A 57,671-nucleotide genomic window follows, 5' to 3' on the forward strand; every position below is an offset into this window, starting at 1 on the left:
TTATTGCACCATGGTGCTGGCTGACCTGGGCGCACGTGTCATCAAGGTGGAGAAGATCGGGACCGGAGACGATACCCGCGAATTCGGTCCCTTCGTGGAGGGAGAAAGCGCCTATTTCAGCTGCTTCAACCGCAACAAGGAAAGCATCGTGCTGGACATCAAGTCGCCTCGTGATCGCGAGTTGCTTGAGCGCCTGCTGGATGAGGCGGATGTGCTGGTGGAGAACTTCCGTCCCGGGGTAATGGACCGCCTGGGCTATGGCCCTGAACGCCTGGCCAGAACGCATCCTCACCTGATCTATTCCTCGATCTCGGGCTTCGGGCACACCGGCCCCTTCAGCGAACTGCCCGGCTACGACATGGTCGTGCAGGCCATGGGCGGCATCATGAGCCTGACCGGCTGGCCTGACGGTGAGCCTGCCCGCGTGGGGACCAGCTTTGGCGACCTGAGCGCGGCGCTGTTTGCGGCGGTGGGCATTCTCGCATCGCTTTATAGCCGCACTCGGGATGCCCAGGGCACGCGGGTGGATATCGGCATGCTCGACTGCCAGGCGGCGCTGATGGAAACGGCGCTGGCGCGCTTCGATATCGAGGGCAAGGTGCCGCATCGCACCGGCGATTGCCATCCTTCGCTGGCGCCGTTTGAAAGCTTCAATGCGCAGGATGGCAAGCTCGTCATCGCGGCCGGCAACGACACCTTGTTCCTGTTGATGGCCGATGCCATCGGCGCGGCGCGGTTGGCCTTCGATCCGCGTTTTCTCAGCAACGACATGCGCTGCAGGAACCGTCCGGAACTGGTGATCGAGATGGAAAAAATCCTGGTGCAGCAGCCGGTTCAGCATTGGGTGGATCTGCTCAATGAGGAGGGCGTGCCGTGCTCGCCGATCAATACCATCGACAAGCTGTTCGATCACCCTCAGCTGAAGGCCCGCAACATGATCGTTCAGGTCCAGGGCAAGGCCGGCAAGCCATTCAGGACGGCGGGCAATCCGATCAAGCTCACGGGGCGCCGGGACATCGACAGTCAGGTGCCCTGCAGTGCGCCGGGCCTTGGCCAGCATCGCGAGGCGATTCTGGACGAGCTGATGGCACGCCATGGTGCCTATCATCTTCCCGAATCTGACCGCCAGAAGCACGGCGGACAGACTGTCGAGAATGGTAGCGAACAGACAGTCGAGAATCGCAGCGAGAATGGCAGCGCACACAAGGCCAGTCCGGCTCGCAAGTCATCAGGTACCGCTGCGAAAACGCGCGGCGCAGCGCCAGACGCCTCGTCATCCAGTGACGCGTCATCGCCCAGTACCGCAACGTCCTGCGATGCGCAGCAAGTAAGCGGCTAGGCCAAATTTACGCAGAAGTTACGCCAGGGCTCACGCCAGAGTGACGCCACCCGACATCGGGAGACAAGAATGAACAAGATGGTGAAATCGCAACCCCAGGCCAAACAGCCGGCGTCTGACGCGCCGGAGCCGGAAACTCTCGAGATGATCGTCGTCGAGCGCCGCGAGCGCGTCGGGTTGATCATCCTCAATCGCCCGAAAAGCCTGAATGCGCTCAACCGCCAATTGGCCGAGGAGACGCTTGCGGTCCTCCGCGAGCTGGACGCCGACCCGGGCATCGGCGCCATCGTCATCACCGGCAATCCCCGCGCCTTTGCTGCCGGCGCGGACATCGAGGAAATGGCCGAGAAGTCTTTCACTGATTTCTACATGGATGACTTTCTCTCGCCCTGGGACGAGGTGCGCAGGATTTCCAAGCCGATCATCGCCGCCGTCAGTGGTTTCGCCCTCGGTGGCGGCTGTGAACTGGCCCTGCTGTGCGACTTCATCATCGCCTCGGAAGACGCCCAGTTTGGCCAGCCGGAAATCAAGCTGGGCATCCTGCCGGGCATCGGCGGATCACAGCGCCTGGCCCGTTCGGTCGGCAAGGCAATGACGATGGATATGGTCTTGACCGGCCGCAACATCGGCGCTCAGGAGGCCAAGGAGATTGGCCTGGTGGCGCGGGTCGTGCCCAAGGATGAGCTGATGCAGAACGCGCTCGAGGCCGCGCATACCATCGCGGGCTACAACACGCCGGCGGTCAAGATGGCCAAGTCAGCCGTCAACACGGCATTCGAGACCCCGCTCAATGAAGGGCTTCGCCAAGAGCGTCTGCTCTTTCAGGCCGCCTTCGCGACCGAGGGGCAGAAGGAGGGCATGAGCGCCTTCGTTGCCAAGCGAGCGCCGGTCTTCCGTCATCGCTAGGCCCCGGGGTCTGGCAAGTTCGATGTTCATTCACCGCACCCCTTGCCCGGGTGCCAGCGGAGGCCATGATGCCCTTTGTCACGATCAATGTTCTGAAAGGCAAGTCTGATGCTTATCGCAAGGCGATTGCCGATGAGGTCAATGCCGCCGTCATCGAGACCCTGGATTTCCCGGCAGATGATCGCTACCAGGTGATCCATGAATGTGCCGATCAGGACCTCGAATTCCAGTCACGCGATCAGGACCGCGTGATGATGCATCTGGTGATGCGCAGCGGAAAGCCGGACCAGGCCAAGAAGGCGTTCTACGCCAGAGTGGTCGAGGCGCTGGGCAGAAACCCGGGGATTGCCCCCGGCAACGTCTTGATCACGATCTCGGAAAATCACGATATCGATTGGTCATTCGAGGATGGCATTGCGCAATTCTGTCCGGATTGAGCGGGGCTGATGAGCCTCGGCATCGTTTGTGCCGTGTCTGAGACGTGACGGCAATCGATGTGACGCGTCAGAGATTTCGGCTTTAGACAGCCATACCCTTTAGCCCCTTTCAACACCATGCGTTGAGTGGTCCACCAGCGATACGCCAATCGCGGTGGGCCTCGCCTAAACACCGAACCGCATAACCACAATAACGGTGATCAACATGAGCAGTTCTGCGCCCAAGACGTCTTCCGGTAGCGGGAGCCCGACACGCGAGCCCCGCGCCTCCCACAAGGCCCGCGACGAGATCGACTGGCGGGTTTTCCTGCCCTCGGTGCTCGTCATCGCTGGCCTCATCATTCCCATCATCCTGTTTCCAGAATCCGGTGAGGCTGCCGTCAATGCGGCCTTCGCCTTCGCGACCGGCAATTTTGGCTGGCTTTACCTGCTGGCGGGCTTCTCCGTCGTCGTGTTCCTGATCGGTCTGGCGTTCAGCCGCTACGGCAACGTCCGTCTGGGCGGCCCGCAGGACACACCGGAGTTCTCGTATTTCAGTTGGGTCGCGATGATCTTCGCCGGCGGCATCGGTATCGCCATCGTCAACTGGGCGTGGGTCGAACCGATCTACTATTTCACCGGCCCGCCATTTGACGTCAAGGCCGGCAGTGATGCGGCCGCCGAGTGGGCGTTGGCCTATGGCCAGTTTCACTGGGGGCTGACGCCCTGGGCGTTCTATTGCCTGCCGGCGATTCCCATCGCCTATTCCATGTATGTGCGCAACCGCCCGGGCGTGCGTCTGTCCGTGGCCTCCAGCGGCGTGCTCGGCAAGCGTGCCGATGGCTGGTGGGGCGTGTTGCTGGATGCCGTGGTGGTGTTCGGCATCGTCGGCGGTGTCGGCACCTCGCTGGGGCTGGCGGTGCCGCTGGTATCACGCCTGCTTGGCGATCTGCTGGGCATCGAGCCGTCCTTTGCGCTCAATCTGGGAGTGCTGCTGATCTGGACGGCGATCTTCTCCGCCAGTGTGTGGTTCGGGCTGGCCAAGGGCATCAAGATTCTCTCCGACATCAACGTGATTCTGGCCATCGCCTTGCTGGCCTTCACCTTCATCGCCGGCCCATCGCTGTTCATGGTCGAAGGCTGGGTCAACAGCCTCGGTACCATGCTGTCGAGCTTCGTGACCATGAGCCTGTGGACCGACCCGGTGGGCGATTCGACCTTCTGGAAGGATTGGACCGTCTTCTACTGGGCCTGGTGGATCGCCTACGCGCCGATGATGGGGCTGTTCGTCGCCCGTATCTCGCGGGGGCGCACCATCCGTGAACTGATCATCGCCGAGCTGGTGTTCGGCTCGCTGGGCTGCTGGGTATTCTTCGCGGTCTGGGGCGGCTATGCGCTGGACCTGCAGGTGAGTGGCACCCTGGATGTCGCGGCCGCACTCAGCGACGGCGGTATCCCCGGCGCCGTGTCCGCGATTCTCGCCACGCTGCCGTTCTCCGAGCTGATCACCGCAAGCTTCATCCTGCTGTGCTTCATCTTCCTCGCCACCACCCTGGACAGCTCGGCCTATGTGCTGGCGTCGGTGACCACCCGTGAACTCTCCGGCTATCAGGAGCCCAAGCGCAGCGTGCGCCTGATCTGGGCCTTCCTGATCGCCGGTGTCGGGGTGGCATTGATCCAGCTGGGCGGCCTCAAGGCGGTGCAGACTTCCACCATCGTGGTTGCGCTGCCGATGATTCCGGTGCTGTTCATCCTGACCTGGTCGCTGGTGCGCTGGTTGCGCCAGGACTTCGCGCGCAAGGTGCTGGAACCGCATCTGGTGCTGGAGACCCCCAGCCCGCGCGATGACGCCAAGCCTCGCTGAGTGCACTTTTTCCTGTCTCTCTCAACACATGACGCTCACCGGGGCTGACGCAACCCGCATGCCCCCCCGGACAGAAGGACCGCACCGATGACAATCCACTCCGAAACCCGCCTGCCGCTGACTGACGTCAAGGTCATCGATTTCGGTCAATACATGGCGGGCCCGGCCGTCGCCATGATCCTCGCCGACCTGGGCGCCACCGTGGTTCACGTCGACCCGCCCGGCGGGCCGATGTGGCAGTCGCCGGCCAATGCCACGCTCAATCGCAACAAGCTGATCGTCTCGCTGAACCTCAAGTCAGAGGAGGGCGTCGAGCAGGCGCTGGCGCTGATCGAGGAGGCCGATATCGTGATCGAGAGCTTCCGTCCCGGGGTCATGAAGCGGCTGGGTATCGATTTCCAGGCCCTACGCGAGGAGCGCAATGAGCTGATCACGCTGTCGATTCCCGGCTTTGCCTCCAATGACACCCTGCGCCGCGACTGGCGCGCCTTTGAGAGCGTGATCGCCGCCAATTCCGGCGTCTTCACCGACATGGGCCTCAACCGGGTGCTGATGGGCATCAACCCGTCCTTCTCGCCGCTGCCGCTGGGTTCGGCCTACGGCACCATGCTGGCGGCTTCCTCGGTGGTGCTGGCGTTGCAGGCCCGCGAGCGGACCGGCATGGGCGACGAGATCGAGGTGCCGCTGGTCTGCGCGCTGATGGAAGGGCTCTGCTACAACTCGATCAAGATCGAGGGCCTGCCGGAGCGCTACAAGACCCAGCGCGAGAAGGAGATCGAACGTCGGCGTATCGAAGGCCAGCCGATGAATCTCGACTACGACGAGCTGCAAGAGCTGCTCGATCCCTTCTATCGCAGCTACAAGTGCAAGGATGGCCGCATGTTCTATGTGGTCTGTCCGAGTCATCGCGAGCACGCCAAGCGCTGCCTGAAGGTACTGGGCCTCTACGATGAGCTGGTCGCCGAAGGCATGAGTGAGGAGCCGGATACCTATCGCCCGAGCAGCGAATGGCAATCCGACATGTCGCTGGGCGTCTATCCGTTGCCCAAGTCCTGGGCGGACCATATCGCGGCGCGCATGAAGGAAGTCTTCCTCACGCGCACCTCCAAGGAATGGGAGAAGATCTTCGGCAAGGGCAAGTTCCCCGGTGCGCCGCAGCGCTGGCTGCAGGAGTGGATCCACGATGACCACGCCGAGACGGCGGGCCTGATGGTCGAGGTCGAGGACCCGGAATTCGGGCTGATGATCCAGCCCGGCCCGATGGTGTGGATGGCCGACAGCGGCCAGGAAATGCTGACGCCCAGGCCGCGGCGCTGGGTGAGCGTCACCCATGCGCTGTCGGTGTTGACCCGCATCGAGACCAAGCTGCCACGGGTGCGGGCACGCAATGCCCGCGATGGCTGGCTGGAAGGCGTCAAGATTCTGGATCTGTGCAACGTGATCGCCGGGCCGCACTCGGTGGCGTATCTGGCGCGCTTCGGTGCCGAGGTCATCAAGGTCGACCCGGCCAAGCCGTTCTATGACTGCTGGAATACCGTCATCTTCGGCCTGTCGCACATGCGTTCCAAGCGCTCGCTGCTGACCGACGTCAGACAGCCCCGCGGGCGCGCCATCCTGGATGAGCTGATTCGTCAGAGTGATGTGGTGGTCTGGAATGCCACCGACCGGCAGGTGGCCTCCATGGGACTGAGCGAGGAGGCCATGCGCGAGCTCAACCCGGATGCCGTCTTCTGTCAGCTGGACTGCTTCAGCGGCGTGCTGCCCGGGCCACGCACCAACTACCTCGGCTATGACGATCTGGTGCAGGCCACCACCGGCATCATGCTGCGCTTCGGCGGCAGCATGGATACCCCGGAAGAGCACGCCCACGTCGGCACCATCGATGTCATGTGCGGCTTTGGTGCATCGCTGGGGATTGCCACCGCGCTGTATCGCAAGCTCAAGACCGGCCGCACCTCGCGCATCAAGACCTCGCTGTCGGCGTTGAGCGGTCTGGCCCAGCTGCCGTTCTGCTATGACTATGAGCGCCGTGGCCTGTTCGACGAGCCCTCCGGTCGTGAGGCGACCGGCTACGATGACCTGGCGCGTTTCTATTCGGCCTCCGATGGCATCCTTCTGGTCAGTGCCTATGAATCGGAGCTGGAGAAATTCCGCAAGGTCGAGGGGCTGGAAGAATTGCCGGAAATCCCGCGTGAGGAGCGCGCCGCCTACCTGGCACCGCGTTTCATCAGCGCGCGAGCCAATGACTGGGTCGAGCGACTGCAGGCGGCGGATATCGCCGCGGCCGTGTGCGAGAACCTGGAGACATTGCGCTCCTACAATGTCCACCCGGCTGGCGAGCGGACCGGGATCGATGCCGGCAGTTATTCGTTCTCGGTCTACTCAGACCACCCCAGCGGTCACGAGATCACCCAGCTTGACCCCTACGCCATCCGTCCGCGGCGTGGGCGCATCTACCCGCTGTCGCCGGCCGAGAAATACGGCGCCTCGACTCGCTCGGTGCTCAAGGGGCTTGATCACAGCGATGAAGAGATCGATCAGTTGATCGAGGAGGGCGTGGTATCCGAAAGCTGGAGCGAGGAGTACCTGCCAAGCTGACCCCGCCATAAGGTGCCTGTTCACCGAGGGCCACCGACTGAAGGCAATCGATAGCGCCCTGGACGTTTAAACGCCCTATCTCGTGATTCACGAGGTGGGGCGTTTTTGTGACCCAGTACGTCAGCCAGTGCTGATCGCTCAAGGCCGGCTTGTCTGACCCTGGGCTTGCCGGGGGCAGCTTACGGCGCATGAGAAGTGCTCAAGCGCTGAGCCTCTTTTGACACGAGGTGAACGTCGAGGCTTCTGCGTGTGACGTTGGCGCATCGGCTGGCGAGACCCTCGCGAAGCAAGGGGCGGAAAGACTGTCGCGTCAGGTGCTGGCTTCTGCGTGACAGTCGCCGCTCATGAGCGCTTGAGACCTACAGGCCGCCGACATTGACGTGTCGGCGGCCTGTTCGCGTCTGGTGGAAACTTGGTCGAGGAGGGCGCGAAGGAGGCATGAGGAGAGCGCGAGGAGGGGGAGCGCGCAGCGCAGGGTTAATGAATGAAATTCATGTTTACATGAGAAAATACCGTGTCGCGATTCATGATCCCCGCGGTTGCCGGGAAAGTATAATGCGCGTGGAATAAAAAAATGTATAATACCGCGCTCTTTTCATTACGAAAAATTATTGAATACAGCGAATTGTCCGAGCAAGAGCGACGTCTCGCCCCTCTTGCTCGGGCTTTCTCACTAAGGTGGTAGTCGTGCAAGAAGCAGTTCCCCCCGCCAGTGATGGCGATCATCTGGACCCGCGTGTCTTCATCCCCGCCGTATTGGTCATCCTGGCCTTCATCGGCCCGGTCATCCTGTTCCCGGATGCCAGCACCGCGCTGATCAATGCCGCTTTCTCCTTCGCCACCGGCAAGTTCGGCTGGCTGTATCTGGTGGCCGGCCTGAGCGTCGTCGGATTCCTCATCTGGCTGGCCTTCAGCCGCTACGGCAACGTCCGCCTGGGCGGGGCAGAGGACACGCCCGATTTCTCCTACTTCAGCTGGGTGGCGATGATCTTCACCTGCGGGATGGGGATCGCGATCGTCAACTGGGCGTGGGTCGAGCCGATCTACTATTACACCTCGCCGGCCTATCACGTGGCGGCCAAGAGCCGTGAGGCCGCGGAGTGGGCGCTGGCCTTCGGTCAGTTCCACTGGGGGCTTACGCCGTGGGCCTTCTACTGCCTGCCGGGCCTGCCGATCGCCTACTCCATGTACGTCAAGAAGCGCCCGGGCGTGCGTCTGTCCGTCGCCTCGCGCGGTGTGCTGGGCCGTCATGCGGATGGCGCCTGGGGCGTGCTGCTGGATTCCATCGTCGTATTCGGGATCGTGGGCGGCGTCGGCACCTCGCTGGGGCTGGCGGTACCGCTGGTGTCACAGCTGGTCAGCGGCATCCTCGGCATGGAAGCCAATTTCGCCATGGAAGTCGCAGTACTGTGCATCTGGACGGCGATGTTCTCCGCCAGTGTCTGGTTCGGCCTGGCGAAGGGCATCAAGATTCTCTCCGACGTCAACGTGATCCTGGCGATCTTCCTGCTGGCCTTCACCTTCATCGTCGGTGACTCGCAGTTCATGGTCGAAGGCTTCGTCAACAGCCTCGGCAAGACCCTGGGCAACTTCATCCCGATGAGCCTGTGGACCGACCCGGCGGGGGATTCCACCTTCTGGAAGGACTGGACCGTCTTCTACTGGGCCTGGTGGATCGCCTACGCGCCGATGGTGGGCCTGTTCGTGGCCCGTATCTCGCGCGGCCGTACCATCCGTGAGCTGATCATCGCGGAGCTGGTGTTCGGCTCGCTGGGAACCTGGGTATTCTTCGCGGTGTGGGGCGGTTACGCGCTGGACCTGCAGATCAGCGGCGCGCTGGATATCAAGGCGCTGCTGGACAGCGGCGGTATTCCGCTGGCGGTGGAAGGCATTCTGCAGACCCTGCCGTACGCCAAGCTGGTCACGGTGGCCTTCATCCTGCTGTGCTTCATCTTCCTGGCGACCACGCTGGACAGCTCGGCCTACGTGCTGGCCTCGGTGACCTCACGCAAGCTGTCCGGGTATCAGGAGCCCAAGCGCTCGTTCCGCTTGATCTGGGCCTTCCTGATCGCGGCCGTCGGCGTTGCGCTGATCCAGTTGGGTGGCCTGCAGACGGTGCAGACCTCGACCATCGTGGTGGCGCTGCCGATGATTCCGGTGATGCTGATTCTGGCGCTCTCGATGCTGCGCTGGCTCAAGAATGACTTCCCCAAGGAAGAGCTGAATCCGGTACTGGTCATCGATGACATGCCGGCCTTCCAGCGCAAGCCGAAGAAGACGAATCGTCAGGCGTAACCGCTATGCGCTGAAAGAGACGGCGCAAGACCTAACGACAAGGGCCCCTCAACATGAGGGGCCCTTGTCGTTTCTGGCGTATGCAAACGCCTGACAGGGCGCAGGTTTGGCCTGGCTCAGGCATACCATGCCCGGTCCTTCGCTCGGCCATGTCTCTCGGTCCTTTCTCTTGGTCATCTCAGGCAGGGACGAGCAAGCCATATAGCGCTTGGCGAGAGGCGCTCAACAGTAGGCTCTCAGCAACAGGCGGCCGGCAGCGGACGACAAGGCAAAAAGGGGGAGTGGGCTGACGATGGGCCTTGATTCGTGCGTATTCGAGGTGGGCGACGGCCAGCATCGAGTATCTTGAGCCGCGCGGATTGGATGACAGGACGCAACAATCCTGGCCTGAACGGCTGGCCCTCAGGCCTTGGGTTGGCGGTCTCTCGCTGGGCGATTGATGAGGGAGGAGTTTGCATCTGACCTGAAAACCGCAGCAGCGCGACACCTGTATGCATGAACATGCAGCAAGTCGTGGCCGTCGTGGCGGACGCCACCCCGGGTTCCTCGCTGACGGGATGAATCAACTGGTGCTTATATTGCAACACGTTAGGTTTTCGCTATTCCCTGGTTAGTTATTATTTATTTTTGCTATGGGAACTTCTCGCCAATACTCCTCGCCCCGTTACTCCCTGATTTAACGAGGAATTTGCGAGATGCTGAACGTACGTTTTCCCATGAAGACCCTGACGGCCGTGATGGCGCTGGGCCTTTCTGCCAGCAGTCTGGCGCAGCAGGAAGTGATGACTCGCTCCAATGGTGCGCCGGTCGGCAACAACCAGAACTCCCTGACCGCCGGCCCGAACGGCCCGACGCTCCTGCAGGACCACCACCTGCTGGAGAAGCTGGCGCACTTCGAGCGCGAGCGCATTCCGGAGCGTGTCGTCCACGCTCGTGGTACCGGTGCCTACGGTGAGTTCCGTGCCACCGCGGACCTGACCGACCTGACCGTCGCGGCACCTTTCCAGGACAAGGGCCAGGTGACGCCGGTCTTCGTGCGCTTCTCCAGCGTGATCAACAGCAAGGGCTCGCCGGAAACCCTGCGCGACCCGCGTGGCTTCGCCGTCAAGTTCTATACCGAGCAGGGCAACTGGGACATCGTGGGCATCAACTTCCCGGTGTTCTTTATCCGCGATGCGATGAAGTTCCCGGACATGATCCATGCGCTGAAGCCGGACCCGCGTACCAACCTGCAGGACCCGAATCGCTACTTCGATTTCTTCAGCCATATCCCCGAAAGCACCAACATGCTGACCTACCTCTACTCGCCGTTGGGGATTCCGACCAGCCTGCGTGAGATGGATGGTTCTGGCGTGCATGCCTTCAAGTTCGTCAATGCCGAAGGCGACTGGAAGTACGTGAAGTTCACCTGGAAGTCGCGTCAGGGTAACCACGGCATGACGCCGCAAGAAGCCGCCAAGGTGCAGTCCACTGACTTCAACCATCTGACCGATGACCTCTATACCCATCTGGATGCCGGCGATGACCCGGTCTGGGATCTCTATATCCAGACTCTGGATCCCAGCAAGCTGAACAGCTTCGATTTCAATCCGCTCGATACCACCAAGTTGTGGCCGGAAGACCTTATCCCTGCCCGCAAGGTCGGTGAGCTGACGCTGAATCGTACGCCGGACAACTTCTTCCAGGAAACCGAGCAGGCGGCCATGTCGCCGGCCAACCTGGTGCCGGGTGTCGAGCCGTCCGAAGACCGCATGCTGCAGGGGCGTTTGTTCGCCTACGCCGATGCCCAGCGTTATCGCCTGGGGGCCAACTTCATGCAGCTGCCGGTGAATGCGCCCAAGAATGAGGTGCACAACAACCATCAGGACGGCGCGGGTTACTCCAAGCCGCGTTCCGGTTCCATCAACTATCAGCCGAGCCGCAACGCCGACTCGCTGGTGGATGACAGCCAGTACGAGTACAAGCGCTACACCCTGAATGGCACCACCCAGCAGCAGCCGATCGGCAAGCAGCAGAACTTCGCTCAGGCCGGTGAGCTGTATCGCTCCTTCTCCGAGCAGGATCAGGACGCTCTGATCCAGGCGCTGGGGACTGACCTGGGCAAGGTCAAGAACGAGGAAATCCGCGAGATCATGGTCAGCTACTTCTACCAGGCCGACCACGAATACGGTGAGCGTCTGGCCAAGGTGGCAGACGTCGACATGGACGACGTGGAAGAGCTGATCGAGGACTGAGACATCTGAGGCAGCGGCTGAAGGCAAAGCGTATGAAGAAAAGCGTGATGCGATCGAGATCAACCGCTGCCTGGAAGTCCCGGACCTGTTTGACCCGGCAGGGGAGCTTGCGCTCCTCTGCCGGCCGGCACACGAGCGAAAGACGAGAGAGGAGCGCAAGATGCATACGATGCGAGCCACAGCCCCCAGCGGGCAGCAACACGGCCTGGGCAGAAGATGGCTGGCGGTGTTGGCCAGTCTGCTGATGATGGTGATGGCGGGGCAGGCTGTCGCGGCTGGCGACATCGATATCTTTGACGCCGCACGCGATGGCGACAATGCCGCGATCCGGGAATATGTTCAGCAGGGCGGTGATCTCTCGGTCACCAATTCCCGCAGCTATACCCCTTTCATTCTCGCGGCCTACTACGGGCATACCGACACCCTGGCGCTACTGAAGTCCGCCGGAGCTGACGCCTGTGCACTCGATGAGAAGGGCAGCAATGCCTTCATGGGCGTGGCGTTTCGCGGCTTTGACGAGACAGCCAGATGGCTGATCGCCAATACCGACTGTGATGTGAATCATCGCAATTACAGTGGCCAGACGGCGCTGATGATGGCGTCTCTGTTCGGCAATGAAGACATCATCAAACTGTTGCTGCAGGCAGGGGCGGACCCCTCGATCCAGGATGCGCGTGGCAATACTGCGCAGTCATTGGCGGCGGCCCAGGGCCTGTCACGTATCGTGACGCTGGTGAAGTTCAATATGTGAGGTCAGGCGTGGCCAAGGGTGGCCAGTGAAGCCTGTTCGGGGAATCTGTTGGCTGACAACGCGCTTGGCTCACAGGCCCTTGGCGCCACCAACCTGACGTTCTATCGATTTCACGTTCTATCGATTTTACGTTCCAGCAATCTTGAGCTTTATCAATCTGACGTTCCGCAAAGCACAAGTCTTGCAGAACTGACCAACCCAACGCAAAAGACGAGAGGTGACATCATGAATGCCATGAAAGTACTGTGTGTGACAGCTGCGCTGTGTGCTGTGAGCAATGCGGCATTTGCCGACAATGGCGAAAGCGACACCCGTGTCCGTAAGGCATTGAGCGAGAGTCGTATCATGGGGCAGGCGCAGCCGGCCGAGCGCAGCACGCAAGTCTATGTGGAAAGCGGCATGAGTGTGGCGGCGGGCAGGGTGCAGCATGCCTTGAGTGAAGAAGGCAGCCGCGGACATGCTCGCAAGTGGGCCATTGAAGACAAGAATCACGCGACGGATTTCGTGAATGATGCCGGCAAGAGTGTTCCCGCCACCCGCATCGAACATGCCTTGAGCGAGAGCGCCTGACAGCCGATATCACCTCCGGGATGGAGTGTGCGTGACATCATGGTCGAGTCTTCCTGAGCGCTAGCTGCCAGCCAGCAATGATCAGCACGACACAATAACGTGAAGCCCGCCATTTGCGGAAAGACGCTGGACCATGACGATGTCATCTTGCTCCCGGAACCGGCAGGAACCCTTCAGCAAGGATTCTTGTTGAATCACGCTTTCAATCGCTGACGCCCGAATGTCTTCAATCGGGCTGACTCAGCGGATCAGAGTCCTTGCTCAAGCGCTCCTCGCGCCTATATCACTACCGACTGTGCCCCTCCCATTACCCCCAGTGTTGTGATCTGATCAGTCCTTCACGCATCTCACCGAGAACATGCCATTCTTGCCAAGTGTCGCTCGGCGGATCTCGCCCTTGTGCGGGTTCCACCAGGAGTAGGCCAGAGTTCTGGCCAACGCTTTGGTCGGCGTCGCCTCACTGCGGGTCCAGAATTCGGCATAGGCGCCCTGGGTGATATACCAGCCCTTCCACTTCACGCCCGCCGGTCTGGCAGAAAAGCCGGTGAGATTGATGCGTGCCTGATCGAAGGACGTCAACAGGGAGTCGGGCTGAGCCGCCTTGAGCGTGATGGCGATATCATCATCGCCACGCCAGCCCGTCGAGTCGATCTCCTTTTCTGCAATTCCGATGGCGCGTTCCAGCGCTTTCCAGTCCTCATCCGAGGCGACTCTCCAGCCCGCCGGGCAAAGATTGCGAGCATCACTGACATCGTGCCAGTCATACAGACGGCCATATGATAGCAGGTTGTCGGGGTCATCCTCGGGGATGAATGCCGTCCGGATGGGCGAGCCATCCTGGTAGCGAGTCGTTCTGAGGTTGTCGGCAAGCCAGGTCTGAGCGCCGATCTTCACGGTGTGATAGGTATTGCCTTCACTGTCCTGAATCGAGGTCTCCGGCTGGATGATCTCGTCATAAAGGCGGTTGGCAAACGACATGTTCGGAATCATCATCAGAAGACCTGTCACTACCAGTGATACCTTCATGGGATTCACTTCCCTGAAGATAGGCGGGAAGGTCGGTGGTCGGCTCAAGGTCAAATCGACCAGCTCAACTGCGTTGCCTTCTCCGAGACTTGCCATAGCCGGGCCATGACGCTCTTCTCCAGAACGAATGCCCCCAATTCACACTCGCCCACCGGCCCGCCGAAATTCATCAGCCCCGTCGGGCCATGGTAGGCCCGCTGCCTGAGAGTCTCCTCGGTGGCGCACATGACTTCCGGGTAAGCGCCTTTCTCGGCCGTCTGCGCCATGCCCGTCTTCACCATCACTGCCCAGCTGAGTCGAGTCGCCAGATTGGCGTTGTCACGAATCAGTGAGGTGTTGGACGCGCCCGGATGGCAGACAAAGACGTTTACCTGTCGGCCTGCGGCCTCAATCCTGTCCTGCAATTCATAGGCGAACATCATCTGTGCCAGCTTGCTGTGGCTATAGACCTTGTTAGGGTGATAGTTGTGCTCCCAGTTCATGTCATCGAACTGGATGGTTTTCAGGCCCATCTTGTGGCCTTCACTGGAGACCACGACGATCCGCCCGTTGGAGGCATCGATACGCTCGAACAGCAGCCCACACAGCAGGAAATGCCCGTAGTGATTCACGCCCAGCTGACTTTCGAAACCGTCGACGGTGAGTTGCTGTCGGGAAACCTGAGCGATGGCGCCATTGCAGATGAGGGCATCGATCTGCGGGACCTTCTCCAGCACTTCCGCGGCCGCGCTGCGCACGCAGGCCAGCTCCGCCAGATCCATGCGTATGTGACTGACATTCGCCGCGGGGCCAAACTCCTCTTGCAGCGCCGCGATGGCCGCCTCTGATCTGGTCGGGTTGCGATTCAGCATCACGACGTCGGCCCCCTTGCTCAGCAATATGCGCGTCGCCTGAAAGCCCGCGCCGCTATTGGCGCCGGTGATGAGATAGGTCTTGCCGACGAGCGAGCCGATTCTGTCCGGGGTCCAGCCCTTGGGGCCAAATGGGGTGTTGCGAGTCATGGTCAAGATCCTGATGGCAGGTGTGCGACGGTTGCGCTCGGGACACGTCAGGGGCGCGCACGACAGCTGCGTTTGGCTTTGCGTACGGTCGTATCCTGCGAGCCTTGCGAGTCTGGTGCGTGTTTGCTGTAGAGACACTATAAGTATCGAGAAGGGCGGTATATAGGCGCTATAGTCGCTAAAACTTGCCTATTCGTATCGGTTGGAGAGGGCGGCTAGCGGCATTCGCGAACGGGAGTGCTGGTGGCTGCGACAGGCAAAGCGAGTCACACCACGAGCAGCCTGTCTTGTGCGCCAGGCATGAAAAATCCCGCCTCAGGGGCGGGATTCTCGTTGCGGGATGTCATGAGACGGGGTTTCACGAGCCGAGGGGCATGGTGCGGGAACTGAGGGAGAAGGCGCGACGTCGTCTAGTACTGCGCAGCGAGCTTCTGGGAAATCTGTGCCACCAGCCTCGGCAGTTCGCGCGCGTGGTGCATGCGCAGTGCGCCACGCGGCGTTTCATGGCCGTCGTCGTGATGGGCGAAGTGGATGACCTGCATACCGGCATCCAGCCCTGCCTGTACCCCGACGATGGCATCATCGATCACCACGCAATGTGATGGCGAAAAGCCCATCTGCTCGGCTGCGAGTCGATAGATGCGCGGGTCCGGCTTCCACACGCCCAGGGTATAGGCGCTGTAGATATGGCCATCGAAGAAGCGCGCCAGGCGTGTGGTATCGAGTGCCAGACGCACCTTGCGCTCAGGCCCGTTGGACACCACGCCACAGGGGTAGCCTTCAAGCTCCATCAAGGCGGCTGCCATGCCGGGCATCGCCGTCAGGTGTGCCTTCATCAACTCTTCCAGCAAGGCCCGCATCTCGCCTTCCATGCGCCGTGTGGGCTCTTCTTCCAGAACGCCATGAGCTGCCTCCAGCGTGCGCACGATGCTCATGAAGCGCATGCCGCGAAACTCGTTCATGTAGCGGTCGCTGGTAAACGGCAGACCATAGCGGGGCAGGGTGCTGGACATGGCCTCGGCGAGGAGGATTTCGCTATCAACCAGGGTGCCATCGGAATCAAACAGCAGGCAGAGTTCAGCCATTGATGCCTCTCGTGGGCGTCAGGAATGTGTGGCCTTCGACCTTAGCAGGTTCCCGCTCGCTGTCACCATGTCACGCAGCAAGAGTTGCCGAAAGCGCGCTTGGCAGTGGAGAGAAGCGTGATAGGCATATGAGATTTTCGGCATTAAGATGAGAATGCTTCTCGATCATATTCTTGTTGACAGTATCAACCATCTGACAATATAGTTGACCTATACCAACCATATGGTGAGTGACACATGAGTCAGGCATCACTCAATGATGTGCTGCATCAGCTGATGCATGTCTATCGCAGGCAGCTTCGTCTGGGCATCCAGCGCTACCGGCTTGATCTGCCTGTCACGCACATTCGGGTGCTGAAGGGCATTGGCCGTACCTCCGAGTGCACGGCGCACAAGATCGTGCAGCATCTGGGGCAGGACAAGGCGCGCGTGACGCGGGTGCTCAATGAATTGATGACGGCGGGATTGATCGTCAAGACGGAAAATCCGCAGGACCGTCGCAGCCTGTTTCTCGCCCCTACCGAGGCGGGCCACGACATGCTCAAAGAGATTGAAGCCCTGGAAGATGAGACCGCTCGGCGGATGGCGGGAGACCTCAGCGATGAGGAGGTCGCCACCTTCCTGAAAACGGCATCTGCCATGATCCACAATACAAGCGAGTGTGAAGCACGCGATGCTGAACAACTTGAAGGCGTTTGCCAGAGGAGTGCGCAAGATGGGTAAGCCCGCAATGCGAGAGCTTGAAGTGATTCGTTCCACCCCGGTGACGGAGCATATGCTGCGCGTCACCCTGGGCGGGGAGAATATCGGCTCCATCCCCGAGGGGCAGGAGAGCGCCTATATCAAACTGGTGTTTCCGCGCGGGGAAGGCGAGCGCCCGATGATGCGCACCTATACCATTCGTCATCAGCGTGCGACCGAGATCGATGTCGACTTCGCGCTGCACGACCACGCCGGCCCGGCATCTGCCTGGGCCGTCAGCGCCCAGCCCGGGGATCGCATCACCATCGGCGGCCCGGGGCCAAAGAAGCTGATCAACATGCAAGCCGACTGGTTCCTGCTGGCGGGTGACATGACAGCCTTGCCGGCGATCAGCGTCAATCTGGCCGAGCTGCCGGCAGACGCGCGCGGCCACGCCGTCATCGAGGTGACCAGCGAAGCCGATATCCAGACGCTTGAGCATCCGGCCGGCATCGAGCTGCACTGGGTCATCAATGCGCAGCCGGACCCGAGCGGCCAGCCGCTGCTGGACAAGATCGCCTCCTTGCCGAGCCTGGAGGGCCAGGTATCTGTCTGGGCGGCCTGTGAATTCGGCAGCATGCGAGCGCTGCGTGCTCACCTCAAGCAGGTGCATGAGATCCCCAAGTCCCACTTCTATGTCTCCAGCTACTGGAAGATCGGGCAGTCAGAAGACGGCCACAAGCTGGCCAAGCAGCAGGATGCCGAGGCGGAAGGGGCGAACTGAAGCCTGAGTCAGTGACGCCATCCAGCTCCAGAGATGGCAATGCCCCACAGGCCAGGCCTGTGGGGCATTTTTTCGTCAGCTGATCGTGAGCTGATCGCGAGCTCTTCGTGAAGTCAGGGGCTGGGTCAGAAGCGGTAGCTGGCACCCAGGCGGACGTCACGGCCCGGCTCCAGCATGCTGTCACCGCTGCTGAGCAGGTAGCTGCTGTGGTCGCTGTAGCGTTTGTCGAACACGTTGTTGACCGCCAGTGTCAGGGTCAGATCCTGATATGAGGTGGGTGTCCATTGGGCGCGGATATCGTGCGTCACGTAGCCCGGCTTCTCCTCGTCGCCTTCTGCCACACGTTCCAGACGTTCCACCGCGTTCAGGGTGTAGCCCAGGGTGACGTTGTGGTTTGGCAAGCGGTACTGGTGATCCCAGGTCCACTTGTCGCCGGTGGAGGCGCCGATGTTCATCTCGTCACCCAGCGGGTCGCCGTCGTTGTTCTTCATCACCACCTTGGCATAGCCCAGACGCGTGTCGTAGCCGCCCACGCCCCAGTTCAGGCTGGCTTCATAGCCACGGCTCTCGACTTCGCCCTCCAGGTTGTAGAGCACCGCCGGATCACTGCCGCGATCATAGGCCTGATAGTTCTCGATATCGGTATGGAAGCCGGTCAGCGCGAAGCCGAGGCGATCTCCCGCCATCAGGGCATCGCGCTGATGCCAATCCAGACCGATCTCGCGCTGGCGAGCGCGTTCCGGCTCAAGCCCCTCCGCGATGGTGACATCATCGCCGATCAGGATCACTTCACGTGCCTTGGCACCGCGAATGGCCTCGCCGTAGCCGGCATGCAGGGTGAGATTGTCAGTGGCATCGACACTCAGAATCGCGTTGGGGGAGACCTCGCTGCCACTGACGCTGCCCGCCTCGCCGTAATCACTGTCGTAATCATCCAGCCGCGCACCAACGGACAGGGCCCACGGGCCCAGCGTCATGCGGTTCTGGGCGTAGACTCCCAGGTTGCGTGAGGTGTCTTCGTTGTTGGGGCCGGCGCTGCCTGCGTCATCGGAGCGACGAGTGTCCTGATCATAGAAGTCCACGCCAGTGGTTAGCGCATGTGCCACGTCACCTGTCTTGAGGCGCAAGGTGTTGCGAACATCCGCGCCGAATTCGCGGGAACGGCTGGTGCTGCCGGCCTCGACACGATCCAGTTCCTGGGTGGTGTGATAGAGGGTGGTTCTGGTGTCGATCAGGTCATTGCCCGGGTGCCAGGCATGATTGACGGTGAAGGTCTCGCGCTCCATTTCCTGATAGGTCGGCTGCTGACTGCTGAAGCTCGGCATGTGCGGACGCGTGAAATAGGTGCCGTGATCGGTGGTGCGCTCGGCGCTGATGCGCAGGTCCTGATCATTGACGTCCAGCAGTGACATCTTGAGCAGGTAGCCGCGCTGCTGGCCTGCGGTCTGTTCCTGCTCACCGCCACCGCCAACTTCATAGTCATCGCTGTTGCGGCCGCTGACATATCCCATCAGACCAAGATTCTCCCCCAGACGACCATAGAACGCCGTGGTGCCGGAGGTGGCGTCCGCCGCACTTTCGGTGCCGACGGAGACGCGTGCGCCCAGGTCCTGACCGGGCTTGAGCAGGTCCTGCGCATCCTTGGTCTCGAAGCGGAGACTGCCGCCAAGTGCGCCCGGGCCATCATCGGCGGTCGCGGGGCCTTTATCGACTTCCGCCTGCTTGAGCAGTGCCGGGTCAATGGTCAATCGACCGGTATGGTGGAAGAGGTAGCCGCCCTGACGCGCGCCATCGATGGTGACGTTCAGGTTGGTGTCTTCCAGGCCGCGTACATAGACCTTCTGGCCGATGGCGATGCCACCGCCGACACTGACGCCCGGTTCGGCGCGGAACAGGTCTTCCAGGTCGCGTGCCTGACGCTGATCGATCTCATCAGCGCTGATCACGACATTCTGTTCGAGACGGTCTTCGCTGATGACGAGGGTGGACATGTCGTCAGCCGAGGCGTGGCCCGAGAGGCTCAGGGTCAACGCACTGGCGGAGAGGACGGCTGCGGTAAGCGGATGGAGGCGGAGGTGCACGTGAGATCCCTTGCTTTGAATAGTTATATGTTGCGGATGTCAATGCTAATCGTTCTCAATAATGAATTGCAAGATTCTTGCACAATTCTTGCCTGCAAGGTCTGCTGGCGTCGTATCGGGGAGACAGGTCGCGATCGAGTTGCTCGCGCAAGGCATGCCACGTGCAAGCCGATAGGGTTGCTGGATAAGGGGTGCTAAAGAAGGGGTGCTGGATAAGGGCTGCTAGATAAGGGTTGCTGGATAAGGGCTGCCGGATATCGGTGCGCTCTGTATCGTGCTCGGTTATCGTGGCAAGCCACGCCCCCTTTTTTGACCCCCGTCACGTGAGGCACCAGAGTGGATCAAGCAGAAGCACTGTACGAAGCCGTCAATCAGCTCATTCGTGTCCATCAGTTTCGCGACAGGGAAAGCATCTGCCACCACAACGTCTCCGTCGCTCAATGCTATGCGCTGGAGACGCTGGTCAAGCGCGGACCGCTGAGACTGCAGGCGCTGGCGGACGAGATGTACCTCGACAAGAGCACGACAAGCCGGGTCGCCGACTCGCTGATCCGCAAGCATTACGTGCGCAAGATCGAGGACCCCAACGACCGGCGTGCCGTTGAGCTCTCGCTGACCCCGGAGGGCAGGGCGCTGTACCAGCAGATACACGCCGAGCTGGTCGCGGAAGAGGCCTCAATGATCGAGGGCCTGTCGCCGGAGGTCGTGGAGGGCGCAGTGGCGCTGCTCAACAAGCTGACCCTTGCCGCGCGGCAGCGCCTGGGTGACTGATTGAGCGCCTGGGAGTAGACATTAGCGTGGAGGGATACTAGGTTTGTTGTCACTGACAACATATTGCTGCGAGAGACTGCCATGAGTCGTGATATCACAAGCCTGCCGGTGGCCATCATCGGCGCCGGGCCGATAGGGCTGAGCGCCGCCGTCCATCTGCTGGAGGCAGGGTTGGAGCCGATTCTCTTCGAGTCGGGCGCGCACGCAGGCGCCAACCTGGCCAGCTGGGGACATGTGCGCATGTTCTCGCCCTGGTCATGGAATATCGACGCTTTAGCGGCCGAGTTGCTGCAGGAACAGGGTTGGCAGGCCCCGGACGCTGCTGCCTATCCCACCGGGGCCGAGTTTCTCGACCGCTATGTCGCACCGCTCGCCGCGCACCCGTCGATCAGCTCGCGCCTGCATGTCGATAGCCGCATCACCCATGTCAGTCGACAACAGCATGATGTGCTGCGCAGTGGCGGACGCGATGAGGCGCCCTTCGTGCTGCGCGTCGAGGGGCCTGACGGCCCGCGCGATGTGCTGGCCCGCGCGGTGATCGATGCCTCCGGCACCTACCAGACCCCCAACTGGATCGGGGCGCACGGCATTCCCGCCATTGGTGAGCAAGCGGCGGCCGAAGTCATCGCCTATGGCGTGCCGGACATTCGCGGCACACAAGCGGCTGAGTATGCCGGCAAGTCGGTACTCGTGATCGGCAGCGGCCACTCGGCGCTGAATGCGCTGCAGGACCTGATCGCGCTGGCAGACCACGAAGCGGGGATGCGAATCGTCTGGGGTGTGCGCTGCGCCAATATCGAGGAGGTCATCCGCCCGGCGCCCAATGATGAGCTGGAGGAGCGCAAGGCGCTCGAACTGCGTATCAAGGCGCTGCTCGAGGAAGGGCGGATCGAGGTAGTGACCGGGCTGGCCGTCGAGGCGATCGATCATCAAGCGGGGCGCTGGGTCGTACAGAGTGGCGGACACCGGCTGCCAGCGGTGGATCGCATCATCGCGGCCACCGGCTTCCGTCCCTCTCTGGGGCTGCTGTCTGAATTGCGTGTCTCGCTGGACCCCGCGACGCAGAGCCCTATCAAGCTTGCGCCGCTGATCGACCCCAACCAGCACAGCTGTGGGTCGGTGCCGGAACACGGCGCGGCCGAACTGCTGCATGCCGAGCCAGGCTTGTTCATCCTCGGCATCAAGAGTTACGGCAGAGCGCCGACCTTCCTGATGCGCACCGGCTATCAGCAGGTCAGATCCGTGGTGGCCGCGCTGGCAGATCCCGCCTCCATTCGCCCGGCGCCTACATGCAATGCCCCAGCTACCCGCAACGCCTGCTCTGCCCCTGCCTGATCGTCGCACGCCGGTTTGGAAGTGTGATGTATGGGCGTGATGTGTTGGCAGTAGTGGTGATCGGCGGCTGATACCGCGATACCTGAAACGCCCCACCCACTAAATGCGGTAGTGGGTGGGGCGTTTCGTATTTCAAGGCTTATAAGCGATCATCGTGGGGTTCGTTACAGCCCAAATAGGCGGAAAGTTTTCTGGCGAAGTTGTTCGCGGTGATAATCGTTGATCAATGGAAGGTCGTAGCAGGTCACGCCTTCAATATAGATGCCCGTCACCTTCTTGTTATGGTTGTGCGCAGAAAGCGTAATGCGTTGTGCGCAATCTGGCGCCAGTCGTGGGATAAGACTGGACTCACTCACCATGTCTTCGAATCGCCCCTGAGCAAACTTGTATTGCACTCTCTGATTACCCACGAACTGGTAGCCATCCGTGTCTGTCCATTCGAGATAACGTGCTGAGTGCCCGAGTGACCCTGCAATCACCATCATCAGAGCAGTATTGTCATCATCGGTATTCCAGGCGACAGCTTCTCTTCTGACATGTGCATTGCCCTCCGTTGATGCACTGGCGAACCCTTCACGAGAATCAGAACTGTCCTGTCCTACCAGCTTGAAGCCCTCGGGTTGATTGACCCGCTCGATGGGGTAACCCGGTGAAAGAAAAGCGTGCTGCGTCTTGTCATAACTGGGAGGTGTGGACTGCAAGGCTGCACAACCAGAGAGCAGGAAGAGGGCGGCGAGGCTGGCAAAGGACTTCATGTGACATTCCCTGTCGTTTCCATTGGCTCCGATCAGCTCAGCACTGCTGGCTCTTGAATGCTGCTATCAGAGCCTGTCAGAGGCATGATGGCCAGCGTTGCGAAGCCTAACGGAAGTGGATTCTCGCATTATTGATATATATCAACTGCGAGTATTAGATTTTTGATTGCGAATATAAAGTGCCAACATTGTGAGGTATTGGCAAGTAACACTTTTGGCACATCTGGGTGCGGCTAATGAATACGAAAAAGCCCGATACCTTTCGGTGTCGGGCCAACTAATCATCGAGATAGGGTCTGCTCAGGACTCGAGCGGTGATTGCAATCTATGACGTTGTCACTTTCCAACCTGTCCCTTCAAGGGCTGGCTCTGCGTTTTCGGGTCCGCCTGCTTCAACTGCACCGGTTTGCGAATGCCGAGGAAGTAGACGAAGACCACCGTCAGTACGACGAAGAACAGGCTGTCCGGCGTGGTGATGAAGGTCATCGGGTTGCCGTTGGAGAGCGTCAGTGCGCGACGCAGGAATTCTTCCAGGTTCGGGCCGAGAATGAAGCCGAGCAGCAGCGTGATCACCGGATAATCATGTTTGCGCATCAGGTAGGCGACGATACCCAGCACCAGCGTCATCATCATCTGGAACACGGAGTAGGTGGCCACGAAGCTGCCGACCACGGCCAGCAATGCGATGGCGCCATAGAGCACGTCCTTGCGGATGGTGACGATGCGCAGGAAGTAGGGGCCCATCAGGTAGAGCGTGAGAGGAATCAGGATCAGCGCGCTAAACAGCAGCGAGGCCAGCATCGGCGCGATCAGCCCGGATTGCGAGGCCATCAGCTGCGGCCCCGGCTGGATGCCGTTGATCACCAGCACCCCCAGCACGATGGCCGTTACCGGGTCGCCCGGAATCCCGAAGGTCAGCATCGGCACCAGGGCACCGCCGCACACGGCATTGTTGGCGCTTTCGGCGGCGGCGATGCCTTGAGGGTTGCCCTTGCCGAAGCTCTCCGGCTTCTTCGAGGTGCGCACGGTTTCCACGTAGGCGAGAAAGCCGCCCATCGATCCGCCTGCGCCGGGCAGGGTGCCGACCATGTAGCCGATCAAGGTTGATTTCAGATAGCAGCCGATGCCGATCTCGCGAATGGCGCTCAGCGGTGGAATGAAATCACGCCGCTTGAGCTGTTGGCTGGCCTTGAGCTGCTGGCGGATGGCGGCGTCCTTCTTGCGGTTGCCGACCTGGATCAACAGCTCGCTGATGGCGAAGGTGCCGATGATGACCGGCATCAGATCGATCCCGGCGGTCAGCTCACTGATACCGAAGGTGAAGCGGGCCAGCGGTTGCATGGCGTCCAGCCCGACGGTCGCGAGCATCAGGCCCAGGCAGGCGGTGATGCCGGCCTTGCGGATGTTACCGCGTTGGGCGACCACGATCACGATCAGCGCGAAGGCGATCAGCGCGCACTTGCCCGTCGTCTTGACCAGCAGTGAGGCTTCGGCGATGAAGGGGGCCAGCACGATCAACAGCAGCGCGCCGAGGCTGCCGCCGATCATCGAGCCGAAGGAGGCATGGCCCAGCGCCAGCGCGCCTTCACCACGCTGCTGCATGGGATAGCCTTCCAGCGCTGTCATCATCGAGGACGGCGCGCCGGGAATATTGATGGTGGTGGCCGTGATGCTGCCGCCACACATGCCGGCCATGTAGATGCTGGCACATGCCATCAGGGCGGTGGTGACATCGAGGCTATAGGTCAGCGGCAGCAGCAGGGCGAGTGCCAGCGTCGCGGTCAGACCCGGGATGGCCGAGAAGATGGTGCCGATCACGAAGCCGGCGACCACGTAGAACAGGATGACGGGGTCTAGCAGCAGGGCGAAGCTCGAGAATACCTGGGCAATGAATTCCATGGGTCAGCTCCCGTTGCCCAGGCCGAGCGCAGACAGATCCAGCGCAGGGAGATGGACGTTGAACAGTTGCTCGAAGAGCCCATAGCCCAGCGCGGAAATGGCGCAGGCGATCACTGCCTTGCTGACCCACTTGTCACGCCCCGCGAACAGCAGCATCACGGCGAAGACATACAGCGCTGACGACAGCAGGTAACCCAGGTGCGAGAACGCCAGGATATAGAGCGCGGTCACCAGCATCAGGCGCAGCGCCGGCGAGAAGAGAGGCGAGCTTGCGTCGCTGTCCACGCTGGAGGCGTCATCGTTGGCGGTCTCGGTGCTGGTGGACTCAGCGCTGTCGGACTTGCTACTGCGGGAGTCGCGGCTCGCCCGTTGTTGGCTCACCAGCTGCGCCACGCAGAGCACGAGCGCGATGCTGCCGATCAAAACGGGGAAGAAGGAGGCCGTCAGGCGGCCATTGTCCAATGGCGGCGCCATCTGGAAGGCACTGATCAGATAGAGGGCGCTGATGGCGGTCATGGCCAGCGTCAGCGGTGTCGCCCCGCTGAGCAGCCAGTGACGCCGGACGGGAGGAGAGGCGGAAGGAGACATGACAGAATTCCCTGGCGGCGCCCGTGGCCGGGCGCCGCTTGACGATGGAAGTGAAGGAGGACGGGTAGACGTGGGATTGCAGCGGCACTCAGAGGTGCCGCCTGCCAGCGCGTCTACAGGCCGAGTTCATCCATGGCAGTGAAGGTCTTCTGTTGGTAGTCCTCGATCCAGGCGTTGACCTCATCGGCCCCCAGCCAGCTGGGCGTGACGCCCACCCCCGTGATCCACTTCTGGAATTCTGGTGTCTCGTAGGCGCTGTGGTAGGCGCTTTCCAGGGTGCTGACCACATCCTCCGGGGTGCCCTTGGGCACGGCCAGCACGATGAAGCTGCCGGTCTCGAGATTACCGCCCAGCTCGCTCATCGGCGGCACTTCAGGGTAGGCCGGGTTCTGCTCGGAGGAGAACTCGACGAGGCCGTGGGCATCGCCGGAATCCAGAATGCCGGAGAAGTCTCCCAGGCTCGAGATGGCGCCGTCGATCTCACCGGAGAGCAGGGCCTCGGCCTCGGCGGTGGAAGAGCCCGGGTAGGTGATGACATTGAATTCGACGCCCGCTGCCGCTTCCAGGCGGCGTACCGCCAGATAAGGGCCAGAGCCCTGCGGCGCGACGCCGATCCTCACGGTGCCGGGGTTTGCGCGTGCGGCCTCGATCAGTTGCTCATAATTCTCGTAACCGGACTGCCTGGAGACCACGATGGCATCCGCTTCCTTGGTGATGCGGGCGAAGGGGATCATCCGGTCCAGCGAATAGCCGGGCACCAGGTTGCCGCGGGGCAGGGTGATGATGCTGTCGTAGGTCAGTACGCCGACGGTATGGCCATCGGGACGCGCCTTGCTGAGCTGCATCAGGCCGGTGGCGGTGATGGCGCCGCCGATGTTCTCGACGTAGATCGATTTCGGCAGGTCCTGCTCGGCGAGGTTGCTGATCTTGCGACTGATGGCGTCGGCACCACCGCCGGCCGGCCATGGCACGATCAGGCGGATGTCACGCACGGGGTAGTCGGCCTGCACACCGCTGCTGACGAAGGGCGAGGCCGCCACCATGCCGGACAGGGCCAGCGGCGCGAGCAAGGCCAGCAGCGGACGACTGCGGCGCTTGCGGTCTGCGCGGGATTGCTGACTGGCATCAGAGCTGGCGTGAGGGATGGCCTGACGGCTGTTGAGAAGGCTATTCAGATGGCTATTGAGACGGCTGTTCAGACGGGTCATGGCATGACTCCAGTGTTGTTATGGTTGTGGTCACTCGAGGCGCATTGAGACAGGAGGGATGGCGGACGGCAGGTCGGCGTGGCCTGTCGTCCGTGGCCGCCGTGGACAAGACAGCGGCTGGCGAGCCGATTACTGCTTGGCGGCCATGTAGCGTTCGAATTCTGCACGCGCTTCGTCGGTCGGCGGATACAGGCCGATCACCGGCGTGCCGTTGCGAACCTTTTCCAGCACGTAATCCTCGAAATCTTCCATCTGGCTGGCTTCCTCGGCGATCTCGTCGGCCAGTTCCAGCGGCACGACCATGACACCATCGGCATCGCCGACCAGCACATCGCCCGGGAAGACCGGCACGCCACCGCAACCGATCGGCACCTGTAGTTCCACTGCGTGATGCTTGGTCAGGTTGGTCGGCGCGCTCGGCTTGGCGCAGAAGATCGGCAGGTTCATCTCGGCGGCCGCACCTGAATCACGAATGCCGGCATCGGAGACGAAGCCCGCGCACTGACGATACTCCAGACGCGTCAGCAGAATGCTGCCGGCGCTGGCGGCCGAGGCGTCCTGGCGGCAGTCAGAGACCATCACGTGACCGGCCGGCACGGTTTCCACCGCCAGGCGCTGCGGGTGCTTGGGGTCGCGGAAAGCGGCGACGGTATCGATGTCTTCCCGCGCCGGAATGTAACGCAGCGTGAAGGCCTGGCCCACCATCTGGGTGGTCCTGTTGTTCATCTGCACCACGTTCTGGATGAAGGTGTTCCGCAGGCCGCGCTTGAACAGCAGGGTGTGCAGGGAGGCGGTGGAGGCGCGCATCAAGCGCTCGCGGGTCACGGAGGAGAGCTCGGCGTAGCTGGGATGCTCTGTGGAGGTAATGGCAGTCATATGGCGTCCGTCGTCAGTATAGGTAAGGAGTCTCGGCTCTCGGCAACGTGCCTGGCCCAAGTGATAAGTCGACACGTGCGTCTGATGTGCTTTCGAGACTCACTATAGGGGGGAAGAGATGACTGATCAAACAAATATTGACAACTTTTGATGAGCAATAAGTCTAGTGTCGTGACCCGAAAAGCGCGTCTTGGTGGCCGCCAACAGGCATGTCACCACAGAGCAGTGACAGTTATTACGCAAAAAGGGTTTATGGAGAACTATTGGGTTTTTTCTTCAATATTCTGATTTAAAAAGATTTTTAGTGAGTCGTGAGCGTGATGGGTATCTGGTTGGCTTGGCATCTCGAGACGCGATCTAGCGTTGAGTCCATCTTCAGAGGGAAATGCACCGGGAGAGCCGCTCGCCGGCAGCGACATAGGTCGCATGGCAGCACCTGACACAAGTTGTCATATTTTGTCGGCAGGTGGCATTTGCCCCCCTTTGACCGTCAAGGAGATGACATGGAAGCGACATGGCGCTGGTTCGGTCCCGCGGACCCCATCACGCTCGAGGAAATTCGCCAGACCGGCGCGACAGGTATCGTGACGGCGCTGCATGAGATTCCCAACGGCGAGGTCTGGCCGCTGGAAGCCATTCGTGAGCGCAAGGCGCAGATCGAGGCGGCCGGGCTCAGGTGGTCAGTGGTCGAGAGCATTCCGGTGCATGAGAGCATCAAGCAGGCCGCGCCCGGCAGTGATCGCCATATCGCCAACTATCAGCAGTCGCTGCGCCACCTGGCGGAATGCGGGATCGGCACCGTGTGCTACAACTTCATGCCGGTGCTGGACTGGACGCGCACCGACCTCGCCTGGCAGCTTCCGGAGGGCGGCACGGCGTTGCGTTTTGATCAGGATGCCTTCGCGGCCTTTGATCTCTATCTGCTGGAGCGCCCCGGCGCCGAGCACGAATACAGCAGCGCAGAGCAGCAGGCCGCGCGCAGGCATCTGGCGTCGCTCGATGATGCCGGGCGCGAGAAGTTGATCCGCACCATCATCGCGGGCCTGCCGGGGGCGGAAGAAGGCTACACGCTGGCCCAGTTCCGAGCGGCGCTTGCGGCCTATGACGGTATCGATGCCGCGCGACTGCGCCAGCATCTGGCTACCTTTCTCAAGGCCATCGTGCCGGTGGCGGAAGAGGTCGGCATTCGACTGGCCATTCACCCTGATGATCCGCCGCGGCCGATGTTCGGGTTGCCGCGCGTGGTCTCGAGCATGGTGGATGCCGATTGGCTGCTGGGCGTCGTGCCCAGTCCCGCCAATGGCCTGACGTTCTGCACTGGCTCCTACGGGGCCAATCCGGAGATCGACCTGAGCATCATGGCGCGGCGCTTCGCTCCTCATATCCACTTTGCCCATCTGCGGGCCACCGGTCGTGACAGCGAGGACAAGCGCTCCTTCCATGAGGCTGAACATCTCGAGGGCGACCTGGACATGGTGGACATCATCAGCGTGCTGGTCGCGGAGGAGCGTCGCCGCCTGGTATCGGGCGGCGCGCCCTTGCCGATGCGCCCGGATCACGGCCACCACATTCTGGATGATGCCAGGCGCGAGACCCGCCCGGGGTATCCACTGTATGGGCGCATGAAGGGGCTGGCGGAAATCCGGGGATTGGAGATGGCGATCACACGGCTGGCGCCCCAGAGACTGGCCTGACGGCGAGTACGCAACCCAGCCACAAACGCAAACACGAGCGGCCACCCGCGGTCTTGAGACCGGGGTGGCCGTTCGTGTTTGCTGCAGGTCGCGATGTCTGCTGATTCAGGGCTAAGAGCCAAGAGTTCAGAACTCAGAGCTCAGAGCCAAGAGTTCAGACGACCGCAGGTTTCAGTCTTCGACGATGTCGAAATCACCATTGGTGCGCACGTAGAGCAGGGTCTCGCCGTCAGCGCCGGTGGTGATGTCATGGGTGATCTCGCCCTGAGAGCCGAAGTAGCTGCCGGTCGCCAGGCTCTGGCTGTCGTCCTTGCCTTCGGTCTCGTGGGTCAGGTCGCCCTTGATGACCACGGCGCGGAATTCGTCGGCGTGGCTTTTGATCTCGCCGGAGAAGTCGGCCGGCAGTTTCACCAGGCGGCCGCTCAGCTGGCCGACGTCCGGGTTGCCCCACAGGAAGGCGGTCTTCGGGCCTTGCTCGGCGTCGTCGCTGCCCGGCAGGTTGATCCAGCGGATGTCATTGGCATCCAGCCACACCATGTTGTTCTCTGCGACATTCAGCGGCTCTTCATCGTTGTGGAAGGCCTCGGATTCCGGCTGTACCAGGTAGGGCCCTTCATTGATCTCGATGTAGGCCATGTTGACCTTGTCTCTGGCCGCGGTGATGTGCGATTCCCCTGCCGGCTGGATCCAGAACGAGCCTGCGGGCAGCCACTGCTCATCGGCGTTCTTGTCATCGTTGTGGACCTCGCCCTGGATGACCACGCCACGGTAGGTGATGTTGTGGATGTGGGGCGGTGAGGAGAAGCCTTCGTTGAACTTCACCAGGAAGCCCGAAGCGCCATCCTTGGTGCGGTCGCCCCACAGGTCGCCGGCCGCCGGGCTCTGGTCACCGCGCAGCGGGTTCAGGTAGCCCCAGTCGATGTCGGACTGCTGGACGACTTCACTGGACGGCGTGAGCGTGGAGTGGTCATCGGCGTGGGCGGTCATGCTGGCGAAGGCGACCGAGAGGCCGAGAAGAGCAAGGGAGAAGGGACGTTTCATGGTGGCTGCCTGTCTGGTCATGGGAAGAAGGGGGACAATGCCGATGCGCTGGCAATCGACGCAGTGAATCTTGGAACGGGCAGGCGGCGGGATATAGCGGCAGATGGCGTAAAGACTTTCAATCAAAACATGATAATCGGCCGTTCATCTTGGGCGTGTTATCGGCGACAGGCCTCAAGGCGATACCATGACCTGTGGCGTGGCGCTCACCTTGAGGTGAGGAGGATTTCTCGACAGATCACGACGTTGGCGCGCTTTTGGCGCGGGTTAGTGCCGCTTGTGCGGCCCGGCCCGCTGGGGTGAGGCGGGCATAAATAGGCCGCAAGAGGGAGGCAGGGAGGTGTGCGAGGACGAGAAATTGGCAGCTCCGGACATCCCTAAAACAGTTTTCGGAATGTCCGGATAATGCGCCGGTTCAGACGAAGTCAGGGGCGATCAGGCGCGGAATGGTCAGCACGAATTCCGGGAACAGGATCATCAGCAGGATCACGGCCAGCATCACGCCCAGATACAGCATGGTGGTCGCCATGGCCTTGAGCAGAGGAATGCCGCCTATCTTGGCGGATATCATCAGGCACAGGCCGTAGGGCGGCGTGATCAGGCCCAGCCCCAGCGCCATCACGCCAATGACACCGAACTGCACGGGGTGCACGCCTGCCGACATCGCCAACGGATAGAAGATGGGCGCCATGATCGCCATCGCGGGCAGGGCATCCATGAAGGTGCCGATCACCAGCAGCACGATGGTCATCACGATCAACAGCACCGTCGGGTCGGTGATGCTGACGCCCGCCATCAGCTTGGGTGGAATCTGATAGAAGCTGATCAGATAGCCGAAGATGGCCGCGCCCACCAGGCTGAACAGCGACAGCGAGCACAGCCTGACGGTGTCGGTGGAAGCATTGAGCAACTTGGTGAGATCCAGCTCGCGATAGACCACGAAGCCCAGCGCCAGCGCATAGACCACCGCGATCACCGCGGCTTCGGTGGGCGTCACGATGCCCAGGGTGATCCCACCGATGATGACGATCGGAATTCCGGCGGCCAGCAGGCCATCCTTGCCGGAGCTGGCCAGCTCCTTGAGGGTGGCGCGCTTGCGCACCGGCACATCATAGCGGCGGACATAGCGGGTATTGAGCAGCAGCTGGGCCACGCCGATCATCACGCCGGGCAGGATACCGCCCAGAAACAGGCCGGCGATCGAGGTATTGGTCAGCGCGCCCCATACGATCATGTTGATCGACGGCGGGATGATGGTGCCCATCACGGAGGAGGCCGCGGTGACCGCGACGGCGAAGCTGACCGGATAGCCTTCGCGTTTCATGGCCGGAATCAGCACCGTGCCCACGCCGGCACTGTCGGCGGTGGAGGAGCCGGACACCCCGGCAAACAGCATGCTGACCAGCACATTGACGTGGGCCAGCGCGCCACGGAAGTGGCCGACCAGACGCATGCATAGCGTGATCAGCCGGTCGGTGATCCTGGCGGCATTCATCAGGTTGCCGGCCAGCAGGAACAGCGGCACGGCCAGCAGCACGAAGGAATCCATGCCGTTGTACATGCGCTGGAACATGATCCAGTAGGTCAGGCGCGGGTCGAGCAGAATCAGCGTCGTCGCCGTCAGCACCAGCGCCATGGCGATGGGGATGCCGATCACGATCAACACGCCCAGCACGCCGAACAGCAGCCAGGGCATCAGGTACAGCCAGTCCATTGGCATCATGACAGGGGCCTCCGATCAGTCGCGCCATGCGCATGGCTGGCGATGGCGGGAGACAGAACCGCTGCCGTCTCCTCGGGTATTGCCAGTTCTTCCGCCTCATTGGGCGTATTGAGCGCCTTCTCCATGGCCTGCATGCCGTGCAGCCAGGCATGCAGCAGCCGTTGCAGGCTGAACAGCACGATGAAGATGCCGCTGACGGTGAATACCGAGTAGACGTAGATCATCGACAGTCCCGAGGCCATGGCACTGCGGCGCAGACCGGAAAGGGCGAAGTCCTTGCCGTGCACGATGAACAGCACCCCCAGCAACAGGCAGGCGAGATCACGGATCCAGCGCGTGACGAGATCGGCACGGCTGCCACGCGCAAAGGCTTCCAGCACGAAGTGATCGGCGTGCAGTACCCCGACCGCGGTGCCCAGCATCACCATCCACTGGAAGGCGAAGCGACTGAATTCCTCGGTCCAGAACAGGCGCGGCAGGAAGGCCAGATTGCGACTGGCGATCTGATAGATGATGAAGACGATGAAGCTTGCCAGCAGCGCCAGCAAGACGAGATAGAGCAGACGTTCGAGCGTCCGGTTCAGGCGCGAAAGCCCTGAGAGCACAGGATGCATGGCACTGTCCTCAAGAAGAGTGCGAGGGGGGAGGAGCTCGACGCAAGGCGGCGAGATCATTCAAGCCAACCTGAAGGCGGGGCAGCCAGACGCTGCAGGGCTGCCCCCCAGGCGTGGCTTACTTGACCGCACGCACCTTGTCGTAGATTTCCTTGAGGCCCATCTCGGCGATCACTTCCTTGAGCGGCTCGGCCACGATGTCCTGCATGCGCTCACGGTCGATCTCATGCAGCTTGGCGCCCTGCTTCTCGAGCTCGGCGAGGGCGTCCGCGTCCTGTTCCAGCTGCACCTTGCGGGCATAGGCCGCCGCGTCATGGGCCGACTCCATCAGAGTCTTCTGCTGCTGCTCATCCAGGTTGTCCCAGGACATCTTGGACATGGTCAGCAGGCGCACGGTGATGTCGTGCTCGGACAGCGCGATGTTGGGCGCGACTTCGTGGAAGCGCATGCGCAGGGTCCATTCCGGCTCGTTGAGCAGGCCGTGGATCGCGCCCAGCTGGATGGCGGTGTAGATCTCCTTCCAGGCCACCACGCTCGGTTCGACCCCGAGTGCCTGCCAGGCGACGATCAGCGGCTTGGTCGGGTTGGTACGCAGCTTGAGGCCCTTGAGGTCATCGAGTGAGGTGACCTCGCGCGAGCTGACGATATGTCGCTTGCCGCCCCCGAAGTAGGCCAGCACCTTCACATCGGTCTCGTCACTGATCTTCTGGGCAATCTCCTGGCCGACATCGCCATCCAGTACCTTCTGCCAGTGATCGACATCGCGATACAGGAAAGGAATCGTGAAGACGTTGGCGGTGGGCGAGAAGTCGGTGATCAGCCCGGGGCTGACAATGGACATGTCCAGCGCGCCGGCCATCTGTTGCTCGAACATCTCGGTCTCATGGCCCAGCACCGAGTTGCCCATGATGGTCATGGTGATGTCGCCATCGGTCTTCTCGGCGAGCAGGTCTCGCAGGCGCTCGGCGCCGAGTTGATAGGCGGTATCTTCGGTGCCGGCGTGGCCGAAGCGCAGCTCCATCGCCTGGGCGCTGGCCGAGACACCGAGCGTGGCACCCAGCAGGGTGCCGGTGGTGGCCGCAATGGCCAGGCTCTTGCCTAGCCCTTTGCCCAGCCGGGATCCCAGGCGTGATGAGCGCTGGGAGGGAGAGGTGGGAATAGAGGTAGAAGTAGAAAGAGAGGTATTGGTTGGATTGATCCAATTCAGCATGATGGCGTTTTCCTTGGCGTTGTTTGTTGTTGTGCCTTGCATCTTCTGGTCTTGCAGTCTTGCAGTCTTGCAGTCTTGCAGTCTTGCAGTCTTGCGCTTGCCAGACCGACAGTCTCCAGACTGCCGGTCCATGCTCGGGGGCTGTGCGGCTTGTCGATGCTCTCCAGGCATGACTCGCCGTTCAGCTGAAGCTTGGTGTCAGTCCTGCGGTGGCGTCGCGACGCTGGCGTCGTCGGGACTCCCGCAGGAGCGGCGAATCTTGAGTTCCGGCGGCATGATGACGCTCTCTCGCTCGCCGCCGGGATTGGCGATCCGGCGCAAGGCCAGGCGCGCCGCCTGCTCCCCGATGGCGTAGGGATGCGTGGCGATACTGGTCAGGGGCGGGTCGCCCAGTTCGGCTTCCTCGACGTCATCGGTGCCGATCACGGCGCAGTCGCGGCCGGGCTCGAGCCCCATCTGGCGCAGCCCCAGCATGGCGCCGAAGGCTACCAGGTCGTTGTGGCAGACCACCGCCGTCGGGCGCGGGCTTTCCTGCATCAGACTCTTGATCAGTTCATGACCGACGCGTCGGGTCACGCCATTGCCGCGTACCAGGCGGCGATAGGCCAGGCCGTGGCGGTCCAGCGCAGCCTGATAGCCCAGCCAGCGGTCATGGCTGACCGAGTGATCCGCGCCGCCGATGAAGGCGATGCGCTGATGGCCCAGGCCGACGAGATGATTGACGGCCATCTCGGCCACGCGCCGGAAATCGGTGCCGGCGTAATCGAAGGGCGGCGCGTCCAGATAGCGCATCACCTGGATGCAGGGCATGCCCCAGTCGGCCAGTTGATGGATCAGGTTGGGGTCTGTGTGTTCGGCGGGGCACAGCAGCAGACCATCGACGCGATGTTCACGCATGCGCTCGATGAAGCGCTGCTGACGCTCGGGGGAATCCTCGCTGTTGGCGAGAAATGACACATAGCCTTCCTGATGCAGGGCGGCATCGATACCCGCGACCATGGAGCCGAAGAAGGGGTTGGCGATGTCATAGACCACCACGCCCAGGGTGGCGGTGCGGCTGCCACGCATGGCGGCGGCGCCACGGTTGTAGACATAGCCCAGCGCCTTGATGGAGGCCTGGACCTTCTCGCGGGTGCGCTTCGCCACCAGCGGGCTTTCGCGCAGCACCAGCGAGACCGTGCTGCGCGAGACCTTGGCGTGGGCCGCGATATCCTGGAGCGTGATGCTGCTCGAGGCGCCCTGGGTTGAATGGCCCTGAGTCGAATGGCTCTGTGATGAAGAGGCCTGCGATGACGGGTCGGCATCTTCCCGAGCAGGGGGTGGCGTGATGGGCGCTTTCATGGCGTCGTTCCTGGGCATTTTCTTGTTGTCATCCCAAGCCTGGGCTGGGGCGCTGGCGTTTTGGATTGTTCCAATTCCTTGTCGTCAGCATAGAGCAATCCCTCGGCTATCCCTTCAGCACTTTGGTCTGGCAGGCGGGCCCGTGCTAGCGGCGCGTCCAGTGGGCTTCATTGACCGCGCTCAAGGGGGATTCGCCTGCCAGCGCCAGCAGCAGGTTGTCCAGCGCACGCTGCGCCATGGCGCGCCGGGTCTCATGGGTCGCCGAGCCGATATGCGGCAGCGCCACGACCTGCGGCAGGCGCGTCAGCGGCGAGCTTGCCGGCAGCGGTTCCTGCTCGAAGACATCCAGCCCCGCCCCACGAATGCCGTCGCGCTCGAGACACTCGATCAAGGCGCCTTCATCGATGACGCGCCCGCGGGCGATGTTGATCAGAAAGGCGCTGGCGGGCATCAACTCCAGTTCGCGCTTGCCGATCAGGCGTTCGGTCTGCTCGCTGAGCGGGACGGTGACGCACACGAAGTCGCTGGTCTTGAGCAGTGAGTCCAGTTCGACACGGGTCGCGCCGAGTTCGCTTTCCAGCTCAGGCTTGGGGGAGGCGTTCGAGTACTGGATGCACATGTTGAAGCCGAGCGCGCCGCGCCGCGCGATCGCCGCGCCGATGCGTCCCATGCCGATCATGCCCAGTGTCTTGCCGTGCACATCCGTGCCGAAGTGGGACGGTGTGAGGCTCTCTGTCCATTGGCCATCGCGAACCTTGCAGGCCAGCTCCACCGCGCGCCGCGCCGTGGCCATGATCAACAGGAAGCCGGTGTCCGCCGTGGACTCGGTCAGCACATCCGGGGTATTGCACAACAGGATGCCGCGCGCGTTCATCGCCTCCAGCGGGTAGTTGTCATAGCCCACCGAGACCGAGCAGATCACGCGCAGGCTGGGGGCGGCGTCCAGCAGCGCTGACGTGATCACATGGCCTGAGCTGATCAGACCGTGGGCGTCATGCAGGGCATCGCGCAGCGCGTCTTCCCGTGCCTGTGCGGACAGGCCATCCGGCAACACCACGACATCATGATGCTCGCGCAGGGTGCTCATCTGGTCATCGTCGAGTGCCTTGAGCACCACGACCTTGCGGCGGGGCAGGGGGTTGGCCGCATCGCTGGCCATCTGGCTGGCACCCTGGGGCGAGTAGTGCTGTGCGTGCATGGAGGTCTCCTTGAGTACATGAGCGTTCGACAGGAACGGATCGACAGGCGCAGATCGCGGCTCAGGACACGAGACTGGCGGCCTCTCCGTTCTCGATCGCCGTGAGTGTCTGGCGATCCGGCAGACCTTCCATGTCACCGCGCACCTGCACCGCGCGACTGCCCAGCAGGTTGGCGCGCAGCATGGCAGCTTCAGGTGACAGTCCATCGAGCAAGGCGCTGATGGCGCCCACCGCAAAGGCATCGCCGGCACCGACGGTATCGACGACCTGGTCGACGCGCTGGCCGGGAACACTGAAGGCGGCTTCCTGGCCGCCGATCAGCCCACGGTAATAGCTGCCCTCGGGGCCGAGCTTGATGATGACGGCCTTGGCACCTTGTTCGAGGTAGTGGCCCGCGATGGCCTCGGGGGTCTTGTGGCCGGTCAGACGTTCGCCTTCCGCCAGTCCCGGCAGCACCCAGTCAGCGCGGCTTGCCAGCTGATTGAGGGTGTCGCGCATCTCACGCTCGCTCGACCACAGGGTGGGGCGCAGATTGGGGTCAAAGGAGATGCTGGCGCCTGAGGCGCGGGCCTGCTCGAAGAGGTGGAAGGACAGCTCGCGGCAGCTGGGGGAGATGGCCGGCGGAATGCCGGTGGCATGCAGGTGGCGCAGGGCGCTGAAATCGATGCCATCGGCATCGCGTGCATTCATGCGGCTGGCGGCGCTGCCCTGGCGGAAGTACTCCACGTGGGGGTCTTCGCCCTGACTGGCGCGCGCCTTGAACATCAGGCCGGTGGGCGCCTCGCTGTCCCGGGTCAGATGGCGGCAGTCCAGGCCATTGTCTTGCAGGGTCTGGCGCAGAAAGCACCCGAGACTGTCGTCACCCACGCGGCTCAGCCAGCCGACATGAAAGCCCAGGCGGGCGAGGCCGATGGCGACGTTGGTGTCGGCCCCGGCGATACGGCGCTCGTAATGTGAGACGTGCGCAAGATCTCCCTCGCTCTCGGCGACCAGCATGGCCATGGCTTCGCCAAAGGCGAGGATTTCCAGTGGCGAGGAAGAAGGGGAAGAGGTGGGCGTCGCAGACGCGCTGGCTTGCTCAGACATCATGGCGTGTCCTTTGTCTTGGAGACATTCCTTGTATTTGTCAGGCATGACGGCGCGGCTGGCGAAGCCGCGCCGTCATGGTAGTGCTGCACCGATAGTGCTGCGCCGTCTTGCTGGTCGCGCGGGTCACTTGTTGCGTACTGATTGTCGCGTACCCGTTGCCGTCAGACTCAGTGATGGCGCGACTCAGTGCTGGCGCTTGCCGTCCACCAGGCGTGGCAGGACGGCGCCGTCACGCAGGGTCGGGCTCAGCAGCGCTTCGGGCAAGTCCTGGTAGCACACCGGGCGCAGGAAGCGTTCGATCGCCGCGCTGCCCACCGAGGTGGTGCGGCTGTCGGAGGTGGCAGGCCAGGGGCCGCCGTGGACCATCGCCTGACAGACCTCGACACCGGTCGGCCAGCCATTGGCGAGGATGCGACCCGCGCGACGCTCGAGGGCCGGCATCAGGCTGCGCGCGGCAGCGATATCGGCATCGTCCAGATGCAGGGTGGCGGTCAGCTGGCCTTCCAGGTGCTCGCAGACCGCACGCATCTCGTCCAGATCGCGACAGGCGATGACCAGTGAGCTGGCACCGAAGACTTCTTCCTGCAATGCGGCTTCACTCAGGAAGTCGCTGCCGGTGGTGCGGAACAGCGCGGTCTGACACGGGCTCGCGTTGTCACCATCCAGCGCACCGCGAGCGACTTCCTGTACCTGAGGCAGGGCGGAAAGCTTCTCCACGCCACCGCGGTAGGCGTCATGAATGCCCGGCGTCAGCATCGTCTGGCAGGCACTGGCCGCGACATTGTCGGCGGCGGTGTTGAGGAAGCGCTCCAGCGCTTCACCTTCGAGTGCCAGCACTAGCCCCGGATTGGTACAGAACTGGCCGGCACCCATGTTGAGCGAGGCGATGAAGGCCTGTCCCAGCGCTTCGGCGCGGGCCTCAAGCGCGGCCGGCATCAGCAGTACCGGGTTGATGCTGCTCATCTCGGCGTAGACCGGAATCGGTTGCGGGCGGGCCTGAGCCGTCTTGAGCAATGCCGTACCGCCACTGCGTGAGCCGGTGAAGCCCACGGCCTGAATGCGCGGGTCATTGACCAGTGCCTGGCCCAGGGTGTTGCCGCTGCCGTAGAGCAGCGAGAAGACGCCTTCCGGCAGGTTGTAGCGCTTCACGGCACGCTGGATGGCGCCGCCGACCAGCTCGGACGTGCCCGGGTGAGCGGAATGCGCCTTGACGATGACCGGGCAGCCCGCCGCGAGGGCCGAGGCGGTATCGCCACCGGCCACCGAGAAGGCCAGCGGGAAGTTGCTGGCCCCGAACACCGCCACAGGGCCGAGGCCGATGCGCCGCTGGCGCAGGTCGGCACGTGGCATCGGGCTGCGTTCCGGCATGGCCGGGTCGATGCGCACATCCAACCATTCCCCGGCGCGTACGACACCGGCGAATAGACGCAGCTGACCGCAGGTGCGGCCGCGTTCGCCTTCCAGACGTGCGCGTGGCAGGCCGGTTTCCTGAAGGGCGCGTTCGGTGATCTGCTCGCCGATGGCCTCGATTTCCTCGGCGATGGTCTCGAGGAAGCCGGCGCGGGTCTCGGCATCCGTCTCCCGGAAGCTGTCGAAGGCGTCATGCGCCAGCTGGCAGGCCAGCTCCACCTCGCGGGCACCACCGGCCGGATAGGCGGGGTCCAGTCGTTCGCCATTGGCAGGATTGATGGCATGAACCGGCTTGCCGTCAGCCAGCAGGCTCTGCTGGCCGATGAGCTGATGGCCGCGCAGTGTCGTCTGATCGGAAGGTGACATGAGGCGTCTCTCTTTTCGTTGGGCGTGCTGTGCGTGGGACGTACGGAGCGTGGGGCCTGGGGTGCGTGGTAGGTGCTGTGCGTAGGACGCGCGGAGGGCCAGGGGGGCAGGCGCCTCGACAGGCCAGGCCGGTCGAGGCGTCACCGCCTTGGGGATTGCGCGTCACTTCACGTCATTCCACCGCGCTGAAGGTGACAGGCGACATGCCTTACGGGCACATCTGGCCGCCGTTGATGTCGATCACCTGACCGGTGATGTAGCCACTGGTGACGTGCGAGGCGAGGAACAGGAAGGTCGGCGCGCATTCTTCGGAGGTGCCGAAACGGCCCATGGCGATGCTGCCGGCGATCTTGGTGCGCAGCTCTTCGCTCTTGTCGGCATGGAAGACGGTATCGATGGTGCCCGGCGACACGATGTTGAAGCGCACGTTGTCCTTGGTGAATTCCTTCACCCAGTTGCGATGCAGGTTGTGCAGCATGGCCTTGGTGCCGCCGTAAAGAGAGGCGCCCAGACCGCCGCCTTCGCGACCCGCGATGGAGCCGGTGCTGATGACGCTGGCGGTGGTGCCGGAGTCCTTGGCGGAGGCCTTCAGGTGCGGCATGGCGTACTTGGTGGTCATGATCGCGGAGCGCAGGTTCAGGTCCATCACCAGGTCGAAGGCGGCATCGTCCAGACTCTCGAGTCCTGCTCGCACACCCAGGCCACCGGCGTTGTTGACCAACACGTCCATGCCGCCGAAGGCCTTGGTGAAGTCTTCCACCAGTGCGGCGCAGCCTTCGCTGGTGGACAGGTCACGTGCGAAATATTCAAAGCGCGCGCCGGTCGCTTCCATCTGCTGAATGGCATCGCGCGCGGCATCGTCCTGCTGACGGCTGTTGATGCCGACCACGGCACCCTCACGGGCGAAGGCGACTGCGGCTGCCAGGCCAATGCCCTTGGTAGAGCCGGTGATGAGAACTTTCTTCTGCTTGAGATCGGTGAACATGTGGGATTCCTGACGGTGGAAAGCCGTACGCTCTTGGAGGCGGCATGGCGAATGAAAGGTGGAGGGGCCTGCGGCGAGCATCGGCTCCCTCTCGGCACGAGTCACCTTAGCCCAGACAAACAGGATCGACAAACAAATAATGACAACTAGCGAATAGTGCTTTAGTGCAGTCCCGCCTCTCGACTGACATGAGAAGGCTGTCCTGAGGCCTGGCTCGCCCGGTATTGACTGGGGCTGAAGGGGGAGGGGACTGTGCTTATCAGGCAAGAGACTGATTTGTCGTAAAATCTCTGATGAAGCTGATAAATCAATGGCTTGTGGCAATTCAGCCGATGCTGATCGGCCAACGAGCCGCAAGACGTTGCGGCCATTGGATAAGGGTCGCAGGGGCCGGGGTCGGCTATCCTAGGGGTTGATCCGGCCAGCCCGTCACGACCTGCAACCCCCGCTCCCTCCCTGCTGTCCATTTTTGGATTGGTCTAAAGTTCAAGTTGTCATAACTTGTAAAATTCGTGCATCCCGCTGACACTGATCTGCGTATTCGGGGCAGTCATCGCCAACCCCCAAAGCGGCTGCCCCACGCTGCAACGCCACAATCGACACAGCCACGCAACGCCTCCATAACAAGACAACGAGAGAGTCTTCGCCATGCGTAAATTGTCACAAGTCCTCTGTGCCTCCGTGCTGACCCTGTCCGCTTCCGCGGTGATGGCAGCCGACTATCCCTACAAGCCCATCACGCTGATCGTGCCCTGGTCTGCAGGTGGCGGTACCGATGCGGTCGGTCGTCAGCTGGCGGCGGGCCTGCAGGAAGAGCTCGGTCAGCCGGTCAATGTGGTCAACAAGACCGGCGGTTCCGGGGTGGTGGGGCACATGGCCATGAAGATGGCGCGTCCCGACGGCTATACCCTGGGGCTGGGCACGGCAGAGATCGCCACCTATCAGCACATCGGCACCGCGCAACTGTCCTATGAGGACTTCACGCCGATCGCGCTGCTCAATCTGGACTACGCCTCCTTCACGGTGAATGCCGATTCCGAATGGAAGACGCTGGATGATGCATTGTCGGCGCTGAAGGCCAACCCCAGTGACTACACTGTGTCCGGTTCTGCGCCGGGAGCGGCCTACCATCTGTCCTTCGCGGGCTTTTTGGATCAACAGGGCATCAACCCGAATGACGTGACGCTGGTACCCAGCGAAGGCGCGGCACCGGGCCTGCAGGAACTCGCCGCCGGTGGCGTGGATATCGTGTTCTCCTCGCTGCCGGAAATCGAATCCATGCGCCAGTCGGGTCGCGTCAAGGCGCTGGCGGTACTCGCCAATGAGCGTGTCGATTCCTTCGAGGACATTCCGTCTGCCAAGGAGTTGACCGGCTCCGAGTGGAGCCAGGGCTCCTGGCGTGGTCTGGTCGGCCCTGAGGGTCTGCCGGAAGAGGTCACCGCGCGTCTGTCTGAAGCCACCGAGAAGGTCTGGAAGTCCGAGCAGTTCCAGGACTTCATGGCCAGCCGCGGTTACGGCACCGTGTGGGAAGATGCCGAAGGGTTCCGTGCCTTCATGAAAGATCAGGACGAAAAGAACGCTGCCACCATCGACAAGCTGGGGCTGGCCAACTGAGCACGTCGCATCGCTTCGTGTTCGAACGTTTCCTCCTGAGTCTTCATGAGTAACCGCACATGCGTACCAACGACAAGGTAACGGGTGTGGTGACGGCAGCCTTCGGGGCTGCCGTCATATATGCCTCCCTCGACCTGAAGAACCTGCCGCGCCAGGAATATGGGGCCGGTACCTTTCCCACCGTCATCGGCGCACTGCTGATACTGTTCGGGGCCATCCTGCTCGTCCGTGGGCTGCGCAATCGTGAAGTCTGGTTTGCCTGGCAGCACCCCGTGCCGCTGATCACCTTCATTCTGACGCTGGTGGCCATCTGTGCCTCCATCATCGCCTACATCTATCTCACCCCGGTGGTCGGCTTCCCCGTGGTGTCCTTCGTATTGCTCACCTTGCTGCTCTACACCTTCCATCATCGTCGCTGGATGCCCGCTGCCGGCATCGCGGTGACGGCGACAGGGGTGATCTGGGGCGTGTTCGGCCAGTTGCTGCACGTGCCGCTCGAGCTGGGACTGCTGGAAAAGGTGATCTACTGATGAGTGACTTACTGCAAGCCGCCACGATGGTGTTCACCTGGGAAGTGATGCTGATCATCCTGGCCGCCTCCCTGTTCGGGCTGTTCATGGGCGCGATCCCGGGCCTGACCGCCACCATGGCCACGGCCCTGCTGGTGCCGGTCACCTTCTTCATGGACCCGCTGCCGGCCATCGCCGCCATCGTGTCCGCCACGGCCATGGCGATCGTGGCCGGGGACATTCCCGGGGCGCTGTTGCGAATCCCCGGTACGCCAGCCTCGGCGGTCTATACCGAGGAAGCCTATGCCATGGGCAAGCAGGGCAAGGTGGGGCTGGCGCTGGGCCTCAACGTGACCTGCTCGATGATCGGCGGCGTGATCGGGGTGCTGATCCTGGCCTTCTTCGCGCCGCGCATCGCCGAGTTCGCCATCCAGTTCACCAGCGATGAGTACTTCTGGCTGGCACTGCTGGGGCTGTCCTGCGCGATCCTCGTCTCGGGGCGTGATCCGCTCAAGGGCGGCATCTCGATGCTGGCGGGCCTGGTCATCGCGATGGTGGGCATGGACAGTGTCTCCGGCCAGATGCGTTTCACCTTCGGCAACTACGACCTGCTGGCCGGTATCTCCATCCTGCCGGTGCTGATCGGGCTGTTCGCGATCTCCGAGCTGATTCGCCGCATGCCAGAGACGCGCAATCCGGCGCCGATCGTGCCGCCGGTCATCAAGCGTCCCTTCGAGGGCGTCGGCTCGACCCTGTGGAAGTACAAGGGCGGCGTGCTGCGCGGCGGGGCACTGGGAACCGTGATCGGCTCTCTGCCCGGCGCCGGTGCCGACATCGCCTCCTGGATCAGCTATGCCGTCAGCCGCAAGTTCTCCCGAACGCCGGAGAAGTTCGGCAAGGGCCATCCCGAAGGCCTGGTGTCGGCCAGTTCCGCCAACAATGCGTCGCTCTCCGGTGCCTACATTCCGGCGCTGGTGTTCGGTATCCCGGGCGATACGGTGACGGCGATCATCATCGGCGTCCTGATGACCAAGGGCATCACGCCGGGGCCGGATGTCTTCACCGACCAGGCACCGCTGGTGAACGCCATCTTCATGGTCTTCGTGCTGGCCAACCTGCTGCTGTTGCCGCTGGGCTTCATGGCGATCCGTGGGGCGCGTCACATCCTGTCGATTCCCACTGGCATCCTGTTCCCGCTGATCCTGATGTTCTGCATCGTCGGTGCCTTCGCGGCCAACAATGCCATGTTCGATATCTGGATCATGCTCGGCATCGGCCTGATGGGCTTCTTCATGGCCGAGAACGACTTCCCGGTCGGGCCGATGATTCTGGCGGTGATTCTCGGGCCGATCGTCGAGAGCAACTTCATGCGTTCGATTCTCAAGTCCAATGGCGACCTGACCGCCTTCGTGGACCGCCCCATCGCCATGGTGCTGGCCATCGCCGCGGTGGCGGTGTGGAGCATGATCATCGTCAATGGCGTGAAGGCAGGGCGCAAGGCGCCGCAGTCAGAGGAAGCGACTCAGCCCCAGGATGCCTGAACGGGCGTCAGCCGCGCGGCCTTTCCTCAACTGGCAGGGTTTCCGGTAGAATTGCACACCATCCGACATGCCTGAAGGTGGACCAAGAGTGATGAGAAAGGGCGACATGACACGATGAGTGACGCAGCCAAGCATTCACTGGCGCTGGTGGTCTACGAGAAGATTCTGGCGGCCATCATCAGCGGTGATTACCCCGTCAACAAGAAGCTGCCTACCGAGGCGCGCCTGTGCGAGCTGTATGAGGTGTCGCGCCCGGTGCTGCGTGATGCGCTGGCGCGGCTGCGCGAGGACAATCTCGTCGTCTCGCGGCGGGGCTCGGGCAGCTTCGTCATCAATCGACCCGACAGCGCCGTGCTCGAATTCGCGCGCATCTCCAGCATCGCCGACATCCAGCGTTGCTTCGAGTTTCGCACCAATGTCGAGGCCAGTGCGGCGGGCCTTGCCGCACTGCGGCGCACCCCGGAGCAGCTGGAGCACATTCGCCAGCGCTTCGAAGCCATCAACCAGGCCAATCTCAACCATGATCGCGCCTCGGATGAAGACTTCGAGTTCCATCTGGCGATCACCGAAGCGGCCAGCAATCACTACTACGCCACCGTGCTGCGCTCGCTCAACCAGAGCATCAAGGAGGGCATGAACCTGACGCGCGGCCTGTCACTGCGCGCCTCGGAGGAACGCCTGCGCATCGTCCAGGATGAGCATCAGGCGATCATCGATGCGATTGCCGACAAGGACGCCGCGGCGGCCGAAAGCGCGATGCGGGCGCATCTCGAAGGCGCGCGCCGACGCATGTTCGAAGGCGTTCATGCGCCTTAGTCTCTCAAGAAGTAAGCCCCACAACAGGCAAGCCCCTCTACAGGTAAGCATTTCGCCAAGAAGTCATGACCCACGACAATGCCTCTGGTCGTCACCGATCAGAGGCATTGTCGTATCAGGAGGCGTGAAAACGTGGCCTGAAGGCACGTAAGCGGCCTATGAAGATAGGCAGAGCACGATGCTCGCAAGGCTAGTGTTCGCCCAGCCAGCGCATCTCCTGTGTATCAAAGGAACCTGGTGGGCGACAGGCTGCGCGCGTATTCCGGCAGGGGTTCGTGCGCCACCGTGTGTGCCACCAGATCTCCCGTCTCGGCCGAGAGTGTCAGGCCCAGGTGGCCATGCCCGTAGGCGAGCAGCAGGCCGGGGCAGCCGGGCATTTCGCCCACGACCGGCAGGCCATCGGGGGTGGAGTGGCGCACGCCCATCCAGTGGCGGGCGACGTCGAGCGGCTGACCGAAGAGTGTCTCGCCCCATTGCGTGAGGGCTTGCCAACGCTCCGGCGAGGCGGGGCGCGATGGCGCGCAGAACTCGGTGGTGCCCGCCAGGCGAATGCCTGCGGCCATGGGCGAGGCGTAGAAGTGGTGCGCCAGCCAGCCCACCGGGCGTGAGAGCGGGAGCGAGGTGGCGAGTTCGATGTGATAGCCGCGCTCGCTGACCACCGGCAGTCGCTTGCCGAGTCCTGCCAGCAGCGTATTGCTCGCGATACCGGCGCAGATCACCACATGCGAGACCTCCTGCGAGGTGGCGGCGGTGTCGATGCGCCAGCCACCGCTGGAAAGTGGCGTGAGGGCGTCGACATGTTGCGCCGTCCACTCAAGGCCGCCTTCTTCGAGCTGTGTGAAGAGCTGGCGGCTGAGTGTCAGCGGGCTGGTGAGATGGCGGGTATCAGGGAAGTAGAGGCCGCCTGCCAGTCCCTTCGAGTTGAGCGACGGTTCCAGATCCCGCAGCTGGTTCGCGCCCAGTGCTTGACATTCGACTCCGTCAAGGCGCTTCGCCTGGGCCATCTTCTCCAGCGATGCCGGGGTGATGGCGGTGTCGCGCTGGATCTGCAGGCAACCTGTCTGTCTGGCCAGTGCAGTGGGCGCTCTGGTCTGCAGGTCATCTATCAGAGCATGCTGTCGTTCGACGGCATTGGCCAGCAGGGCGATCAGGTCGGCCTTGTGGCGCTGGAAATTGGAGGGCGTTGCCGCCTTGAGGAAGCGCCAGCCGAAATCCGCGAGGGCAGGCGTGTGGCGCAGGGCGATGGCAAGGGAGGGCTGCCTGCTCAGCAGGTGGCCCGGCAGCTGACGCAGGGTATCGCCGCTGGCCATCGGTGAGGTGGCGTAGTTGGCGATGAGGCCGGCGTTGCCGAAGGAGGTGCCCTCGCCGATGGGATTCGGGTCATACAGTCGAACGTGATAGCCACGTGCCTGCAAGGCGCGGCAGGTCGCCAGACCGATGATGCCGGCGCCAATGACGGCAATGCTTTCGTGACTCGCCGCTTCGGCGGCGGAGGATTGCGGGGTCATCGCGCGTACTCTCTTTGCCGGTCATGCCGGGCGAGTTGCCCGACATGATCGGCGTGATGAAGACGGTGGCAGGGCCATGACAGAGCCTTGAAAAACTCATGGTCGAGCGGCGCAGGCCCTGCCGATGGCTCAGTTGTCGCGGTAGAACTTCCAGGAGGCGATGGCGATGCCCACGGCGGTGAGGATGCTCAGCAGGCAGATCACATACAGGGTCAGTCCGAACATGGTCAGGTCCTCAGGAGTGGGTGGGCTGGGTCGGGGCGTTATTGCCGTTGTGGTCCGGCGCCGCGTTCAAGAACTGATAGACGAGGGTGAAGACCACGATATTGGCGATGACGCCGGCGATCAGCGGCGTGATGCCGCTCAATGCCTCAAGTTCTAGGCCGCTCCATTTCCAGACGCTGGTGGTCAGTGCCCCGGCGAGCATCGCGGCGATGCCGGCACGCTTGCAGCGAATCTTGAACAGCACGGCGAAGATGAACGGCAGCAGGATGGTCGGCGCCCACAGCGCGTAGCTCAGCAGCAGCGCATCGATGATCGAGGTGGCGTATAGCGCGAAGACGATGGCGCCCAGCCCGATGGCCAGATTGACGCCGCGCTCGATCCACAGCTGCTGCTTGCCGGACATGGCGGGATTGATGAAGGGCTTGTAGATGTCGGTCACGAAGATGACCGCTGCCGAGTTCAGGTAGGAGTCCGCCGTCGACATCACCACGGCCAGCAGTGAGGCGAGCACCAGGCCGGTCAGGCCCAGTGGCAGGGCGTCACGAATCAGTTCCGGCATGGCCTGATCCGGCGAGATCTGCGGATAGAGCACCAGCGCGATCAGGCCGATGGTGGAGCTGACGGCATAGAACAGCAGACCGAAGCCGCCGGCCAGCGAGTAGCCGATCTTGGCATGACGCGAATCCGGTGCCGACAGGGCGCGCTGGGTGTAGGGCGGGACGAGGGTCTCGCCGAGCAGGAAGGCGATGAAGATGCTGATGAACATCAGCGGCGTGTAATCGCCCATGATGCTGAAGTGCTCGGTGGGCAGCGCGGCGATCAGGGCATCGGGGCCACCGATCTTGTCGAGCCCGACGATCATGGTGATGGGCAGGAAGACCGCGAGCATCACGAACTGCACCACGTCGGTCTGGATCACGGCCCACATGCCGCCGGCCGTGGAGTACACCAGTACCACTGCCATGCCGATCAGGATGCCGGTGCTGATCTCGATGCCCAGGATGGCATTGAAGACGGTGCCGATGGCCAGCGCCTGAGCGCCGAGGATGCCGACGCAGAAGATCAGCGAGAAGATGCCGGTCAGCAGGCGAGCGCTGCGACCATAGTGATGCGCCATGATGTCACCGACCGTCTGGGCGCCCGCATAGCGCTTGAGGCGCGGTGCGATGTAGAGGCCTGCGATGATGGTGGCGATGGGAAAGGCGGAGGCCGCGAACATGAAGGCGTAGCCCTCATCGAAGGCCTTGCCGGCGCGGCCCATCGAGGCACCTCCGCCGAGGAAGGAAGCGGCGAGCGTGGCGAACAGCACCGGCCAGATGATCTTGTTGCCGGCGACGGCGAAGTCGGCACTGCTGGAGGTCTTCCTGGCACTGCGGTAGCCGATGTAGAGCAGTATCGCGAAATACAGCAATAGCCCCATGAGGTCGATCATATGCATTGTCTGTGGCCCTTTGTTGTTGGTTATGAGGGTCTGGTCAGCTTCCTCCCGCAGGGGGTATAAGCACAACTAAAGGCTGTCTATTAAGTCATAAGAACAATTTAGAGTCTGCCCGAGAAAGGCTAGTCTCGAGAATCCGGACATGAGTGCCCCGCCGCGAGAGCCCTGCCATGCGAGCCCTGTCACAAGAGCCTTGCCACGCGAGCCCTGCCACGAGAGCCCTGCCATGAGATGAGAGCCCAGCCGTCATGAAACTCAGACACAACCTGCGTCAATTGCAGATCTTTCAGGAAGTGGTACGCACGGGCAGTCTCTCCCAGGCAGCGCGTCGCCTGGCCATCACCCAGCCCGCGGTAAGCACGGCGATCACCAATCTGGAAAGCGAAGTCGGCTTTCTGCTCTTTCGCCGCAACCACTACGGCACCCAGTTGACGCCGGAAGCCGTCCATCTGGCCGAGGGGGTCGACAAGGTGCTGGCGTCGGTGGGCCACCTTGATGAGCTGACCGATGGGCTGCGTGACGGCCATGCCGGCAAGCTCACCGTGGCCTCGATGCCGGGGCTGTCTCCCACGGTGATGCCCCGAGTGATGGCGCGTTATCTGGTCGATTTTCCCGACAGCCGCCTGTCGTTGCAGACGTTCAGCTCGCGCAAGATCGCCGAGTGGGTCGCCGAGGGCCAGTTCGATCTCGGCGTCATCGAGTCGGACGCCGCCATCGAGGAGCTGGTGCTCGAGGAGTATCGGCTGTGCATGGCGCTTGCGGTTCCCGAAGGCAATCCTCTCGCCGAGAAGGCATCACTGAGCCCGGCGGACCTGGCCGGGGAGACCATCATCACGCTGGATCAGCATCACCAGAGCACTCTGAAACTCGCGGGTGCCTTCCAGCAGGCCGGCATGACATTGCAGGCGAGCATCGAGACCCATCTGTTTCCCTCGGTCGCGATGCTCGTCAATGAAGGGCTGGGGATCGCCCTGATCGATCCGGTGACGGCGGAGGCGATGCTGGCGCGCCGCGATTGCCATCTGCGCATCGTGCCCTTCACACCGACCATCACTCTGGATGTCGCGCTGGTCACCTCGCGCTTTCATCCCGTCTCGCGTCAGGGGCAGCGCTTCATGCCTTATCTGGCGGCGGAGCTGGCCGCCTGGCAGCAACGCTCTCATCGTCTTCATGGCCTGCCCCTTGAGGCGGGCGCTGCCCCAACAACCAGCGGGAAAAGCGCTGTGCGGCCTGACTCATGTGGCGATGCTGAGGGGTGAGCAGCGAGAAGGTGCCGATACTGGGCAGGGCATGTGGCAATGCCTTGACCAGCCGGCCTGCAGCGATGTCCTCACCGAGCAGGCGTGACCAGCACAGGATGACGCCCTGGCCGGCGAAGGCGGCGTGTATCAGAAGTTGGTAGCTGTTGGCGCGCAGGCTGTGGGCTGGTGACTGCCAATCGAGGCCGAGCGATTGACACCAGTGCTGCCAGGTCAGCCAGTCCTTGAAGAAGTCCTCGACCACCAGCAGGGTGTGGTTGGCGAGCATGTCTTCGGCATCGTGGATGGGGCCGTAACGTTCGAGATAGGCAGGACTGCAGACGGCGATCACATCCTCTTCGTCGAAAATGGCTTCCGCGCTCAGGCCGGGCGGGTCGATCTAGTTGCTGAGGTGGTAATAGATGCCCAGGTCAAATTCGGCGAGGTCCAGACGATAGGGGTCTTCCACTGTCAGGATACGCAGCTCGATGTCGGGATGGGTCTCGCGGAAGTCGGTCAGCTTGCGGGCCAGCCAGGTGGAGGCCACCGTCGGGCTAGTGGCGAGGGTGAGCTGACGCTCATTGCCACGCCTGCGCTGGCGGGAGGTCTCATCGGCGAGCTCACGCAGCACACGGCGAATCACGCGGTAGTAGTCTTCCCCGGCAGGGGTGGTGCGCAGGCCATCAGGATCACGCTCGAACAGCGGACGGCCGAGGTCATCCTCCAGACGCTTGATCTGGCGGCTGATGGCACTCTGGGTCAGATTGAGCTCGCGTCCGGCCTGCGTGAAGCTGCCGTGACGAGCGGCGGCTTCGAAGGCGCGCAGACATTGCAGAGGGGGGAGAGCATCACGGGCCGACATGCGAGTCCTTTGAGCTGAGCGTGAAATGGCTCGGCCAAGGATAGCATGACGACCCGTGAGGCTCGTGGTGCGTTCAACTCATGGCGCAGTCCGCTTACACCGCGGTTCTCGGCACTGTGCGCTGCCAGTCACGGCGATGGACTTCCTTGTCATCTTCCCAGGCGATCTGCTCGGCTTCGAGATAGAAGTTCTCGGCGTCGCAGCGCATGCGATAGTGACTCTCGACACGGATGTCGAACTGTCCCGGGGTCGTCTCGCCCACGGCACTGTCACGCCCGTGTTGATCGCGTCCGGCGCGGTAATGCCAGACGATCTCGGCACGCGTGCGATCCGCATCTTCCGGATGCGCGGTATAGCGCTCGGTGCAGCGATGCTCGACACGCATGCCGGTATCCTCGAAGGTCATCGCCCCCATGTCGTCCTCGACGATGGTGGTGATTTCGCCGCTGGCCACGTCCTCGACCACGCTGCGGCTGGGCTTGGCGGCACGCTGCTCACTGATGTTGGCCGGTTGTGCGGACTCCGGTGCCTCGAAGGGGTTGGCCACGGCCTCGCCGGTGAAGACCGGCAGCGCGAGTGACTGCAGGCCCGGTTGCAGGGTCAGTGCCGCACGCCCGGCTGCCGGCCACACCATCGGGAAGTTGGCTGTCGCGAGAGCCACACGCAGACGGTGGCCGGCTGGAATCCGGTAGCCCGCCATGTCCAGTTCAAGCGCCACCTCGATGGGCTCGCCCGGCACCAGTGTCTGGGGATTGTCATGATCGCGCAGGTTGAGGTTGAGTACGCCGTAGGTGATGCGCGCGACCTGACCATCCGGCTGCACGTCACTCAGGCGCACTGCCAGCTGGCCGCAAGTCTGGTCACTGGCCAGTGTCAGCGTGACCCTGGGCTTGCCGAGGATATCCAGCGGCGCGTCGAGCGGTTCACTGTCAAAGCACACGGCCAGCGCATCATCGAGACGCTGATCGGCCGGCAGGTCAGGCCCGAACCAGATGGCGCAATACTCGCCCTGATGACGACCAGCGGTGAGGGGAGAATCCACCACGACCGGCCTGGACAGTGCCTGCTGGCCCTGACGTGTGTCGTCGCTCAGGCCTGATTCGCTCAGGGACATCTCGTGCATCTCGACATCGCTGGCGGGCCAGCCATCCGTCTGCACCCAGCGCCCCGGACGTTCGGCATACATCGTCTTCGGCGGCAGGGAGTCCTGCAGATAGAAGGTGGCGGACGGCTCGTCCATCACGCCGTTTTCCTCGCCTTTCAGCCAGTGGTCCCACCAGCGCAGCGCTTCCTGCAGGAAGCCGATGGCCGGATTGGGCACCGCGAAGTGCGGATACTTGTGAATCCACGGGCCGATCAGCGCCTTGCGCGGGCAGCTCAGGTTTTCCATCATCCGCCCGACGGTGTTCTTGTAGGCATCTCCCCAGCCACCGATGGCATAGACCGCCGCTTCGATATCGGCGTAATTGGTGTTGATGGAGCCCTGCTTCCAGTATTCATCGCGGTGCTGATGCGAAAGCCACGTCTCGGCCAGCAGCGGCATCTCATCGAGTCGCTCCTGCCACATGGCGCGCCACTTGTCGCCGACCAGACGCGGGTCCGGCGGGGCCGCGGAGAAGCTGAGCATGGTGGCGGCCCAGGCCAGGTTCTCGTTGAGAAGGTTGCCACCCTTGTAGTGGATGTCATCCGTGTAGCGGTCATCGGTGGAGCAGATCGTGATGATGGCCTTGAGTGGCTCGGGCCGGTGCGCGGCCAGCTGCAGCGAATTGAAGCCGCCCCAGGAGATGCCCATCATGCCGAGCTTGCCGGTGCACCAGGGCTGATTGGCGATCCAGTCGATCACCTCCAGCGCATCGGACTGCTCCAGTGGCAGATATTCATCCTCCATCAGCCCCTGGGATTCGCCGTTGCCGCGCATGTCGACGCGCACTGACGCATAGCCGTGGCCCGCGAAGTAGGGGTGGGTGAGGGCATCACGCGCGACGGTGCCGTCACTCTTGCGGTAGGGCAGGTATTCGAGGATGGCCGGCACCGGCGCCTGTTCCGCGTCTTCCGGCAGCCAGATTCTGGCGGCCAGCTGGGTGCCGTCAGAGAGCGGAATCAGCGTGTGCTCGATCTCGCGGACGCGATGGGGGAAGTCGGTCTTGACGCGCATTCACGTATCCTTGTGTCGTCGGGCCGATGGAGGGATGCCTTGTCTCGGGAGTATTGCTTGTCACGAGAGTACTGCTAGTCACGGAAGTACTGCTTGTCACTGGCCGCGACGCCGGGACTCAGAATTCGGAAATCAGAAGTCAGAAGTCGATGCTGGCGCATGCCGTCAAACGCCGCAAGGCGCCGTGGAGGGAAATCCACGGCGCCTTGCGGTGTCATGCGGGGAGGGAGCAAGGATGCATGGCATTTCAAGGCCATGCATCCCGTTGACCACTGCTTGTCTTGAGTGCTGCCCTGCTGACAGGCACACGATCACATCTGGCTACTCCAGGCTTGCCCCATAGCCGAAGCTGGCGGCGGGCTCGGCTGCCGTCTCGACCCACACGCTCTTCACTTCGCTGTATTCGCGCAGCGCATCCAGCCCTGAGGATCGGCCATAGCCGCTCTCGCCGTAGCCGCCGAAGGGCGAGCTGACGTGAATGGTCTTGTAGCCATTGACCCAGAAGGTGCCGGCACGCACCTGGCGTGCCACGCGGTGGGCGCGGCCGACGTCGCGTGTCCAGACGGCGCCGGCCAGCCCGAAGCGACTGTCGTTGGCGATGCGGATGGCGTCGGCTTCCTCCTCGAACGGTATGGCCACCACGACCGGGCCGAAGATCTCTTCCTGCGCGCAGGCCATGGCGTTGTCGCCCAGCAGTACCGTCGGCGCGACATGATAGCCGCCGGTGTCCGGTACGGGCTCTGCTGAGCCATCGGCGAGACGCGCGCCGTCCTCGATGGCGCCGGCAAGCATCGACGTCACATGCTGGTATTGCTTCGCGTTGTTGATCGGGCCGATCTGGGTCGCCGGGTCCTGCGGGTCACCGAGGGTGAATTGCGTGGTGGCCTCGGCCAGCGCAGTGGTGAACTTGTCGAAGATCGAGGCTTGCACCAGCAGGCGCGAGCCGGACACGCAGCTCTGCCCGGCGCCGGAGAAGATGGCCGCCTGGGCGCCGCGCAGGGCCACTTCGAGATCGGCATCCTCGAACACGATGTTGGCGGACTTGCCGCCCAGCTCCAGCACGCAGGGAATGCAGCGCTGCGCCGCGGCGGTGGCGATGTGGCGGCCGGTGGCGGGCGAGCCGACGAACACCACCTTGCGAATGTCGCCCTCGGCGATCAACGCCTGGCCGATGCTATGGCCGTAGCCGGCGATGACATTGACCAGCCCGCGCGGCACACCGGCGCGCTCGATCAACACGCCCAGCGCCAGCGAGGACAGCGCCGTCAGCTCCGAGGGTTTGAGAATCACCGCATTGCCGGCGGTGATGGCCGGGGCGATCTGCCAGCCGGCGGTGAAGATGGGGGCATTCCATGGCGTGATCTGCAGCACGGTACCCAGCGGCTCGTAGGTGACGTAGTTGAGGTGCGAGGTCGGGACAGGAATCACCTCGCCGTGCAGCTTGTCGGCCCAGCCCGCGTAGTACTCGAACATCTCGGCGACCTTGGCCACCTCGACCCGCGCATCGCGAATCGGCTTGTTGGCGCTCAGCGCCTCCAGTTCGGCCAGGGTGTCGGCCTGCTCTCGGACCAGGCTGCCTATGCGGTAGATGGCGCGCCCGCGGGCCTGGGCGGTCAGGGCGGCCCATTGCTGCTGGGCCTCGCGGCTGGCGGCATTGGCAAGCGCTACCTGAGAGATGTCGGCATCCGGGAAGGACAGCATCAGGCTGTCATCCTGAGCGTTGCGTACCTCGATGCGCTCACCGCTTCCTTTGATGAACTCGCCACCGATCAGGCTGCTGACGACAAGCATGTCGTCTTGAGATTGGCTGCTGTTCTGAAAACTCTGCATCAACTCGGCGATACGCTGAGTCGTCGAGAATGCCGGGGTCATGTCGTGGGTCAGCATGGCTTATGCTCCGTGGCCGAAGAGGGTCGGGTCAGTGCGTTGCACGATGGCGCAGAAATCCTCGCTGTCATCCAGCGTCGCGCGGCTCTCGTTCCATAGCTGGGCGACGGCGTTGGCGAGGGGCAGTTCCATCCCGAGCTGTTGCGCCAGATCACTGGCCAACCCGACATCCTTTCGCATCAAGCCCATGGTGAAGCCGGAATCAAAGGCCTTGTTGATCACCCAGTTGGGGAACATCACCTGGCTCGCGCCACTGCGCCCGGAACCCGCATTCACGCCTTCCAGCAACTTCTCGGGGGAGACGCCCGCTCTGGCGGCCATGGCAACGGCCTCCGCCGTGCTGATCAGATGGCAGGCCGCGAGCATGTTGTTGGCGATCTTGGCGACATTGCCCGCCCCACAGCGACCGACGTGCACTCGGCTGCCGCTCATGGCCTCCAGCACCGGCATGGCGCGTGCCAGCACCTCATCCTCGGCGCCGATCACCATCGACATGCTGCCGCTCGCGGCGCCCTTGGGGCCGCCGGACACCGGGGCGTCGATGAAGTCGATACCGCGCGTCGCCAGCGCCGCCGCCACCTTGCGGCTGGTCTCGGGAGTCGAGGTGGTGGTGTCGATCACGATCAGCCCCGCCCGGGCCAGGGCCAGCAGGCTTTCGGCCTGGTGATCTTCTGCTGCATCGCTGACTGGTGCGTCTTCGCCGCCTAGACACAGGCGTTCGACATGCTCGGCCTTGGGCAGCGAGAGGATTACCACCTCAACCTTCGCGAGCAGCTCGGTGAGGGAGTCGACCGGCGTGACGCCTGCCGCAGCCGCCTTGTCACGCGCAGCCTGAGAGAGATCGAACCCGAGGACGGGGAAGTCATGACGGGCGAGAGTCGCGGCCATGCCGCCGCCCATGTTGCCCAGTCCGATGACACCGACGGTTGTTGTCATTGTCGTGTTCCTGTCGTGGCGAGAGGGGAGTAGCACCCGGTGACTCGAGTATGGACAGCGCTTCTGTGTTCCAGCAATAATCCATAATTCACTTTAATGTTGCCTTCAAGGCAATGCTGGAGGCGTGATGAGTCTGGTGCAGGATCGACGTATCAGTCATTTCCATGAGGCTGCCAGACTCGGTAGCGTGCGCGCGGCGGCGGATTTCCTGAATGTGGCGCCTTCCGCGGTCAGTCGACAGATCACCCAGCTGGAGCATGAGCTGGGCATGCCGCTGCTTGAGCGCCATCGCCGCGGGGTCAAGCCGACGGAGGCGGGCGAGCGGGTGCTGGAGTATTACCGGCAGCGTCTGGCGCAGCAGGAGGTTCTGCTCGAGTCGTTGCAGTCATTGAAGGGGCTGCAGAGCGGCTCGCTGGTATTGGCGATCGGTGAGGGGTTTATCGAGGGGCTGGCGGGGCCATTGAGTCGTTTTTCCGCGCGCTATCCGGGCATCGAACTCAAGGTGAATCTGTGCGGGACCAATGAAGTGATCCGGCAGGTGGTCGAGGACGAAGCGCATCTGGGACTGGTGTTTCACCCGACTCGTGATCCGAAGATTCGCACGCACGTCTCGCGGCCGCAGCCGGTGTGTGCGGTGGTCAATCCGCAGCATGACTTGGCTCGACAGTTCGGGGGGCAGCCGCTCGGGGGGCAACAGGTCGGGGCTCAGGAAGGCTCCAGGCGGGCGGCAGGCAAGGCCGAGCCGCTGTCGCTGGCGGCACTGGCCAGTCACTCCCTCGCCCTGCCGGAGGTGTCATTCGGCATCCGCCAGATCGTGGCACAGGCCGAACATCAGGCCGGAGTGATGCTGAGTCCGACCTTGACCTGCAACGCCCTCGCCATGCTCAAGCAATTCGCGCTGCATGGCGGCGTGACGCTGCTGCCGGAATTCGTGGTCTCCGAGGAGGTCACCGCCGGCCGCCTGTGTCGAATTCCACTGCAGGAAGCTCAGTTCGTCACGCCGCATGTGCAGTTGATCAGCCGACTGGGCCGTCAGTTGAGCGATGGCGCCAGTCGGCTGTCGAGCCTGTTGCAACAGGACATGACGGCCTTCAGCCCGTCGGAGGGGGGCTCAGTCGGTCAATCGCGCTGACGGTGAGGGATTCAGTACAGAATTGGCGCGCAGGCGTTCGGCGGCAAAATCCAGGAAGGTGCGGACCTTGGCCACCGCGCCGCGCCCCTCACTGTGCAACAGGTGGATCGGCAGCGGCGGTGGCTCGAGCTCCTCCAGTACGGCCTGCAGGCGACCCGCGGCGAGATCCTCGCCGACCTGATAGGACAGCACGCGGGTGATGCCCCAACCACTGCGGGCCGCCTCGATGCAGGCGGCAATGCTGCTCATCGTTAGCCGGGGGCTCACTCGTATGGCGTGTTCTCCTGCGCGACCGAAGCGCCACTCCTTGCTGGCATTCATGTTGCTCGAGGCAACGATGCGCTGTCCGGCCAAGGCCTCCAGCGAGTCCGGCGTGCCCTCGCGGGCGAAATAGCTCGGTGAGCCGCACACCACGCGCCGCACGCTGCCGACTCTCAGTGCCGAAAGCCCCGAGGAGGGCAGGGAGCCGATACGCACGGCGATATCGAAGCCTTCCTCGATCATGTTGACCACGCGGTCCACCATGACCACCTCGGCGCGCATCTCGGGGTAGCGTTCGAGGTATTCCATCAGCAGTGGCATCACATGGAGACGGCCGAATTCGGTGGGACAGGTGATGCGCAATACGCCAGTGGGGCGTGTCGCGGCGCCGCTGACACCATCCTCCGCTGCCTGAAGCTCCGCCAGGATACGCCGTGCATCCGTCAGATACCGCTCACCGATCTCGGTCAGGCGCACGCGACGTGTGGTGCGTGTGAACAGACGTGCGCCCAGGCGGGCTTCCAGGGCATTGATGCCGCGTGTCACCGAGGGGGCGCTCATGCCCAGCGCTCGGCTGCCTGCCGCGAAGCTTTCGGCGTCCGCCACGGCCACGAAGACCTCCAGTGTCTGCAGTCGATCCATCTGTGGCTCCCATTGGCGTTGATTATTGTCATTATCTGGAATGATCAATTGTGTCTGCTGAGGATTCTAGCAGCCAGATGAGGAGAGTAGTGTGGGGATGTGTTTGATCACCCCAACCGCTGGAGCCTCTTTCATGTCAGCCAATCTCCCCCGCCATCCCTTGCCACCGTTCACGCCAGACACTGCGGCACGCAAGGTGCGTCTTGCCGAAGATGGCTGGAACAGCCGTGATCCCGAGAAGGTAGCGCTGGCGTATTCGCCGGACACCCGCTGGCGCAATCGCGCCGAATTCGTGACCCGCCGTGATGAGGTGGTGGCCTTCCTGACCCGCAAGTGGGCAAGCGAGCTCGACTACCGCCTGATCAAGGAGCTGTGGGCCAGCGCAGGGAATCGGATCGCCGTCCGTTACGCCTATGAATATCGCAATGACAGCGGGCAGTGGTTTCGCGCCTACGGCAATGAGAACTGGCAGTTTGATGAGCAGGGGCTGATGACCCATCGCCACGCCAGCATCAATGAGCACCCCATCGCGCAGAGCGAGCGCAAGTTCCATTGGCCATTGGGGCGCCGACCGGATGACCACCCCGGGTTGAGCGATTTCGGCTTCTGAGTCGTCATTGCCTGCCACGTTTCCTGCAGCGCACTGCGCTTTGCCGCTCTCGGCTCTTTCCTCTTTGCTTTTTCCTCACATTGTCAGGTGAATCATGAACCCACGCTTTGCTGCCGCGTCAGCGCCCATCCGTCTGTTCCGCAATCCGAAGTCCGGCCACTGTCACCGCGTCGAGCTGATGCTTGCGCTGTTGGACATTCCCTATGAGACGGTGGACCTCGACATGGCCAACGGCGCGCACAAGGCGCCCGACTTCCTCAGGATCAGTCCGTTCGGGCAGGTGCCGGCCATCGAGGACAATGGCGTCTTCCTGAGTGATTCCAACGCCATCCTCGTCTATCTGGCCCAGCGCTATGACGGCGAACGACGCTTCATGCCCGGCGACGCCCTGGCAGCGGCCCAAGTGCAACGCTGGCTCTCGGTCGCGGCCGGCGAGATTGCCGCTGGCCCCTGCACGGCCCGTCTGGTGACCGTCTTCGGTGCCCCCTTTGACCACGAGCAGGCCATCGCCCGCGCGCATGCCCTGTTCGCCGTCATGGAGTCCCATCTGGATCAGCGGCAA

46 protein-coding genes and 1 pseudogene (2 of these 47 only partly in view) are annotated in these 57,671 nt (G+C 62.7%); 22 read left to right on the forward strand and 25 right to left on the reverse strand.

Annotated elements, in window-relative coordinates; translation table 11 throughout:
- From QD280_RS06465 to QD280_RS06505, 9 genes are all read left to right on the forward strand, one after another.
- Positions 1–1,339, forward strand: partial view of a CoA transferase gene (locus tag QD280_RS06465; RefSeq protein WP_279838684.1) — the 3' portion only. 86 nt of this gene lie to the left of the window's left edge; only the last 1,339 of its 1,425 coding nucleotides appear in the window; its start codon lies off the left edge, out of view; the stop codon is at positions 1,337–1,339.
- 144 nt (positions 1,340–1,483) lie between these two features.
- Positions 1,484–2,245: an enoyl-CoA hydratase-related protein gene (locus tag QD280_RS06470; protein WP_131433075.1), complete on the forward strand. Its 762-nt coding sequence runs from the start codon at positions 1,484–1,486 to the stop codon at positions 2,243–2,245.
- A gap of 68 nt (positions 2,246–2,313) precedes the next feature.
- Positions 2,314–2,682 carry a tautomerase family protein gene (locus tag QD280_RS06475; RefSeq protein WP_131432289.1) on the forward strand — a complete coding sequence of 123 codons (369 nt, stop codon included), beginning with the start codon at positions 2,314–2,316 and terminating at the stop codon, positions 2,680–2,682.
- A gap of 205 nt (positions 2,683–2,887) precedes the next feature.
- Entirely contained in the window at positions 2,888–4,525 is a 1,638-nt protein-coding gene (locus QD280_RS06480) for a BCCT family transporter (protein WP_215823029.1), read from the forward strand.
- 87 nt (positions 4,526–4,612) lie between these two features.
- Positions 4,613–7,123: a CoA transferase gene (locus QD280_RS06485; protein WP_279838685.1), complete on the forward strand. Its 2,511-nt coding sequence runs from the start codon at positions 4,613–4,615 to the stop codon at positions 7,121–7,123.
- A gap of 687 nt (positions 7,124–7,810) precedes the next feature.
- The gene (locus QD280_RS06490; protein WP_279838686.1) at positions 7,811–9,418 is read left to right on the forward strand and encodes a BCCT family transporter; all 1,608 of its coding nucleotides are present in this window, start codon (positions 7,811–7,813) and stop codon (positions 9,416–9,418) included.
- 695 nt (positions 9,419–10,113) lie between these two features.
- Positions 10,114–11,652: a catalase gene (locus tag QD280_RS06495; RefSeq protein ID WP_279838687.1), complete on the forward strand. Its 1,539-nt coding sequence runs from the start codon at positions 10,114–10,116 to the stop codon at positions 11,650–11,652.
- Positions 11,653–11,812: 160 nt separating this feature from the next.
- Positions 11,813–12,403 (forward strand): ankyrin repeat domain-containing protein, encoded by a 591-nt coding sequence (locus QD280_RS06500; protein ID WP_279838688.1) that lies wholly within the window; start codon positions 11,813–11,815, stop codon positions 12,401–12,403.
- 18 nt (positions 12,404–12,421) lie between these two features.
- Positions 12,422–12,973 carry a hypothetical protein gene (locus QD280_RS06505; RefSeq protein ID WP_279838689.1) on the forward strand — a complete coding sequence of 184 codons (552 nt, stop codon included), beginning with the start codon at positions 12,422–12,424 and terminating at the stop codon, positions 12,971–12,973.
- A 330-nt stretch (positions 12,974–13,303) separates the two neighbouring features.
- Here QD280_RS06505 and QD280_RS06510 read toward each other — a convergent pair whose 3' ends face one another.
- The 3 genes from QD280_RS06510 to QD280_RS06520 all read right to left on the reverse strand — a co-directional run bounded on the left by QD280_RS06510 (position 13,304) and on the right by QD280_RS06520 (position 16,085).
- Entirely contained in the window at positions 13,304–13,999 is a 696-nt protein-coding gene (locus QD280_RS06510) for a fibrobacter succinogenes major paralogous domain-containing protein (protein WP_279838690.1), read from the reverse strand.
- 50 nt (positions 14,000–14,049) lie between these two features.
- On the reverse strand, positions 14,050–15,000 hold the full coding sequence (locus tag QD280_RS06515) for an SDR family oxidoreductase (protein ID WP_279838691.1): 951 nt from the start codon (positions 14,998–15,000) through the stop codon (positions 14,050–14,052).
- 410 nt (positions 15,001–15,410) lie between these two features.
- Entirely contained in the window at positions 15,411–16,085 is a 675-nt protein-coding gene (locus QD280_RS06520) for an HAD-IA family hydrolase (protein ID WP_279835576.1), read from the reverse strand.
- Between the two features lie 276 nt (positions 16,086–16,361).
- Between QD280_RS06520 and QD280_RS06525 the strand changes: the two genes are divergently transcribed.
- Both QD280_RS06525 and QD280_RS06530 read left to right on the forward strand, forming a co-directional pair.
- Complete coding sequence (locus QD280_RS06525; protein ID WP_279833068.1) at positions 16,362–16,808, forward strand: MarR family transcriptional regulator; 447 nt, start codon at positions 16,362–16,364, stop codon at positions 16,806–16,808.
- Positions 16,801–17,550, forward strand: a complete 750-nt coding sequence (locus QD280_RS06530; protein WP_279833070.1) for a siderophore-interacting protein — start codon at positions 16,801–16,803, stop codon at positions 17,548–17,550. The genes QD280_RS06525 and QD280_RS06530 overlap by 8 nt, the downstream gene beginning before the upstream one ends.
- Before the next feature lie 125 nt (positions 17,551–17,675).
- On the opposite strand, the gene QD280_RS06535 is transcribed toward QD280_RS06530, so the two are convergent.
- The gene (locus QD280_RS06535; RefSeq protein WP_279838693.1) at positions 17,676–19,631 is read right to left on the reverse strand and encodes a TonB-dependent receptor; all 1,956 of its coding nucleotides are present in this window, start codon (positions 19,629–19,631) and stop codon (positions 17,676–17,678) included.
- Between the two features lie 336 nt (positions 19,632–19,967).
- On the opposite strand from QD280_RS06535, the gene QD280_RS06540 reads away from it, so the two are divergent.
- Complete coding sequence (locus QD280_RS06540) at positions 19,968–20,402, forward strand: MarR family transcriptional regulator (protein WP_054557127.1); 435 nt, start codon at positions 19,968–19,970, stop codon at positions 20,400–20,402.
- Positions 20,403–20,483: 81 nt separating this feature from the next.
- Complete coding sequence (locus tag QD280_RS06545; RefSeq protein WP_279838694.1) at positions 20,484–21,737, forward strand: FAD-dependent oxidoreductase; 1,254 nt, start codon at positions 20,484–20,486, stop codon at positions 21,735–21,737.
- A 164-nt stretch (positions 21,738–21,901) separates the two neighbouring features.
- On the opposite strand, the gene QD280_RS06550 is transcribed toward QD280_RS06545, so the two are convergent.
- From QD280_RS06550 to QD280_RS06570, 5 genes are all read right to left on the reverse strand, one after another.
- Positions 21,902–22,492 (reverse strand): hypothetical protein, encoded by a 591-nt coding sequence (locus QD280_RS06550; protein ID WP_279838695.1) that lies wholly within the window; start codon positions 22,490–22,492, stop codon positions 21,902–21,904.
- 336 nt (positions 22,493–22,828) lie between these two features.
- On the reverse strand, positions 22,829–24,391 hold the full coding sequence (locus QD280_RS06555; RefSeq protein ID WP_279838696.1) for a tripartite tricarboxylate transporter permease: 1,563 nt from the start codon (positions 24,389–24,391) through the stop codon (positions 22,829–22,831).
- A gap of 3 nt (positions 24,392–24,394) precedes the next feature.
- A complete protein-coding gene (locus QD280_RS06560; protein WP_279838697.1) occupies positions 24,395–24,979 on the reverse strand; it encodes a tripartite tricarboxylate transporter TctB family protein in 585 nt (194 codons plus the stop codon).
- A gap of 113 nt (positions 24,980–25,092) precedes the next feature.
- Positions 25,093–26,187: a tripartite tricarboxylate transporter substrate binding protein gene (locus QD280_RS06565; RefSeq protein ID WP_279838698.1), complete on the reverse strand. Its 1,095-nt coding sequence runs from the start codon at positions 26,185–26,187 to the stop codon at positions 25,093–25,095.
- A 129-nt stretch (positions 26,188–26,316) separates the two neighbouring features.
- A complete protein-coding gene (locus QD280_RS06570) occupies positions 26,317–27,063 on the reverse strand; it encodes a ribonuclease activity regulator RraA (protein WP_052384648.1) in 747 nt (248 codons plus the stop codon).
- 503 nt (positions 27,064–27,566) lie between these two features.
- Here QD280_RS06570 and uxuA point away from each other — a divergent pair.
- Positions 27,567–28,757, forward strand: a complete 1,191-nt coding sequence (gene uxuA / locus QD280_RS06575) for a mannonate dehydratase (RefSeq protein WP_279838699.1) — start codon at positions 27,567–27,569, stop codon at positions 28,755–28,757.
- Positions 28,758–28,928: 171 nt separating this feature from the next.
- Here the strand turns inward: uxuA and QD280_RS06580 are convergent, their stop codons facing one another.
- The 9 genes from QD280_RS06580 to QD280_RS06620 form a co-directional block, all read right to left on the reverse strand.
- Positions 28,929–29,798, reverse strand: a complete 870-nt coding sequence (locus QD280_RS06580) for a DUF4437 domain-containing protein (RefSeq protein WP_248377646.1) — start codon at positions 29,796–29,798, stop codon at positions 28,929–28,931.
- Between the two features lie 415 nt (positions 29,799–30,213).
- Positions 30,214–31,521: a TRAP transporter large permease gene (locus tag QD280_RS06585; RefSeq protein ID WP_054557135.1), complete on the reverse strand. Its 1,308-nt coding sequence runs from the start codon at positions 31,519–31,521 to the stop codon at positions 30,214–30,216.
- Positions 31,518–32,135 carry a TRAP transporter small permease gene (locus QD280_RS06590; protein ID WP_192839303.1) on the reverse strand — a complete coding sequence of 206 codons (618 nt, stop codon included), beginning with the start codon at positions 32,133–32,135 and terminating at the stop codon, positions 31,518–31,520. The genes QD280_RS06585 and QD280_RS06590 overlap by 4 nt, the downstream gene beginning before the upstream one ends.
- 118 nt (positions 32,136–32,253) lie before the next feature.
- On the reverse strand, positions 32,254–33,345 hold the full coding sequence (locus QD280_RS06595) for a TRAP transporter substrate-binding protein (protein WP_279838700.1): 1,092 nt from the start codon (positions 33,343–33,345) through the stop codon (positions 32,254–32,256).
- A 198-nt stretch (positions 33,346–33,543) separates the two neighbouring features.
- Positions 33,544–34,686 (reverse strand): LacI family DNA-binding transcriptional regulator, encoded by a 1,143-nt coding sequence (locus QD280_RS06600; RefSeq protein ID WP_192839300.1) that lies wholly within the window; start codon positions 34,684–34,686, stop codon positions 33,544–33,546.
- 145 nt (positions 34,687–34,831) lie between these two features.
- A complete protein-coding gene (locus QD280_RS06605; protein WP_279838701.1) occupies positions 34,832–35,884 on the reverse strand; it encodes a D-glycerate dehydrogenase in 1,053 nt (350 codons plus the stop codon).
- A gap of 61 nt (positions 35,885–35,945) precedes the next feature.
- Positions 35,946–36,974 carry a sugar kinase gene (locus QD280_RS06610; protein ID WP_279838702.1) on the reverse strand — a complete coding sequence of 343 codons (1,029 nt, stop codon included), beginning with the start codon at positions 36,972–36,974 and terminating at the stop codon, positions 35,946–35,948.
- A 183-nt stretch (positions 36,975–37,157) separates the two neighbouring features.
- On the reverse strand, positions 37,158–38,750 hold the full coding sequence (locus tag QD280_RS06615) for an aldehyde dehydrogenase (NADP(+)) (protein WP_279838703.1): 1,593 nt from the start codon (positions 38,748–38,750) through the stop codon (positions 37,158–37,160).
- A 208-nt stretch (positions 38,751–38,958) separates the two neighbouring features.
- On the reverse strand, positions 38,959–39,735 hold the full coding sequence (locus QD280_RS06620; protein WP_279838704.1) for an SDR family NAD(P)-dependent oxidoreductase: 777 nt from the start codon (positions 39,733–39,735) through the stop codon (positions 38,959–38,961).
- A 648-nt stretch (positions 39,736–40,383) separates the two neighbouring features.
- Here QD280_RS06620 and QD280_RS06625 point away from each other — a divergent pair.
- The 4 genes from QD280_RS06625 (at position 40,384) to QD280_RS06640 (ending at position 44,215) form a co-directional block, all read left to right on the forward strand.
- Positions 40,384–41,349, forward strand: a complete 966-nt coding sequence (locus tag QD280_RS06625) for a tripartite tricarboxylate transporter substrate binding protein (RefSeq protein ID WP_192839296.1) — start codon at positions 40,384–40,386, stop codon at positions 41,347–41,349.
- A 59-nt stretch (positions 41,350–41,408) separates the two neighbouring features.
- Complete coding sequence (locus QD280_RS06630; RefSeq protein ID WP_107334525.1) at positions 41,409–41,879, forward strand: tripartite tricarboxylate transporter TctB family protein; 471 nt, start codon at positions 41,409–41,411, stop codon at positions 41,877–41,879.
- The gene (locus QD280_RS06635; protein WP_279838705.1) at positions 41,879–43,399 is read left to right on the forward strand and encodes a tripartite tricarboxylate transporter permease; all 1,521 of its coding nucleotides are present in this window, start codon (positions 41,879–41,881) and stop codon (positions 43,397–43,399) included. The genes QD280_RS06630 and QD280_RS06635 overlap by 1 nt, the downstream gene beginning before the upstream one ends.
- Positions 43,400–43,513: 114 nt before the next feature.
- Positions 43,514–44,215: an FCD domain-containing protein gene (locus tag QD280_RS06640; RefSeq protein WP_107334526.1), complete on the forward strand. Its 702-nt coding sequence runs from the start codon at positions 43,514–43,516 to the stop codon at positions 44,213–44,215.
- A 224-nt stretch (positions 44,216–44,439) separates the two neighbouring features.
- On the opposite strand, the gene QD280_RS06645 is transcribed toward QD280_RS06640, so the two are convergent.
- The gene (locus tag QD280_RS06645; RefSeq protein ID WP_279838706.1) at positions 44,440–45,723 is read right to left on the reverse strand and encodes an FAD-dependent oxidoreductase; all 1,284 of its coding nucleotides are present in this window, start codon (positions 45,721–45,723) and stop codon (positions 44,440–44,442) included.
- Positions 45,724–45,958: 235 nt separating this feature from the next.
- Positions 45,959–47,386: a sodium:solute symporter family protein gene (locus tag QD280_RS06650; protein ID WP_279838707.1), complete on the reverse strand. Its 1,428-nt coding sequence runs from the start codon at positions 47,384–47,386 to the stop codon at positions 45,959–45,961.
- A 248-nt stretch (positions 47,387–47,634) separates the two neighbouring features.
- Between QD280_RS06650 and QD280_RS06655 the strand changes: the two genes are divergently transcribed.
- The gene (locus tag QD280_RS06655) at positions 47,635–48,645 is read left to right on the forward strand and encodes a LysR family transcriptional regulator (RefSeq protein ID WP_279838708.1); all 1,011 of its coding nucleotides are present in this window, start codon (positions 47,635–47,637) and stop codon (positions 48,643–48,645) included.
- Here QD280_RS06655 and QD280_RS06660 read toward each other — a convergent pair.
- The 4 genes and pseudogenes from QD280_RS06660 to QD280_RS06675 all read right to left on the reverse strand — a co-directional run.
- Positions 48,644–49,486, reverse strand: a pseudogene (locus QD280_RS06660) (LysR substrate-binding domain-containing protein); the annotation flags it as partial. The gene QD280_RS06655 and the pseudogene QD280_RS06660 sit on opposite strands and share 2 nt — an antisense overlap.
- 94 nt (positions 49,487–49,580) lie before the next feature.
- The gene (locus tag QD280_RS06665; RefSeq protein WP_279838709.1) at positions 49,581–51,641 is read right to left on the reverse strand and encodes a CocE/NonD family hydrolase; all 2,061 of its coding nucleotides are present in this window, start codon (positions 51,639–51,641) and stop codon (positions 49,581–49,583) included.
- A gap of 321 nt (positions 51,642–51,962) precedes the next feature.
- Entirely contained in the window at positions 51,963–53,528 is a 1,566-nt protein-coding gene (locus QD280_RS06670; protein WP_279838710.1) for an aldehyde dehydrogenase family protein, read from the reverse strand.
- Positions 53,529–53,531: 3 nt separating this feature from the next.
- Entirely contained in the window at positions 53,532–54,464 is a 933-nt protein-coding gene (locus tag QD280_RS06675; protein WP_279838711.1) for an NAD(P)-dependent oxidoreductase, read from the reverse strand.
- Positions 54,465–54,591: 127 nt separating this feature from the next.
- Here QD280_RS06675 and QD280_RS06680 point away from each other — a divergent pair, with 127 nt between their 5' ends.
- Complete coding sequence (locus QD280_RS06680) at positions 54,592–55,596, forward strand: LysR family transcriptional regulator (RefSeq protein ID WP_279838712.1); 1,005 nt, start codon at positions 54,592–54,594, stop codon at positions 55,594–55,596.
- Here QD280_RS06680 and QD280_RS06685 read toward each other — a convergent pair.
- The gene (locus QD280_RS06685; RefSeq protein ID WP_279838713.1) at positions 55,576–56,499 is read right to left on the reverse strand and encodes a LysR substrate-binding domain-containing protein; all 924 of its coding nucleotides are present in this window, start codon (positions 56,497–56,499) and stop codon (positions 55,576–55,578) included. The two genes, QD280_RS06680 and QD280_RS06685, sit on opposite strands and share 21 nt — an antisense overlap.
- A gap of 133 nt (positions 56,500–56,632) precedes the next feature.
- On the opposite strand from QD280_RS06685, the gene QD280_RS06690 reads away from it, so the two are divergent.
- Both QD280_RS06690 and QD280_RS06695 read left to right on the forward strand, forming a co-directional pair.
- A complete protein-coding gene (locus QD280_RS06690; protein WP_279838714.1) occupies positions 56,633–57,109 on the forward strand; it encodes a nuclear transport factor 2 family protein in 477 nt (158 codons plus the stop codon).
- A gap of 94 nt (positions 57,110–57,203) precedes the next feature.
- A protein-coding gene (locus QD280_RS06695) for a glutathione S-transferase (protein ID WP_054557151.1) crosses the window boundary here: on the forward strand, positions 57,204–57,671 show its 5' portion. 174 nt of this gene lie beyond the right edge of the window; only the first 468 of its 642 coding nucleotides appear in the window; its start codon is at positions 57,204–57,206; its stop codon lies off the right edge, out of view.

It is taken from the genome of Cobetia sp. 1AS1 (assembly GCF_029846435.1).
Classification (GTDB): domain Bacteria; phylum Pseudomonadota; class Gammaproteobacteria; order Pseudomonadales; family Halomonadaceae; genus Cobetia; species Cobetia amphilecti.

Excerpts from the sequence above, each read along its gene's own strand:
- QD280_RS06515 (WP_279838691.1), bottom strand. The coding sequence starts at position 15,000 with ATGACTCGCAACACCCCATTTGGCCCCAAGGGCTGGACCCCGGACAGA.
- QD280_RS06585 (WP_054557135.1), bottom strand. The coding sequence starts at position 31,521 with ATGATGCCAATGGACTGGCTGTACCTGATGCCCTGGCTGCTGTTCGGC.
- QD280_RS06525 (WP_279833068.1), top strand. The coding sequence starts at position 16,362 with ATGCATGTCTATCGCAGGCAGCTTCGTCTGGGCATCCAGCGCTACCGG.
- QD280_RS06665 (WP_279838709.1), bottom strand. The coding sequence starts at position 51,641 with ATGCGCGTCAAGACCGACTTCCCCCATCGCGTCCGCGAGATCGAGCAC.
- QD280_RS06690 (WP_279838714.1), top strand. The coding sequence starts at position 56,633 with ATGTCAGCCAATCTCCCCCGCCATCCCTTGCCACCGTTCACGCCAGAC.
- QD280_RS06650 (WP_279838707.1), bottom strand. The coding sequence starts at position 47,386 with ATGCATATGATCGACCTCATGGGGCTATTGCTGTATTTCGCGATACTG.
- QD280_RS06480 (WP_215823029.1), top strand. The coding sequence starts at position 2,888 with ATGAGCAGTTCTGCGCCCAAGACGTCTTCCGGTAGCGGGAGCCCGACA.
- QD280_RS06600 (WP_192839300.1), bottom strand. The coding sequence starts at position 34,686 with ATGAAAGCGCCCATCACGCCACCCCCTGCTCGGGAAGATGCCGACCCG.
- QD280_RS06555 (WP_279838696.1), bottom strand. The coding sequence starts at position 24,391 with ATGGAATTCATTGCCCAGGTATTCTCGAGCTTCGCCCTGCTGCTAGAC.
- QD280_RS06510 (WP_279838690.1), bottom strand. The coding sequence starts at position 13,999 with ATGAAGGTATCACTGGTAGTGACAGGTCTTCTGATGATGATTCCGAAC.
- QD280_RS06475 (WP_131432289.1), top strand. The coding sequence starts at position 2,314 with ATGCCCTTTGTCACGATCAATGTTCTGAAAGGCAAGTCTGATGCTTAT.
- QD280_RS06640 (WP_107334526.1), top strand. The coding sequence starts at position 43,514 with ATGAGTGACGCAGCCAAGCATTCACTGGCGCTGGTGGTCTACGAGAAG.
- QD280_RS06610 (WP_279838702.1), bottom strand. The coding sequence starts at position 36,974 with ATGATGTCTGAGCAAGCCAGCGCGTCTGCGACGCCCACCTCTTCCCCT.
- QD280_RS06470 (WP_131433075.1), top strand. The coding sequence starts at position 1,484 with ATGATCGTCGTCGAGCGCCGCGAGCGCGTCGGGTTGATCATCCTCAAT.
- QD280_RS06670 (WP_279838710.1), bottom strand. The coding sequence starts at position 53,528 with ATGCTGACCCACGACATGACCCCGGCATTCTCGACGACTCAGCGTATC.
- QD280_RS06545 (WP_279838694.1), top strand. The coding sequence starts at position 20,484 with ATGAGTCGTGATATCACAAGCCTGCCGGTGGCCATCATCGGCGCCGGG.
- QD280_RS06675 (WP_279838711.1), bottom strand. The coding sequence starts at position 54,464 with ATGACAACAACCGTCGGTGTCATCGGACTGGGCAACATGGGCGGCGGC.
- QD280_RS06620 (WP_279838704.1), bottom strand. The coding sequence starts at position 39,735 with ATGTTCACCGATCTCAAGCAGAAGAAAGTTCTCATCACCGGCTCTACC.
- QD280_RS06630 (WP_107334525.1), top strand. The coding sequence starts at position 41,409 with ATGCGTACCAACGACAAGGTAACGGGTGTGGTGACGGCAGCCTTCGGG.
- QD280_RS06560 (WP_279838697.1), bottom strand. The coding sequence starts at position 24,979 with ATGTCTCCTTCCGCCTCTCCTCCCGTCCGGCGTCACTGGCTGCTCAGC.
- QD280_RS06615 (WP_279838703.1), bottom strand. The coding sequence starts at position 38,750 with ATGTCACCTTCCGATCAGACGACACTGCGCGGCCATCAGCTCATCGGC.
- QD280_RS06645 (WP_279838706.1), bottom strand. The coding sequence starts at position 45,723 with ATGACCCCGCAATCCTCCGCCGCCGAAGCGGCGAGTCACGAAAGCATT.
- QD280_RS06520 (WP_279835576.1), bottom strand. The coding sequence starts at position 16,085 with ATGGCTGAACTCTGCCTGCTGTTTGATTCCGATGGCACCCTGGTTGAT.
- QD280_RS06565 (WP_279838698.1), bottom strand. The coding sequence starts at position 26,187 with ATGACCCGTCTGAACAGCCGTCTCAATAGCCATCTGAATAGCCTTCTC.
- uxuA (WP_279838699.1), top strand. The coding sequence starts at position 27,567 with ATGGAAGCGACATGGCGCTGGTTCGGTCCCGCGGACCCCATCACGCTC.
- QD280_RS06680 (WP_279838712.1), top strand. The coding sequence starts at position 54,592 with ATGAGTCTGGTGCAGGATCGACGTATCAGTCATTTCCATGAGGCTGCC.
- QD280_RS06570 (WP_052384648.1), bottom strand. The coding sequence starts at position 27,063 with ATGACTGCCATTACCTCCACAGAGCATCCCAGCTACGCCGAGCTCTCC.
- QD280_RS06580 (WP_248377646.1), bottom strand. The coding sequence starts at position 29,798 with ATGAAACGTCCCTTCTCCCTTGCTCTTCTCGGCCTCTCGGTCGCCTTC.
- QD280_RS06485 (WP_279838685.1), top strand. The coding sequence starts at position 4,613 with ATGACAATCCACTCCGAAACCCGCCTGCCGCTGACTGACGTCAAGGTC.
- QD280_RS06635 (WP_279838705.1), top strand. The coding sequence starts at position 41,879 with ATGAGTGACTTACTGCAAGCCGCCACGATGGTGTTCACCTGGGAAGTG.
- QD280_RS06590 (WP_192839303.1), bottom strand. The coding sequence starts at position 32,135 with ATGCATCCTGTGCTCTCAGGGCTTTCGCGCCTGAACCGGACGCTCGAA.
- QD280_RS06550 (WP_279838695.1), bottom strand. The coding sequence starts at position 22,492 with ATGAAGTCCTTTGCCAGCCTCGCCGCCCTCTTCCTGCTCTCTGGTTGT.
- QD280_RS06595 (WP_279838700.1), bottom strand. The coding sequence starts at position 33,345 with ATGCTGAATTGGATCAATCCAACCAATACCTCTCTTTCTACTTCTACC.
- QD280_RS06605 (WP_279838701.1), bottom strand. The coding sequence starts at position 35,884 with ATGCACGCACAGCACTACTCGCCCCAGGGTGCCAGCCAGATGGCCAGC.
- QD280_RS06685 (WP_279838713.1), bottom strand. The coding sequence starts at position 56,499 with ATGGATCGACTGCAGACACTGGAGGTCTTCGTGGCCGTGGCGGACGCC.
- QD280_RS06500 (WP_279838688.1), top strand. The coding sequence starts at position 11,813 with ATGCATACGATGCGAGCCACAGCCCCCAGCGGGCAGCAACACGGCCTG.
- QD280_RS06655 (WP_279838708.1), top strand. The coding sequence starts at position 47,635 with ATGAAACTCAGACACAACCTGCGTCAATTGCAGATCTTTCAGGAAGTG.
- QD280_RS06530 (WP_279833070.1), top strand. The coding sequence starts at position 16,801 with ATGGGTAAGCCCGCAATGCGAGAGCTTGAAGTGATTCGTTCCACCCCG.
- QD280_RS06625 (WP_192839296.1), top strand. The coding sequence starts at position 40,384 with ATGCGTAAATTGTCACAAGTCCTCTGTGCCTCCGTGCTGACCCTGTCC.
- QD280_RS06495 (WP_279838687.1), top strand. The coding sequence starts at position 10,114 with ATGCTGAACGTACGTTTTCCCATGAAGACCCTGACGGCCGTGATGGCG.